General features: G+C 29.4%; 54 protein-coding genes and 2 other annotated features (2 of these 56 cut by a window edge). Of the genes, 49 read left to right on the forward strand and 5 right to left on the reverse strand.

Annotated features, from left to right (window positions below; all coding sequences use genetic code 11):
- The 24 genes from CLOBL_RS00605 to CLOBL_RS00720 all read left to right on the forward strand — a co-directional run.
- Positions 1-1,500, forward strand: the 3' portion of a protein-coding gene (locus tag CLOBL_RS00605; protein ID WP_077857216.1) for an LTA synthase family protein. The gene continues 324 nt to the left of window position 1, outside the view; the window shows 1,500 of its 1,824 coding nt (coding positions 325-1,824); the start codon falls outside the window, past its left edge; the stop codon is at positions 1,498-1,500.
- Positions 1,501-1,700: 200 nt separating this feature from the next.
- The gene (locus tag CLOBL_RS00610; protein WP_077857217.1) at positions 1,701-2,162 is read left to right on the forward strand and encodes a methylated-DNA--[protein]-cysteine S-methyltransferase; all 462 of its coding nucleotides are present in this window, start codon (positions 1,701-1,703) and stop codon (positions 2,160-2,162) included.
- Between the two features lie 105 nt (positions 2,163-2,267).
- Positions 2,268-3,008, forward strand: coding sequence for a tetratricopeptide repeat protein (locus CLOBL_RS00615; RefSeq protein ID WP_077857218.1), 741 nt, complete (start codon positions 2,268-2,270; stop codon positions 3,006-3,008).
- Between the two features lie 488 nt (positions 3,009-3,496).
- On the forward strand, positions 3,497-4,663 hold the full coding sequence (locus tag CLOBL_RS00620) for an ABC transporter substrate-binding protein (RefSeq protein WP_077857219.1): 1,167 nt from the start codon (positions 3,497-3,499) through the stop codon (positions 4,661-4,663).
- A gap of 10 nt (positions 4,664-4,673) precedes the next feature.
- Positions 4,674-5,567 (forward strand): branched-chain amino acid ABC transporter permease, encoded by an 894-nt coding sequence (locus tag CLOBL_RS00625; protein ID WP_077857220.1) that lies wholly within the window; start codon positions 4,674-4,676, stop codon positions 5,565-5,567.
- A 2-nt stretch (positions 5,568-5,569) separates the two neighbouring features.
- A complete protein-coding gene (locus CLOBL_RS00630; protein WP_077857221.1) occupies positions 5,570-6,628 on the forward strand; it encodes a branched-chain amino acid ABC transporter permease in 1,059 nt (352 codons plus the stop codon).
- Positions 6,628-7,398: an ABC transporter ATP-binding protein gene (locus CLOBL_RS00635; RefSeq protein ID WP_077857222.1), complete on the forward strand. Its 771-nt coding sequence runs from the start codon at positions 6,628-6,630 to the stop codon at positions 7,396-7,398. The genes CLOBL_RS00630 and CLOBL_RS00635 overlap by 1 nt, the downstream gene beginning before the upstream one ends.
- On the forward strand, positions 7,391-8,101 hold the full coding sequence (locus CLOBL_RS00640) for an ABC transporter ATP-binding protein (protein ID WP_009170915.1): 711 nt from the start codon (positions 7,391-7,393) through the stop codon (positions 8,099-8,101). Before CLOBL_RS00635 ends, CLOBL_RS00640 begins: the two co-directional genes overlap by 8 nt.
- A 112-nt stretch (positions 8,102-8,213) precedes the next feature.
- Positions 8,214-9,383 (forward strand): ABC transporter substrate-binding protein, encoded by a 1,170-nt coding sequence (locus tag CLOBL_RS00645; RefSeq protein WP_077857223.1) that lies wholly within the window; start codon positions 8,214-8,216, stop codon positions 9,381-9,383.
- 220 nt (positions 9,384-9,603) lie between these two features.
- The gene (locus CLOBL_RS00650) at positions 9,604-10,149 is read left to right on the forward strand and encodes a hypothetical protein (RefSeq protein ID WP_077857224.1); all 546 of its coding nucleotides are present in this window, start codon (positions 9,604-9,606) and stop codon (positions 10,147-10,149) included.
- A gap of 277 nt (positions 10,150-10,426) precedes the next feature.
- Positions 10,427-10,816 carry a zinc-ribbon domain-containing protein gene (locus CLOBL_RS00655; RefSeq protein ID WP_077857225.1) on the forward strand — a complete coding sequence of 130 codons (390 nt, stop codon included), beginning with the start codon at positions 10,427-10,429 and terminating at the stop codon, positions 10,814-10,816.
- 198 nt (positions 10,817-11,014) lie between these two features.
- Positions 11,015-11,626 (forward strand): hypothetical protein, encoded by a 612-nt coding sequence (locus CLOBL_RS00660; RefSeq protein WP_077857226.1) that lies wholly within the window; start codon positions 11,015-11,017, stop codon positions 11,624-11,626.
- A gap of 4 nt (positions 11,627-11,630) precedes the next feature.
- Positions 11,631-12,881 carry an MFS transporter gene (locus CLOBL_RS00665; RefSeq protein ID WP_077857227.1) on the forward strand — a complete coding sequence of 417 codons (1,251 nt, stop codon included), beginning with the start codon at positions 11,631-11,633 and terminating at the stop codon, positions 12,879-12,881.
- 73 nt (positions 12,882-12,954) lie between these two features.
- Positions 12,955-13,659, forward strand: a complete 705-nt coding sequence (locus CLOBL_RS00670) for a hypothetical protein (protein WP_077857228.1) — start codon at positions 12,955-12,957, stop codon at positions 13,657-13,659.
- Positions 13,644-14,276 carry a YhbD family protein gene (locus tag CLOBL_RS00675; RefSeq protein ID WP_077857229.1) on the forward strand — a complete coding sequence of 211 codons (633 nt, stop codon included), beginning with the start codon at positions 13,644-13,646 and terminating at the stop codon, positions 14,274-14,276. Before CLOBL_RS00670 ends, CLOBL_RS00675 begins: the two co-directional genes overlap by 16 nt.
- Positions 14,277-14,332: 56 nt before the next feature.
- On the forward strand, positions 14,333-15,475 hold the full coding sequence (gene fliB / locus CLOBL_RS00680; protein ID WP_077857230.1) for a flagellin lysine-N-methylase: 1,143 nt from the start codon (positions 14,333-14,335) through the stop codon (positions 15,473-15,475).
- Positions 15,476-15,875: 400 nt separating this feature from the next.
- The gene (locus CLOBL_RS00685; RefSeq protein ID WP_242953761.1) at positions 15,876-16,667 is read left to right on the forward strand and encodes a Cof-type HAD-IIB family hydrolase; all 792 of its coding nucleotides are present in this window, start codon (positions 15,876-15,878) and stop codon (positions 16,665-16,667) included.
- Positions 16,668-16,899: 232 nt separating this feature from the next.
- Positions 16,900-17,376 carry a DUF1676 domain-containing protein gene (locus CLOBL_RS00690; RefSeq protein ID WP_077857232.1) on the forward strand — a complete coding sequence of 159 codons (477 nt, stop codon included), beginning with the start codon at positions 16,900-16,902 and terminating at the stop codon, positions 17,374-17,376.
- Positions 17,377-17,534: 158 nt separating this feature from the next.
- Positions 17,535-17,717: a DUF1858 domain-containing protein gene (locus tag CLOBL_RS00695; protein WP_077857233.1), complete on the forward strand. Its 183-nt coding sequence runs from the start codon at positions 17,535-17,537 to the stop codon at positions 17,715-17,717.
- A gap of 256 nt (positions 17,718-17,973) precedes the next feature.
- Complete coding sequence (locus tag CLOBL_RS00700) at positions 17,974-18,633, forward strand: nitrite reductase (RefSeq protein ID WP_077857234.1); 660 nt, start codon at positions 17,974-17,976, stop codon at positions 18,631-18,633.
- 90 nt (positions 18,634-18,723) lie between these two features.
- On the forward strand, positions 18,724-19,398 hold the full coding sequence (locus tag CLOBL_RS00705) for an HAD family phosphatase (RefSeq protein WP_077857235.1): 675 nt from the start codon (positions 18,724-18,726) through the stop codon (positions 19,396-19,398).
- 236 nt (positions 19,399-19,634) lie between these two features.
- Complete coding sequence (locus CLOBL_RS00710) at positions 19,635-21,575, forward strand: [FeFe] hydrogenase, group A (RefSeq protein ID WP_077857236.1); 1,941 nt, start codon at positions 19,635-19,637, stop codon at positions 21,573-21,575.
- 438 nt (positions 21,576-22,013) lie between these two features.
- On the forward strand, positions 22,014-22,637 hold the full coding sequence (locus CLOBL_RS00715) for a DUF47 family protein (RefSeq protein WP_009170900.1): 624 nt from the start codon (positions 22,014-22,016) through the stop codon (positions 22,635-22,637).
- A complete protein-coding gene (locus tag CLOBL_RS00720; RefSeq protein WP_077857237.1) occupies positions 22,630-23,628 on the forward strand; it encodes an inorganic phosphate transporter in 999 nt (332 codons plus the stop codon). The genes CLOBL_RS00715 and CLOBL_RS00720 overlap by 8 nt, the downstream gene beginning before the upstream one ends.
- Before the next feature lie 111 nt (positions 23,629-23,739).
- Here the strand turns inward: CLOBL_RS00720 and CLOBL_RS00725 are convergent, their stop codons facing one another.
- A complete protein-coding gene (locus CLOBL_RS00725; RefSeq protein WP_077857238.1) occupies positions 23,740-24,636 on the reverse strand; it encodes a cation diffusion facilitator family transporter in 897 nt (298 codons plus the stop codon).
- A 244-nt stretch (positions 24,637-24,880) separates the two neighbouring features.
- On the opposite strand from CLOBL_RS00725, the gene CLOBL_RS00730 reads away from it, so the two are divergent.
- The 3 genes from CLOBL_RS00730 to CLOBL_RS00740 all read left to right on the forward strand — a co-directional run bounded on the left by CLOBL_RS00730 (position 24,881) and on the right by CLOBL_RS00740 (position 27,917).
- A complete protein-coding gene (locus tag CLOBL_RS00730) occupies positions 24,881-26,077 on the forward strand; it encodes an Mbeg1-like protein (RefSeq protein WP_077857239.1) in 1,197 nt (398 codons plus the stop codon).
- Between the two features lie 412 nt (positions 26,078-26,489).
- On the forward strand, positions 26,490-27,347 hold the full coding sequence (locus CLOBL_RS00735; RefSeq protein WP_077857240.1) for a metallophosphoesterase: 858 nt from the start codon (positions 26,490-26,492) through the stop codon (positions 27,345-27,347).
- Positions 27,348-27,539: 192 nt separating this feature from the next.
- Positions 27,540-27,917, forward strand: coding sequence for a phage holin family protein (locus CLOBL_RS00740; RefSeq protein WP_009170895.1), 378 nt, complete (start codon positions 27,540-27,542; stop codon positions 27,915-27,917).
- A 176-nt stretch (positions 27,918-28,093) separates the two neighbouring features.
- Here CLOBL_RS00740 and CLOBL_RS00745 read toward each other — a convergent pair whose 3' ends face one another.
- Complete coding sequence (locus CLOBL_RS00745; protein WP_077857241.1) at positions 28,094-28,474, reverse strand: VOC family protein; 381 nt, start codon at positions 28,472-28,474, stop codon at positions 28,094-28,096.
- A 202-nt stretch (positions 28,475-28,676) separates the two neighbouring features.
- Positions 28,677-29,040: a binding site (T-box leader), on the forward strand.
- Between the two features lie 57 nt (positions 29,041-29,097).
- Here CLOBL_RS00745 and aspS point away from each other — a divergent pair.
- From aspS to CLOBL_RS00765, 4 genes are all read left to right on the forward strand, one after another.
- Positions 29,098-30,387, forward strand: coding sequence for an aspartate--tRNA(Asn) ligase (gene aspS, locus CLOBL_RS00750; RefSeq protein ID WP_077857242.1), 1,290 nt, complete (start codon positions 29,098-29,100; stop codon positions 30,385-30,387).
- 17 nt (positions 30,388-30,404) lie between these two features.
- Positions 30,405-31,595, forward strand: a complete 1,191-nt coding sequence (locus tag CLOBL_RS00755; protein ID WP_077857243.1) for a MalY/PatB family protein — start codon at positions 30,405-30,407, stop codon at positions 31,593-31,595.
- Positions 31,596-31,726: 131 nt separating this feature from the next.
- Positions 31,727-32,236 (forward strand): DUF1648 domain-containing protein, encoded by a 510-nt coding sequence (locus tag CLOBL_RS00760; RefSeq protein ID WP_077857244.1) that lies wholly within the window; start codon positions 31,727-31,729, stop codon positions 32,234-32,236.
- A gap of 112 nt (positions 32,237-32,348) precedes the next feature.
- A complete protein-coding gene (locus CLOBL_RS00765; RefSeq protein ID WP_077857245.1) occupies positions 32,349-33,158 on the forward strand; it encodes a Tim44-like domain-containing protein in 810 nt (269 codons plus the stop codon).
- A gap of 155 nt (positions 33,159-33,313) precedes the next feature.
- Here the strand turns inward: CLOBL_RS00765 and CLOBL_RS00770 are convergent, their stop codons facing one another.
- Positions 33,314-33,895, reverse strand: a complete 582-nt coding sequence (locus CLOBL_RS00770; RefSeq protein ID WP_077857246.1) for a TetR/AcrR family transcriptional regulator — start codon at positions 33,893-33,895, stop codon at positions 33,314-33,316.
- Between the two features lie 160 nt (positions 33,896-34,055).
- Here CLOBL_RS00770 and CLOBL_RS00775 point away from each other — a divergent pair, with 160 nt between their 5' ends.
- The 13 genes from CLOBL_RS00775 to CLOBL_RS00835 all read left to right on the forward strand — a co-directional run bounded on the left by CLOBL_RS00775 (position 34,056) and on the right by CLOBL_RS00835 (position 50,088).
- Entirely contained in the window at positions 34,056-35,015 is a 960-nt protein-coding gene (locus CLOBL_RS00775; protein ID WP_077857247.1) for a 2-dehydropantoate 2-reductase N-terminal domain-containing protein, read from the forward strand.
- Between the two features lie 658 nt (positions 35,016-35,673).
- A complete protein-coding gene (locus CLOBL_RS00780) occupies positions 35,674-36,441 on the forward strand; it encodes an ABC transporter ATP-binding protein (RefSeq protein ID WP_077857248.1) in 768 nt (255 codons plus the stop codon).
- Positions 36,431-38,422 (forward strand): ABC transporter permease, encoded by a 1,992-nt coding sequence (locus CLOBL_RS00785; protein WP_077857249.1) that lies wholly within the window; start codon positions 36,431-36,433, stop codon positions 38,420-38,422. Before CLOBL_RS00780 ends, CLOBL_RS00785 begins: the two co-directional genes overlap by 11 nt.
- Before the next feature lie 26 nt (positions 38,423-38,448).
- Positions 38,449-40,695, forward strand: coding sequence for a M1 family aminopeptidase (locus CLOBL_RS00790; RefSeq protein WP_077857250.1), 2,247 nt, complete (start codon positions 38,449-38,451; stop codon positions 40,693-40,695).
- 230 nt (positions 40,696-40,925) lie between these two features.
- Positions 40,926-42,914: an ABC transporter permease gene (locus CLOBL_RS00795; RefSeq protein ID WP_077857266.1), complete on the forward strand. Its 1,989-nt coding sequence runs from the start codon at positions 40,926-40,928 to the stop codon at positions 42,912-42,914.
- 29 nt (positions 42,915-42,943) lie between these two features.
- Positions 42,944-43,807, forward strand: a complete 864-nt coding sequence (locus CLOBL_RS00800) for an ABC transporter ATP-binding protein (RefSeq protein ID WP_077857251.1) — start codon at positions 42,944-42,946, stop codon at positions 43,805-43,807.
- A 2-nt stretch (positions 43,808-43,809) separates the two neighbouring features.
- Entirely contained in the window at positions 43,810-46,008 is a 2,199-nt protein-coding gene (locus CLOBL_RS00805) for a hypothetical protein (RefSeq protein WP_077857252.1), read from the forward strand.
- Complete coding sequence (locus CLOBL_RS00810; RefSeq protein ID WP_077857267.1) at positions 46,001-46,711, forward strand: hypothetical protein; 711 nt, start codon at positions 46,001-46,003, stop codon at positions 46,709-46,711. The genes CLOBL_RS00805 and CLOBL_RS00810 overlap by 8 nt, the downstream gene beginning before the upstream one ends.
- 126 nt (positions 46,712-46,837) lie before the next feature.
- Positions 46,838-47,509: a response regulator transcription factor gene (locus CLOBL_RS00815; protein ID WP_077857253.1), complete on the forward strand. Its 672-nt coding sequence runs from the start codon at positions 46,838-46,840 to the stop codon at positions 47,507-47,509.
- Positions 47,506-48,525, forward strand: coding sequence for a sensor histidine kinase (locus CLOBL_RS00820; protein WP_077857254.1), 1,020 nt, complete (start codon positions 47,506-47,508; stop codon positions 48,523-48,525). Before CLOBL_RS00815 ends, CLOBL_RS00820 begins: the two co-directional genes overlap by 4 nt.
- Before the next feature lie 127 nt (positions 48,526-48,652).
- Positions 48,653-49,063, forward strand: coding sequence for a peptide deformylase (locus CLOBL_RS00825; protein WP_077857255.1), 411 nt, complete (start codon positions 48,653-48,655; stop codon positions 49,061-49,063).
- Positions 49,064-49,163: 100 nt separating this feature from the next.
- Complete coding sequence (locus CLOBL_RS00830; protein WP_077857256.1) at positions 49,164-49,697, forward strand: alpha/beta hydrolase; 534 nt, start codon at positions 49,164-49,166, stop codon at positions 49,695-49,697.
- 82 nt (positions 49,698-49,779) lie between these two features.
- Positions 49,780-50,088 carry a methylated-DNA--[protein]-cysteine S-methyltransferase gene (locus CLOBL_RS00835; RefSeq protein ID WP_077857257.1) on the forward strand — a complete coding sequence of 103 codons (309 nt, stop codon included), beginning with the start codon at positions 49,780-49,782 and terminating at the stop codon, positions 50,086-50,088.
- 212 nt (positions 50,089-50,300) lie between these two features.
- On the opposite strand, the gene CLOBL_RS00840 is transcribed toward CLOBL_RS00835, so the two are convergent.
- The gene (locus tag CLOBL_RS00840) at positions 50,301-50,855 is read right to left on the reverse strand and encodes a TetR/AcrR family transcriptional regulator (protein WP_077857258.1); all 555 of its coding nucleotides are present in this window, start codon (positions 50,853-50,855) and stop codon (positions 50,301-50,303) included.
- Between the two features lie 116 nt (positions 50,856-50,971).
- On the opposite strand from CLOBL_RS00840, the gene CLOBL_RS00845 reads away from it, so the two are divergent.
- Positions 50,972-51,730, forward strand: a complete 759-nt coding sequence (locus tag CLOBL_RS00845) for an EFR1 family ferrodoxin (RefSeq protein WP_077857259.1) — start codon at positions 50,972-50,974, stop codon at positions 51,728-51,730.
- Between the two features lie 134 nt (positions 51,731-51,864).
- Here the strand turns inward: CLOBL_RS00845 and CLOBL_RS00850 are convergent, their stop codons facing one another.
- Positions 51,865-52,371, reverse strand: a complete 507-nt coding sequence (locus tag CLOBL_RS00850) for a flavin reductase (protein ID WP_077857260.1) — start codon at positions 52,369-52,371, stop codon at positions 51,865-51,867.
- A 351-nt stretch (positions 52,372-52,722) separates the two neighbouring features.
- On the opposite strand from CLOBL_RS00850, the gene CLOBL_RS00855 reads away from it, so the two are divergent.
- The 4 genes from CLOBL_RS00855 to CLOBL_RS00875 form a co-directional block, all read left to right on the forward strand.
- On the forward strand, positions 52,723-52,995 hold the full coding sequence (locus CLOBL_RS00855; protein WP_077857261.1) for a CD3324 family protein: 273 nt from the start codon (positions 52,723-52,725) through the stop codon (positions 52,993-52,995).
- Between the two features lie 233 nt (positions 52,996-53,228).
- Positions 53,229-53,846, forward strand: a complete 618-nt coding sequence (locus CLOBL_RS00860; protein WP_077857262.1) for a DUF1062 domain-containing protein — start codon at positions 53,229-53,231, stop codon at positions 53,844-53,846.
- A 370-nt stretch (positions 53,847-54,216) separates the two neighbouring features.
- Entirely contained in the window at positions 54,217-55,428 is a 1,212-nt protein-coding gene (locus CLOBL_RS00865; RefSeq protein ID WP_077857263.1) for a DUF4885 family protein, read from the forward strand.
- A gap of 721 nt (positions 55,429-56,149) precedes the next feature.
- Positions 56,150-56,499 (forward strand) — a binding site (T-box leader).
- Positions 56,500-56,740: 241 nt separating this feature from the next.
- Positions 56,741-57,671 carry the 5' end (the start) of a valine--tRNA ligase gene (locus tag CLOBL_RS00875; RefSeq protein ID WP_077857264.1) on the forward strand. The gene runs 1,715 nt beyond the window's last position, so only the first 931 of its 2,646 coding nucleotides appear in the window; it begins with the start codon at positions 56,741-56,743; its stop codon lies off the right edge, out of view.

The raw sequence follows: 57,671 nt of genomic DNA on the forward strand, positions 1-57,671 counted from the left end.
TTTACACATCCTGAAATATTTAATCCAACAGGAAAGAGTTTATTTAATATTAGATTAGTAGATATATCGTTTATTATTGATTTTATTATACTTTTTGTTATTAATAAATCTATTAAAAGTGTAAAAGAAGACAGAAGCAGATTATCTTTAAGATCTTTGAAGGCTGTAACTGTATTTTTATTAAGTGCCTTTATTATTGGAATAGCACATTATTGTGCAGATATTAAAGATACACTTCAAGGAAGAAGATTCTTAAGCCAATCTTGGGCTCCGTTTCAAACCTTTAGTGATATGAGTCCCTTAGGATATCATGGCTTCGATATAAACTTTTTTAAAGATAAAAATAAAGCACTAACTGATGATGATAAAAAAGATATACAAAATTGGTTCAATGATAATAAGGAAGACATTCCTGATAATGAATATAAAGGAATGCTAAAAGGTAAAAATGTAATAGCGTTACAAGTAGAATCATTAGAAAATTTTGTTATTAACCAAAAAGTATATGGACAGGAAATTACACCTAATTTAAATAAATTATTATCAAACAGCTTATATTTCAATAATATATATGAACAAAATAATAACGGGACAAGTTCCGATTGTGACTTGCTGGTTAATGCGTCTGTATTACCGATAAGAGAAGGTGCAACAGTATTTTCATATCCTTGGACTAAGTATGATTCTCTTCAAAATATATTAGAAGGCAAAGGATATACTACAATGTCTACTCATGCAGAGTTACCTGGAAATTGGAACTGGACAGAAATGCATAAATCTTATGGGGCTGAGCAAATACTAGATGTAAGTCAATTCAATCAAGATGAAATAATAGGGCTTGGATTATCAGATGAATCTTATTTAAAGCAGGTATCGCAAAAGCTTACAAGTGAGAAACAGCCTTTCTATGCATTTATGACAACATTGACTAGTCATGGGCCATTTGATATGCCAGAAGATAAGAAATATTTAAAATTACCAAAGGAACTTGATGATAATATGTTAGGTGCATATTTCCAATCAGTAAGGTATACTGATGAGGCTATTGGTAAGTTTATGGAAGCATTGGATCAGCAGCATTTATTGGATAATACTGTTGTTATGATTTATGGAGATCACTGTGGAGTTCATAAATTTTATGAGGACGATATACAAAATTCTCCTTTAGAAGGAGATTGGTGGAAAGATAATCATAGGCAGATTCCATTTTTAATATATTCTAAAGATTTAAAACCAGAGGTTATATCTAAGGCAGGTGGACAATCAGATTTTAAACCTACAATACTATACTTGTTAGGATCAGATAGAAGTGAGTTTGACAATAATTCGGTTGGAAGAGTACTAGTAAATACAAATAGAGATGCTACCATTTTAAATGAGGGCCAGATTATGGGGACACCAAAAGATGATAAAGAAGTTCAACACTTAAAGGATACATTCAAAATTTCTGAAGATATAATTTCTAAAAATTATTTTGGGACTATAGCTAAGCAAAAGTAAAGTTATTTATGTGCTGAATCAGAATAGCGGGAAGTCTAATGCTCAGAAGATATAGAAGAATATTATATGAATTTTTATCAGTAGAAATTACGTGATTTTCAATGCAGACAACTTTCAGTTTTTATTTTGTGAGGAAATATAGAAGTGGTATAGTAAAATAATAATATATAAATAATATTCATAGAGGAGAAGATACAATTATGAAGAATGTGTATTTATATAAAACCTCAATTGGAAATGTAGTTATTGGCGAAAATGGCTTTGGAGTTACTCAGATTTGTTTTGGTGATAGTATCCCTAAAGATGCAGAGTTTATAGAAACACCGCTGCTAAAAAAGGCCAATGAAGAACTTCAAGAATATTTTTCGGGTAAAAGAAAAGTATTTGATTTACCGCTTGTGATGGAAGGAACAGAATTTCAAAAGATGGTTTGGAAAGCATTAAGTGAAATTCCATATGGAACAACTTGTAGTTACAAAGATATAGCATTAAAAATAGGAAATGAAAAGGCATCTCGCGCTGTAGGTATGGCTAATAACAAAAATCCAATACCTATTATTGTTCCTTGTCATAGAGTTGTTGGAGCTAATGGCAAATTGGTTGGATATGCAGGCGGTCTAGATGTAAAACAAAAACTTTTAGAGATAGAAAAAGGAAAATAATATTAGAGTTATATTAAATTCAGTTTTAAATGTGATATAATAAATTGCATTATGTGAAAATTATTACACAAAGTAATATAAAAAGAAGTAAAGTGAGGATACGATATGGAATCTAATCAAAATATACAAGGAAAGATTAATAAATTTTTAGAAGAAAATAATATAAAAACAACAGGCGGAGAAATAAAAAGTGAAAAGCAATTATCATCAGTCTTGAATAAATTAGCAATGGGAGACTTAAATAAAGGAAAAGTTGAGAAAGCTTTATATTTTGCAGAAAAAGCAATAGAATTTAATCAAGAAAATTATTATGCATATTACATAAAAGGTTTAATATACAGACAATTGAATAAGACAAAGGAAGCTATTGAGGCTTTTGAAGTATACTGCAATAATACTAATGATCCATTAACACACATATATATGGGAATTTCTTATGCAGAATTAAATGATGTTGATAATGCATTAGATCATCTTAGAAAAGGTGAAAAGAATCTTTCGGAGAAAGAAAAAGAAGAACATATGAATTTGATTTGTGCAACATATGAATGCATAGGAAATATTTATTTACAAAGAGAAAATATAGTAGAGTTCACTGAAAGAGATAAGTATAGCATAAATTATAAAACTGCAGTAAGATACTACAAAATGTCACTCAAAATTAATAGAAGGAATTGCGATTTGATTAACAAATTAGCAGCCTGTTATTATCACTTAGAAGATTTAAATAAAGCATTATATTGCTATGAGCAGGCAGCTAAAATTGCTCCAGATAATAGTATGTATTTAGAAGCAATACAAGAAATGAAAGAAGCAGGCGCTAAGTCAGAATCAGCAGGATTCTAAAAAAATAAAATAAAATATTAGAAGTCTAAAGAGAGGAAACTCTGTTATAGATTCTTTGTAAAATATGAAAGCAGACTTATATAACAATAGGTAGTGCTCAGGTCATATTTTTATGGAAATTATATAACAACAAGTTACCTCTCTTTTTCTATTTCATAAATTAGCCATAATTCCTAGAATAGTGTGTAAAAATCAGTTTGTTATGTGTAAGTAAAATGAAAATTTAAGTGTATATAAAGAGCTTTTGACACTGATAGAAATACAAATGTCTTTCGTGGGTTGACAGATCCTATTATATAAGATAGTATATAGATTGTTGATAATTGTCACTTTGTTGATTAGTTATTGATTTTATAGATAAGAAATCAGCTGAAATTAAAGAATTTCTATTAAAATTATAAAAAACCATAGATATTATAAATATTGAAATTCATATATCAAATTTTAATGGTTTATTATATCTCAAATTAATATAGGGGGGCATATGTATGAAGAGAAAAATTTCATTGCTTTTGGCAGTGGCTATGATTACTACATTTACATTAGCCGGCTGCTCTAAATCAGGTACAAAAGCAAATGTAGACAGCGATGTCATTAAGATTGGCGTATTTGAGCCTATGACTGGCGCTAATGCAGCAGGAGGGCAGCTGGAAGTAGAAGGTGTTAAGCTTGCAAACAAACTTTATCCAACAGTAAATGGAAAGAAAGTTGAGTTGGTTTTCGCAGATAATAAATCTGATAAGGTTGAAGCAGCAAGTGCAGCTGCAAATCTTGTTGAGCAGGAACATGTAAATGCTATTATAGGAAGCTGGGGGAGCGGTAACTCTATGGCAGCTGGAGATATTGTACAAGATGCAAAGGTTCCAGCAGTTGCAGCATCAGCTACAAATCCACTCGTTACTGCAGGAAATGATTATTACTTTAGAGTTTGCTTTATAGATCCTTTCCAAGGTACAGTTATGGCAAAATATGCAGCTAATAAATTGCAGGCTAAAAAGGTAGCACTTCTTCAAGAAGTTTCTAGTGATTACTCAGTTGGAATTTGTAAGTTTTTCAGCGATGAGTTTATAAAACTTACAGGAGATAAAAATGCTATTGTGGCCAAGGCAAGCTATAATACAGGAGATCAAGATTTCACTGCTCAGCTTACAAACCTAAAGAGCAGCAATCCAGATGTTATATTTGCACCTGGTAACTTTACAGAAGGAGCTATGTTAATAAAACAAGCTAGGCAGCTAGGTATTACAACTCCTATCATTGGAGGAGATACTTGGGAAACACCAGAATTTATAGATATAGGACAAGATGCCGTGGAAGGAACAGTATTTTCAACCTTCTTTGCAAGTGAAACTCCTTTAACTGAAGAATCTAAGATCTTTCTTGATGCATATAGGAAAGAATACAATAAGGAGCCAGCAGCGGTTTCTGCTTTATCTTATGATGCTTATATATTAATTTTAGATGCTATAAAGAGAGCTGATTCAGCAGATCCAGTAAAAATAAGGGATGAAATTGCTAAGACTAAAGATTTTCCGGGTGCGGCTGGAATAATAACTATAGATGAAAATAATAATGCAGTAAAAGACGCAGTATTAAAAGAAGTTAAAGATGGTAAATTTACTTATCTTGATACTATAAAAGCAGAAGGGAATTAGGGGTGAAATTATGACATTAAGTATATTCATGCAATATTTAGCAAATGGAATTTCATTAGGAAGTTTATATGCCCTTATAGCTATAGGTTATACTATGGTTTATGGAATATTAAAGCTTATAAACTTTGCTCATGGAGATATATTTATGATGGCAGCTTACTTCGCATTTTTTGGAGTAGCTACATTTGGACTTCCTTGGTATTTTGCATTTATAATAGCCATAGCTATAACAGGAGTTCTTGGAGTGACTATTGAATTTGCAGCATACAGACCACTTAGAAATGCACCGAAAATATCAATTTTGATCTCAGCTATCGGAGTATCTTTCTTACTTGAAAATTTAGCAGTTGTTTTATTTGGAGGAATGCCAAAAGCATTTCCAACACCTGAAATATTTACACATGTATTTGTTATAGGTGGAGTATCCGTTCAAAATCTTACTTTTATAATTCCTATAGTAACATTAATTTTACTATTTGGATTAGTGCATTTAGTTAATAATACAAATGTTGGTATGGCAATGAGAGCAGTTTCTAAAGATGTTGAAACTGCAAAGCTCATGGGAATAAAAGTTAATAGAATAATCTCTATTACCTTTGCTATAGGATCAGCTTTAGCCGGTGTTGGAGCTATGATGTGGTCTACCAAGTATCCTCAAATCATCGGTACTATGGGAATAATTCCAGGACTTAAATGCTTTATAGCTGCTGTTATAGGTGGTATTGGAGATATTAAGGGAGCAGTTATTGGAGGATTTCTTCTTGGTATAAGTGAAATCATGTTAGTAGGTTTCCTTCCAGGTTTGACTGGATATAGAGATGCATTTGCATTTATACTTTTAATTGTAATATTACTATTTAAGCCTACAGGAATAATGGGCAAAAATTTGACAGAGAAGGTGTAAAAATGAACAATAAAAAAATATATTTAAATATAGCTCTCATTGCAATTGTATTTTTACTCTTATCTGTTGCAAATAGTGGCTTAGACTCATATAAAATCAGAATTTTAAATTTATGTGCAATATATACAGTTCTAGGACTAAGTATGAACTTAATAAATGGATTTACTGGTTTGTTTTCTTTGGGACATGCTGGATTTATAGCAGTAGGTGCATATACAACAGCATTACTTACAATGACTGAAAAAGTTAAAAACCAAAATTTCTTTATGGAACCATTAGTGTCGCCGCTTAATCATATATCAGTTCCATTTGTTGTGGCATTACTGATAGCTGGTCTTTTATCAGCACTTATAGCAGTTTTAATTGGTGCACCGGCTTTGAGACTTAAGGGAGATTATTTGGCTATTGTTACTTTAGGTTTTGCAGAAATAATAAGAATAGTTATTACTAATCTTCAAAGTTTAACTAATGGGGCTTTAGGTCTTCGTGGTATTCCGCATGCAACAAACTTGTATTGGAGTTTTGGAATAGCAATTGTAACAATTATTGCCTTAATTTCACTTATAAATAGTTCTTATGGAAGGGCCTTAAAAGCTATTAGAGAAGATGAAATTGCGGCTGAAAGTATGGGAATAAGTTTATTTAAACATAAAGCAATAGGTTTTGCTATTGGTGCTTTCTTTGCTGGAGTAGGCGGAGGCTTACTTGGTAATCTAATGGGGACAATAGATCCTAACATGTTTAAATTTAGTCTTACATTTAATATACTGCTTATAATAGTTATTGGTGGTATGGGAAGTATTACAGGAACAGTTATTTCAGCTTTTGCTGTAACAATACTTGGAGAAGTTTTAAGATTCTTAGATATGGAGAAACAATTTGATCTTGGAATTTTAAAATTCACTGGAATACCAGGCTTAAGAATGGTTGTATTTTCAATTCTGCTTATGATTATTGTGCTGTTCTTTAGACAAGGAATTATGGGGACAAAGGAATTTTCATGGAAAGCAATATTTAAATATACTAGTAAAAAACCTCTAGAAAAAGGAGGGGAGAAGTAATGGCATTACTAAACGTGGAAAATGCAACAATGCAATTTGGAGGGCTTACAGCAGTAAAAGACTTTAAGCTTCAAATTAATGAAGGAGAAATAATTTCTTTAATTGGTCCTAATGGAGCAGGAAAGACTACAGCATTTAATATGATAACAAATGTTTATACACCAACTAAAGGTAAAGTTATTTTTAATGATGTAGATGTTACAGGGATGAGACAAGATAAAATAACTCAATCTGGTATAGCAAGAACTTTTCAAAATATAAGATTATTTAAAGATTTAAGTGTACTTGATAATGTTCTCATTGCAAATCATGTTCATATTAAATCTAACTTTATTGAAGCTATGTTAAAGCTTCCTAGATATAGAAATGAAGAAAAGGAAATGGTTAAAAAATCCCTTGAACTTTTAAAAGAAGTAGGTCTTGAAGATTTAAAAGATGAAAAAGCAAGCTCACTTCCATATGGTAAGCAAAGAAAGCTTGAAATAGCAAGAGCACTTGCAACTAATCCTAAACTTCTTCTTCTTGATGAGCCTGCAGCTGGAATGAATCCAACTGAAACAGAAGAGCTTACGGCTTTTGTTAAGGAAATTAAAGAAAAGTTTAACCTATCTATTTTTATGATAGAGCATCATATGAATATGGTTATGAGTTTATCTGATAGAATACAGGTTTTTGAATATGGAATAACTATAGCTGAAGGTACGCCTTCTGAGATACAAAATGACAAGAGAGTTATAGATGCATATTTGGGGGTATCTGAAGATGATTAAAATTAATGATTTAGTAGTAGCTTATGGTGGAATAGAAGCTTTAAAAGGTATAAGCTTAGAAGTACCAAGTGGTAAGATAGTAACTTTAGTTGGAGCTAATGGAGCTGGGAAAAGTACTACCTTGAAATCCATAGTAGGTCTTGTTAAACCTAAAGGTGGAAGCATAGATTATGAGGGTACAGATTTGACGAAGCTTAATACTGAACTTATGGTTAAAAAAGGTATAGCTTTAGTTCCAGAGGGAAGAAGAGTATTTGCAGATCTTACCGTATTAGAAAATTTGAAAATAGGTGCTTATTCAAGGAAAGATCGAGCAGGAATAGCTGAAGATATGGAGAAAGTATACTCGCTTTTCCCGAGGTTAAAAGAAAGAACTTGGCAATTGGCAGGTACTCTTTCTGGTGGAGAACAACAGATGTTAGCTATAGGAAGAGCTCTTATGTCTAGACCAAAATTAATAATGATGGATGAACCTTCATTAGGGCTTGCTCCGATAATAGTAAAAGAATTATTTGGAATAATTAAAAGAATTAATGAAGAAGGTATGACAGTCCTTTTAATAGAGCAAAACGCTAATGCAGCTTTAAAAATAGCTGATATAGGTTATATTATGGAAACAGGAAAAATAACCTTAAGCGGATCAGGAAAAGAATTGCTATCTAATGATGAAATTAAAAAGGCATATCTTGGAGAAGCTCTGTAATACAAAAAATTATATATAATGGAAAATTACAAGTCAGATAGGACAGTAAGTTGACTTGTAATTTTTTATGTGGTGCAGATAAGAAGAATTAAATATTAGGGGGAAGATTTCTATGAAAAGAAAAATTTCATTGCTTTTATTATTAGTAATGACGACTTCTTTTACATTAGCTGGTTGTAATTCTAATTCAAACAAAAAAGTATATGTAGACAGCGATGTAATTAAAATTGGAGTATTTGAACCAATGACTGGGGCCAATGCTGCAGGTGGACAACTAGAAACAGAAGGGGCAAAACTTGCAAACAAACTTTATCCGACTGTTCTTGGAAAAAAGGTTGAGTTAGTTTTTGCAGACAATAAATCTGATAAAGTGGAAGCAGCTAGTGCAGCTGCAAATCTAATAGAGCAGGAGCATGTTAATGCTATTATAGGAAGTTATGGCAGTGGATTTTCAATGGCAGCAGGTGATGTTGTACAAGAAGCTAAGGTTCCAGCAGTAGGGGTTACTTGTACAAACCCTTTAGTAACAGCAGGAAATGATTATTACTTTAGAGTTTGTTTTATAGATCCTTTCCAAGGAACTGTCATGGCAAAATATGCTGCTAACAAATTAAATGCTAAAAAGGTGGCAATTCTTCAAGAAGTTTCGAGTGATTATTCAGTAGGTATTTGTAAATTTTTTAGTGATGAATTTAAAAAGCTTACAGGTGATAATAATGCAGTTGTAGCAAAAGCCAATTATAATACAGGAGATCAAGATTTTACAGCACAGCTTACAAATATAAAAAGCAGTAATCCAGATGTAATATTTGCTCCAGGTAATTTTACAGAAGGTGCTATGTTAATAAAGCAGGCAAGGCAGCTTGGGATTACAACTCCTATAATTGGAGCTGACACATGGGAAACACCTGAATTTTTGGATATAGGTAAGGAAGATGTTGAAGGAACAGTGTTCTCAACTTTCTTTGCAACTGAAACACCTATAACTGAGGAGTCAAAGATTTTTCTCGACGCATATAGAAAGGAATATAATAAGGAACCAGCAGCAGCTACAGCCTTAGGGTATGATGCGTATATTTTGATTTTGGATGCGATTAAAAGAGCTGACTCTGCGGATCCGGTAAAAATTAGAGATGAAATTGCAAAGACAAAAAATTTCCCGGGTGCAGCTGGAGTAATAACAATAGATGAAAATAATAATGCAGTGAAAGATGCAGTTTTAAAGGTAGTTAAAGATGGTAAATTTACATATCTTGATACTATAAAAGCTGATGAAAACTAATTTGATTTTCAAAGATAATTTTCATCATTGATAAATACTGGTGTCTTTTGAGGCAGAGAAATAAGTTTTTTAAATACATTAATTTAGAAGACTATATTCCCTAGTACATAAGAAAAAATTATATAATATACCGTTTTATGGTTATATTGATGCATTTTCCTAATATAATAATATCATGTGAAATTTTATTAATTAATATACTAGATGAGGGGGAATATATGTGTCTTTAGTTATACTTATAATAATATGTGTATGTGTAGGGATGTATATAAGAGCTAAAAAAAATAATAACAAGAATATTAATAACGTTGTGGAAGATTATTATCACAATACTTACGAAAATATTCCTAAGGATAATATCAATGTAAATAATCAGGATATAAACAATCATAACATGGCTAATCAGGTTGTTAATAATCAAAACTTATTTAATAAGGAAAATGACTCTTATTATAAGGAAGATTCACAATTTAATAATATAGAAGATAATTTTATCGATAATCCAATAGCACATGACAATAATAATGACTCTGAGCCACTTGAAAATAGCGAGGTTCAAGAAGAGTATAGTGATGATAATAACAACGCTAATGATGATTCTTATGAGAGCAATGAAGATGAAAGCAGTGACGATAATTACGTAGAGAACGGTGAAGATGGTAATTATGATGAAGAAAATGATAGTGTTGATGCCGAGAATGAAGAAGAAAAGCATGAAGAGAATAATTATGAATATAGCAGTAATGATGATTCTAACAATAATTAATATAAGAATAAATTTTCTACGTGGAAAATTTATTTCATAAGTTATTATAAAACAGAAGCTGTTAAATTAGGAAGTTAAAGATTACTAATATAGCAGCTTCTTTTCTTTTGTTTAACTATATTTAAGAGTGTCTCTAATATTTTATAACGCTTTCAAAATTCTATGTTATAATTTAGTTGTATATTTTGAATTTGATGAGTTTCAGGAAATGTAGTATGAAAGTAAGCAAACCAATTATTTAAGTAAATAAATTATTATGTAAAAGGGAAAGATAGTTATGTTTTTTATAGGTGTATTTGGTATAGAAAATAAAGATAAAGAAATAAAAGTTTTAGAAAATATAAGCTGCAAGAAATGTAATTCTACAGTTACAGGTAAATTAGTAAAGAATTTTGACTTTTTCCATTTCTTTTTTATTCCTATTTTTAAATGGAATGAAAGATATTATATTATTTGCGATAGATGCAAGGTTTTATATAGTATTGAAAAAGAAAAAGGAAAAGCTATTGAACGTGGCGAGGATATAAATATAACATATTGGGATTTGCAAGAAATAAATCAAGAATATTATTCTGATAATTATTTCCAAGGAAATATATGTAAAAATTGTGGTAGCAAAATTGACTCTAATTTTAAATATTGCCCTCATTGTGGAGCTAAAGTATAAGAGATTTAGAATTATCTTAATAAATGATTCTAATTTTAGAATTCATTGGTAGAATATTTTGTTTTATAAATTATTTCAGATAATTTATAAAATGTTATTTACAATGAAACAATGTTACGCTATTATAATATTAGGATCCTAAATTTAAAGAATAAATATGTAATTCGGCGTAACAATGTTACGTTGTGAGGAGAAAATATGAATAAATTATATGATATTAATTTAGAGGGAATAGGGAAAGTAAATGGAGGCAGTTACAAGGATATTAAAATCTCAGGAATAGGAACGATATTAGATGAGGTTGTCTGCCAAGAAATTATTTGCGAAGGCGTATGTAAGGCAAAAGGAAGCATAAGCTGTAACAATATTTCAGTAGAAGGAACTTTTGATTCATACAGAAGTATTGAAGCTAATGATAAAATTTCAATTAGTGGGATGATGAAAGCGAATGGAAATATTCAAGGAAGAGAAATAACCATTGATGGGAAAGTTAAAATTTCAGGCTTGTTATCCGGAGATAAAATTAAAATTGTGTCTATGGGAAGAAACATTGTAAAGGAAATAGGTGGAGAAGAAATAATTATATTAGAGCATAAAAAAAATTTCATTAATAGTATCTTAATGCCTAATAAATTGACAAGCAATTCTATAGAAGGAGATATTATTGAGCTGGAAAATACAGAATGTGAAATAGTTAGAGGAAAAAATATAACAATAAAGAGTGGCTGTAAAATAAAAAGAGTAGAATATACAGGTGAAATTAGTGTTGATGAAAATTCTAATGTTGAAATGCTTATAAAGGTGCAATGACATTATGTTAAAAAGTGCAGATAAGCTTTGGAGTTCGGATTTTCTTATTTTATGGCAGGGACAGCTTGTTTCAACATTGGGAGATGCAGCATATAGTGTAGCTTTAGGCTTTTGGGTACTCACAGTTACAGGTTCAACCTCGCTAATGGGATTGCTCATGGCTGCATCTACATTACCAGGAGTATTAGTATCTCCTTTTGCTGGAGTGCTGATTGATCGCTACAATAGAAAGTATTTACTAATTTTAATGGATATGATTAGAGGCATATGTATAATTCTTGTTTCAATTGCAGCTTTTAAAGGAATAATAGCAATTTGGGAAGTTTTTGCAGCTGGTATTATATTAAGTGTTGGGGGAGCTATATTTCGCCCAGGAATAAATTCTTCAGTACCTGATATTGTTTCAAGTTCAAAATTGCAAAATGCAAATTCTCTATTAGCCATTGCTTCTACTGGATCACAAATGATTGGTAATATAGCCGGAGGTTTTATTTTTCAGATACTTGGAGCACCATTACTATTTTTGTTTAATGGACTATCGTATCTCTTTTCTGGAAGTTCGCTACTTTTTGTAAATATTCCAAAGGTAGAAAATAATAAGGCAGAAAATTTTTGGAAAGATATGAAGGATGGATTTTCTTTTATGTGGAAATTAAAAGGGTTAAGATATATATTGCTTATGGCAGCAGTATTAAATTTCTTTTCATTTATTGCAATAGTTCTTTTTTTGCCCTTATTTCAGACAATACCTTATTTAGGAGCAGGTAGATATGGGATAGCAATGGCCTGCTTTACTGGTGGAGCAATGGCAGGTTTTTTATATTCATCTGTTGTTACAATTAAACCTGCCAGAAGATTGCAAGTATTTATTTTATCAGCTGTAGTGTATAATGCTGGAATTATTGTTGCAGTGAATCAATCTATTTTTATGATAATGACAGTATTTTTAATCATTGGAGGTTTCTTTAATTCAGTTGTAAATGTTATGCTGTTATCTACGGCACAGGCAGCTACGCCTCAGGAAATGAGAGGAAAAGTTATGGCTTTTATGAGTATGACGACTCAAGGGCTTACACCTTTCGCTATGGCACTTGGTGGGATATTAGGAGGATTAATTTCGATTAAAATCGTTATTTCTATTTCGTTTTTAATTGTTATAATTTTAGTCATTCCATTTTATTTTATAGAATCTTTTAAGGCATTTATAACTTGTGATTATGGAAAAAACAATCTGGTAGAAAACATTGAAAGTTAAATATATTTATTAATAATTAAGAAAAATATTCAGTACGGTAACTTTATATGAGATAATTTAAGGATGTGTAAAGATGAGTAATTTAAATTCAATTAAGATTATAGGAAAAGGTACTATAACCAATGGAGAATATGAAAAAGTATCTATTTTAGGTGAGGCAGTGGCTTTAGAGGAATTTCACTGCGAGTATCTAAATGTCATAGGGACTTGTAATTTAAAAGGAAAAGTAATTTCAAACAAAGTGAAAATCTTAGGAGAAGCAATATGCGAGCAAGTAGTAACAACAGATAATAAACTTGAAATTTTAGGACAATTAAAGGCTTTGGAAGACTATAAAGCCAATAAAGTTGAAGTTTTAGGTCAGGGAATATTTAATAAAAATTTATTTTTTGGAGAAATGGATATCAAAGGAGAAATAAAAGTATCTAAAGATTGTGAAGGAAACTCATTTAATAGCAGAGGAAAATTAGAGATAGATGGATTATTGAGTGCTGAGGACATATATATAAATCCTAATGGCATTAGTACAATAAATGAGATTGGTGGAAGTAAAATTATAATTAAAAAGAAAAGTTTGTTTTCATTAAGAGAGTCTATTGTCATATCCAATGTAATTGAAGGTGATTATATTGAATTAGATAATACACAATGTAAGATTGTGCGTGGACATGATGTTAAAATTTTAGCCAATTGCAGAATTGATAAAGTTGAATATACAGGAACTTTAACCGTAGATAAAAACAGTATAGTAGGTGAGGAAACGTGTTTGAAGAATTAATATCAAAGAAGGAACTTTTAGAAAAGCTACAAATATCCTATGGACAATTATATAGATGGAAAAGAAAAAAGTTAATTCCTGAAGAATGGTTTATAAAGAAGAGTGTTTCTACAGGACAAGAAACTTTTTTTCCTAAGGATGAAATTATTGCAAGGATAAATAAGATACTAGAGCTCAAGGATGACATTTCCCTGGATGACCTTGCAAATCAATTTTCATATAAGGTTGGAAATGTTACATTAAAAAGATCATATCTTTTAAAAAATAATATAGTATCAGCTAGTATTTTAGAGAGATTTGAATCAGTTATTAAAAATAAAAATGAATTATATGAAGAAAGTAAGTTATTTGCATTATTTGTATATGAAAGACTTATAAATCTTGGATTCTTCAATTTAGAAGAAATTAATGAAATAACAATATCTTTATTAAAAAATTACTCAAAATTAAGTAATGAGAATATGATTATAATTATAAGAAGGAAACTTGGAATATGCTATTATTATGTAATAAGCAGTGAACCAGAAATATTAATAGATGAAAGTTCTATTGAAATAGCAAGATTTAAGATTAGGGATATTTTAGAGAAAATACGTGAATTGCAATTAGTAATATAAATAAATATAATATAAAAGATAAAACATGTGTTACTAAAGAAAGATTGGAGCAAATAATGAGAGTTAAAATTTTTATGCCTAAGTATATGGCTGATTTTAAATGCATAAATGCAAAGTGTACTGATACATGCTGTGCAGGCTGGGACATTAATATAGATGAGAATACCTATGAAAAATATTCAAAGAGTATTGGTGATTTTAAAAAGCTTTTAGATGGAAAGTTTACTGAAAACAAAGAAGAACATGACGTTTTTAATCATGGATTTATGATACTTAAAGATGAAAGTAAATGTCCATTTTTAAATACTAATATGTTATGTGATATACATGGTGGATTTGGAGAAGAAAATCTATGTATTACATGTAAAAGTTATCCACGAGTTTTTAATATTGTAGATGAAGTCTACGAAAAAAGTGGTCTGCCGTCTTGTGAAGAAATTTGTTTTGAAGCATTATTAAATAAAGACAAAATGGAGTTTATTGAGACTTACGAAAATATTGATGAAGATGGGATTGAAATAAGAAGAATTATTGATAGTGAGGCTTTTGAAGGAAGTGAGAGTCTTCTTCAATATTTCTGGGATATTAGAGTTATTTCAATAAATATTATGCAGTCAAGAGAATTTTCTATAGAGGAAAGATTGAATATTCTTAAAGATCTTTATAGAAAGATTGAAGAGTTGAAGAATTCGCAGGAACTGGATGCTTTAGAAGAATTATTGTCAGACTATAATGATGAATTGATAAATTTGGAAGCAGCAAAAGGTTTTCCTTTCAAAGAAGAGAAAGAATTTTATGATACTCTTGCAGATAAGAAACTTTTTGATAATGTAAGAAGTATAAAACTTAAAGAATGCTTAAAAGAATATAAAATCGGAATTTCAAGTAATAATGATATAGTTGAATATTTAAACTGCAAGCCTGAATATTTTGAAGGCTTAAAAAAATATGATTATATATTTGAAAATTATTTAGTTAATCAGATTTTTAAGGATCTAATTCCTTTTAATAAGGGTGAGAAGCTGGCAGATAGCCTAAAAATATTGATCAACAGCTATAGAATAATAAAGGCCTATGTTATAGGAATTGCGATAAATTCTAAGGATGAGATTAATGAAAAGAATGTTATAAGAGTGATTCAGGCTTTAAGCAAAGATATAGAGCATAATAAAGTATTTAAAGAATTGTTAGAGAAATAAGATTGTACTATATAAATTTTATTATCATATTGATAATTTAGGTTATAAGTATTCAGTTATGGATTTAAAGTAATAGCAATTTATATAGGTGTCAATATATTTTTCTAGAGATTGAAAAAAGAGAATATAAAATTGTAAAAAAGAAATGTAAAGCCGTAACTAAGATCGAATTTAGCTACGGCTTTACTTAATTTGAAAGAACTTTAAATTACAACGTATACATTTGATTAGCGATAGTAAATGTGGAATTAAATAAAATTAAAGAAGCATTAGATGGAAAATACAGAATATTATGGATAAAAAATACGTAAAAATGCTAGACAGAATATTATATTAAGTTATAATAATAAATGATAAGTATTTATTATTATAACTTAATATTTATACATGAGAGGGAAGTATGATGGGGAAGGCAGCGTTTTTTGATATAGATGGTACTTTATATGGATTCGACGGAAAAGAGCATAGGATACCAGATAGTACCAAGATGGCCTTAAAGGAATTTAGGGACAATGGAAATTTAGCATTTATATGTAGCGGAAGGCCAATGAGGTTTATTAATCAAATTTTTGGTCAAGATATGTTTGATGGATATATATGTACGAATGGAACATATATAATCTATAATGGAAATTGTATTTATAATAAGATTATAGATGCGGAGACTATAAAAAAGCTGAAAGATGTTTTTGACGAACTTGGAATAAGGTGCAGCTTTGTTGGACAAAATAATGGTTATCCATATAAAATGGAAGAAAAGGAAATGGAAAAGTATAATTCTCAATTTGAAGGCGAATCATACTTAGTGAGGACATGGGAAGCAGATAGTATACAAGTAAATGCACTAGATATTTTTTATAGTAGTGAATATCATCTTAACAGATGCAAAGATTATTTTAAAGATGATTTGATATTTAATACTCATGGAGTTCATATGTCTGCTGATGTATCTTTTAGAAATTTTGATAAATCAGATGGCATTAAATTTGTTATTAATGCTTTGGGGATAAGTAAAGAAGATACTTTTGCTTTTGGAGATGGATATAATGACATAACGATGTTTAAAGTAGTAAATGTGGGTATAGCCATGGGAAATTCGGTGAAAGAATTAAAAGAGATAGCGTCATACGTAACAGGTGAGATTTTTGATGATGGGTTATATAACGCCATGAGAAGTTATAATTTAATCTAATGATTTTATGTTTTATTAAAGTAAAACATAAAAGGTTTACATGATCTTTTGCTAATGTAAGCTAAATTTTATATAGAATAAATTTGCTATATTATGCTATTGTAAGTTATATATACGTTTAATAAAATATACATTTTAGATATTTTAACTTTATATAAATTAAAGCAAAAGAAAAAATCGACTAAAATTGCATGTAAAGCATGATTAAATTTTTAGCATTAGGAGGATTAACTTGAATTATACACTTTCTGATTTAATACAAAAACTAATTGACATTGAAAAAGATTTCTTTAATATATATGTAATGCTGGAAGAAATATTTAAGAATAATTCATTAGCAATATATGCAGTGATTAAAGTGATTAAAAGGCGGGAAAAGAGGAATATTGAGTATTATGAAAAATTAAAAAGTACTTTAACAGATGAGTCGGATGAAACTATTGAATTTTATTTATATGATAGAATTTCAAAATTATTATCTGAATTTAAGCATAATATTAAATTACCAGAAATTAAAAATACTCAAGGTTTAATTAAATATACAGTTGAATTTAAAAGGGACAATATAGGTCTTCTGGTAGATGTACAAGGCCGCTTATTAGAAAAAATAGATGATGTAAATAACAATATATATAAGATTTTATCTCAAGTTATAAAAGATGAAGAAAAGCAGGAGAAAATGTTTGAGAAATTACTTATATCTAAATGACTAAGTTCATATAAAACATATTTTTTGAATTCAACCAAGTATGTAACATTTGTTACTGTATGTATTCATGCTTTTTAATATAATAGCAATAGGATAAAGTTTATTGAAATGATTAGTTCACTAAACATAGATAAAATTAGAAAGCAGGAGGAAAATTTATGATTACTAAAGAAATGACATTAGCTCAAATTATACAGATAAAAGAGGATTCACCACAAATATTAATGAGTTTTGGAATGGGATGTGTTGGGTGTCCATCATCTCAAGCGGAAAGTCTTGAAGATGCAGCAATGGTACATGGTTTAAAGCTTGATGAACTATTAGAGGCTTTAAATAAATAACAGCATATAGATTAATTATATTTAGAGGCCGCTGAAAATAAGTTTTTTCAGTGGCCTTAATTCTAATATCAAATCATTATTAATCCTATTAGAAGAAATATAGAGAGCAGAACATTTTATACAAAACAGTGTTATAATAGATTAATGTTAAACCTAGTGATGAAATAAAGATAAGCTCAAAAAAATTATTATATAATAACATGCTATAAAACAAGTACTTAAAATGAATGTAAAAAGCAGTATAGGAGGATGGATTATGAGTTCTGGAAATCTTCAAAAAATTAGAGACGGGAAGAGAACTTTTGGAATAACACCGCATATTCCTGGTGGATTTATCACTGTAGATATTATGCAAAAAATCGTGGATGTCACAAAAAAATATAATGGAGTATTAAAAATAACATCAGGTCAACGTATTTTGATAACTAACTTAAAACAGGAAGACTTGACTAACATATGGGATGAGCTTGGGATGGAGCCGGCGGTAAGGACACAAAATTCAATAAAGAATGTTGAGATGTGCCCAGCAGGATACTGTAAAAGATCAAAATTTAATACTATAGGTACTGGTATGAAGCTTTCGAAAAAATATCAGTGGATGGAAATGCCATGTAGAACTAAAATAGGTGTAGCTGGGTGCAGAAATGCATGTGGAAGTGTATATAGTAAGGACATAGGAGTGATTGCTGATAAAACTGGATTTATAGTAACCGCTGGAGGATCGGGTGGATACAACCCTAGAATGGCAGATATAATTGCGCAGGATGTAACTGAAAAACAAGCATTAAAGCTGATTGACAGTATTATTGACTATTACAAAGAATTTGCAGAGGATGGAGAAAAATTAGGATTTTTTATTGACAGGATCGATATTGAGAAGTTTAAACAGGAAGTAATTAAAGCAGCAGAAGTATAAAAATAAAACTTAATAATATTTAATTATAAACTAGTTAGAAGAAATTAATTATAAAATATATAGAATTGGCGTTTATAATCGGAGGAAAAAATGAGGAAAATTGAAGCAGTCATATTTGACATGGATGGAGTAATATTTGATACAGAAAGGCTTTATTTAGAGAACTGGAGAAAAATATTTAAAAAGTATGGATATGAGATGACAAAAGAAATTTACATATCAGTAATGGGTAAAGGAAGAAAAAACGCTATTAAAACATTTCTTGAGATATACGGGAAGGATCTGCCTATATCACAAATGTATAAAGAAAAAGATGAGAAGTTTATGCAGGAAATTGAAGAAGGTAAAGTCCTTGTTAAGCCAGGTGCTGAAGAAATATTGAATTTTTTAAAAGAAAATGAATATAAAATAGCTATTGCAACTTCAGCTAAAAGAGATAGAACCTTAAGGCAGTTAAATATGGCAGGAATGATTAAAAAATTTGATGTAATAGTTTGTGGAGATGACATAAAAAATTCTAAGCCGGATCCAGAAATATTTTTAAAAGCAGCGCAAAAGCTTTCGGTAAATTACTCAAATTGTATTGTCATTGAAGATTCAGCTGCAGGTATTAAAGCAGCTTTCAATGCGAAAATGATTGGAATGCATGTTGAGGATTTAAAAAAAGCAGATGATGAGATATTAAAGTATTGCAATAGAAGTTTTAAAGATCTATTTAAAATTAAAGAATATTTTGAAAATGAAGTGGATAGAATGTTTAGATAAAAGGTTATTTGAGGAATTAAAAAGAATAAAAACATACTTAATGTCATTTTTTATTCGATATTGTCATTTTGTTAAGGAAATTTTATTTAAACTGTTATATAATATATAAGGATTCTTTATGTTATTATGCTAAGGTAACATACTTGGAATATTTGAATGTATACCAAACAAGTGTTGATTTATGCGTAATATATAATGAATGGAAAAACAACTCATAAGAGATAAGGAGTAGTATTATGGAAGATAAAAAAACAGCATTTATACAAAGTTCATTAGGATCAGTTTTTACTGTTTTTAGTGATGATGAATTAAAAGAACTAAGCGGTGGCAGAAAAATAGCTATATGCGGAAAAGTTAATAATCCTGGAATTATAGAGGTTTCAGAAGGGGCTACACTTAATGATATAATAGAATTCTGCGGGGGACTTATAAATAAAAGCAGTTTTAAGGCAGCTCAAATAGGACTTCCTTTTGGTGGTTTTTTAACAGAAGATAGTTTAGATGAAGAGTTCGACTTCGGATTATTTTCTGAAAATATTGCAAGAACTATAATTATTTTATCCCAAGAAGATTGTATAATTCAATTTGAAAAATTTTATATTCAATATCTTCTTGCAAAAATAAAAGATGGCTCTTATAAAAATTATGAAATAGTTAAAGAAGATATAACTGAAATGTTTAATATTTTAGATAGAATTAGTAAAGGCGTATCTGATATGCGTGAGATCTATATTTTAAGAAATCTTGCAGTAACAGTAAAAAGCAAAATGAATCAAAAACATAATATAATGGAAGAAATAATTGATAAATTTTATGATGAAATTGAAGAACACATAGAAGAAAAGAAATGTTATACATCACAATGCAGTCATTTGGTTAAGTTAAATATTACAAGTAAATGTATTGGTTGCGGAGCATGTAAAAGAGCATGTCCAGTTGACTGCATAGATGGAGAATTAAAGAAGAGACATGTAATAGATTATAATAGATGTACTCACTGTGGTGCATGTGTATCTGCATGTCCTGTTGATGCTATAAGTGTTGGTGATAATACACTTTTATTTCTTAGAGATTTAGCTACACCTAATAAAGTAGTAATAACTCAAATGGCACCAGCTGTTAGAGTTGCTATAGGTGAGGCTTTTGGATTTGAACCAGGAGACAATGTAGAAAAGAAAATAGCAGCAGGTCTTAGAAAATTAGGCGTAAATTATGTATTTGATACTGCTTGGGGTGCTGATTTAACTATAATGGAAGAAGCGGCAGAGCTTCAAGACAGATTAGAAAGACATTTAGCTGGGGATGAGAGTGTTAAACTTCCAATCTTAACTTCATGTTGCCCATCGTGGATTAAATTTATAGAACAAAATTATGCAGATATGCTTGAGGTTCCTTCTTCAGCAAAATCTCCTATGGAGATGTTTGCCATAGTTGCTAAAGAAATATGGGCAAAAGAAAAGGGACTTTCAAGAGATGAGGTAACATCCGTTGCAATTATGCCTTGTATAGCAAAAAAATATGAAGCATCAAGACCAGAATTCTCTGTTGATATGAATTATGATGTTGATTATGTTATTACAACAAGAGAACTTATAAAAATATTTGAGAATTCAGGAATAGATTTGAAAAATCTTGAAGATGAAGAGATAGATACAGTAATGGGTGAGTATACTGGAGCTGGAATTATCTTTGGTAGAACAGGTGGAGTTATAGAAGCTGCTACAAGAACCGCTCTTGAAAATATAACTAAAAAGAGAATAGATAATATAGAATTTGAACAGCTTCGAGGCTGGGATGGTTTTAGAATATGTGAACTTGAAGTTGATGATATAAAGCTTAGAATTGGTGTGGCTCATGGTCTTAAAGAAGCTGCTAAGATGTTAGATAAAATAAGATCAGGTGAGGAATTCTTCCATGCTATAGAAATAATGGCTTGCATCGGTGGCTGCATCGGTGGTGGTGGACAGCCTAAAATAAGAAAAAACAAGCAGGAAGTTTTAGAAAAAAGAGCAGAGGGATTAAATAATATAGATAGATCTAAAACTCTTAGAAGATCTAATGAAAATCCTGAAGTTATTGCAATTTATGAGAAATATTTAGATCATCCATTAAGTAATAAGGCACATGAATTACTTCATACTAGATATTTCCCTAGAATCAAAAAGAGTAATGATTAGGTTTAAGGTTTAGAATTTAAAGGAAAAGGGTTATCTCAGGAAAGCATTTTAATTTGAGATAACCCTTATATTTTTGAGAATAAATATAATATTTTTAGGATTTTATTATAATAAAGTATGAAAAACTACCTATTTATTCTAAATGATATTTTTTAGTTATAAAATAATAAAGATTGTATGTTAAGATATTGTTATTTTAAAAACTAATTAACTTTATTGGAATTAAATAACGTAAAATATTATTTCCTAAAACAATAAAATAACTTATGTGGAAAAATAGGTAAGAAATATATTATAATGAAAAGGATGCAATATTAAATTTAGGTTAAGTTTTATTAAAAATAGTTTAAATTTTTATTAAAATAGAATATACTAGTACAGGATTGTGTTAACTAATAATTTGTCGAAGGTTATATTTTATAGGGAGATGTGATAATAATGTTTAATTTAAATCCAAAAGAAGATAAATTCTACAAGATGTTTATTGATGCAGCTAAGAATGTCGATGCAGCTGCAGAAACTTTAAGGAGCAGTCTAGATTCATTATCTAATATTGAAAATGATGCTGTTAGAATTGAAGAATTGGAGCATATAGGAGATAAATTAGTTGGTACTGTAGTTAAACAATTAAATGAGTCTTTTATAACTCCATTTGATAGAGAAGATATATACAAGCTAATTAAAAGATTAGACGATATATTGGATTTAATAAATTCAACTGTACATAGATTTGTAATGTTTAACATTACAGAAGGTACAGAAGGTTCTAAGCTTTTAGCAGATTTGCTAATAAAATGCACAAAAGATATTGTGGGATTAATGGGTGAACTTCACTTAATCGGAAGCAAAAATAATATTCTTGAGAAGGTTATAACTATAAACAAGCTTGAGAGTGAAGCAGACCGAATTTTTAGAAAAACAGTTGGAGAATTATTTAGAAATGAAAAAGATCCAATAGAAATAATTAAATGGAAAGAAGTATATCAATTATTAGAGAATACTATAGATAAATGTGAAAAGATTGCAAATATTGTAGAGGGAGTTGTCATAAAGAATGCTTAGTACTATGACTATAACAATATTAATAGTAATAATGACATTGATATTTGACTTTATTAATGGATTTCATGATACGGCAACTGCAGTAGCTACTTCAATAACTACTAGAGCTCTTAAACCAAAAACTGCAATAATTATATGCGCTATATTTAATTTTATTGGAGCATTTTCAGGAACTGCAGTTGCAAAAACTGTAGGTGAAAGTATTGTGAGCCACAATGATATGCCTCAATGGGTTATATTAGGAGTATTAATATCGGCAATAATATGGAACATAATTACATGGTATTTTGGTATTCCAAGTAGTTCTTCACATGCATTAATTGGTGCACTAGTTGGTGGAGGAATAGCATATAATTGCAGCTTTAATGTGGTTAAGTGGAATAATCTATTTAATGAGGTAATAATATGGATATTTATAGCGCCTATAATAGGATTTACAGTAGGATATTTCTTGATGATAGCGTTAAATTGGATTTTAAGACCATTTAAGCCTGGTATAATAAATAAAGTATTTTTAAAACTTCAAATTCTTGCAGGAGCGTTTATGGCATTAAATCATGGTGGTAATGATGCACAAAAATCTATGGGACTTATAACTATGGCATTACTTAGTGGTGGAGTTATAAGTACATTTGATGTTCCCATATGGGTTATAGCATGTTGTGCTATAGCTATGGCTCTTGGAACAGCAAGTGGAGGAAAGAAAATAATTAAAACTATGGGAAGCGGAATGGCTAAGTTAACACCAGTAAATGGTTTTGCAGCTCAAACTGGTGGTGCTGCGGTTATATTCTTAGCAACATTTTTCCATGCGCCAGTTAGTACAACCCATATAATTTCAACAACAGTTATGGGAGTTGGAGCATCAAAAAGATTTAAATCAGTAAAATGGGGAGTTGCTCAAAATATAGTTTGGGCTTGGATTTTGACTATTCCAATTACAGCAACCCTTTCAGCATTAATTATATATATAATGAAATTATTTGCATAATATTTTCGAATAAATGATTTCGTGAAAAAATTTTTTCAATATAATAATAGCCTGCAGATTCTTATGAGATGAGAATTTGCAGGCTATTTTACATAATTTTTATTTGTTTTTTTATTTACACTTCTTATTGCATTGATTACAATTGGAATTACTTTCCGATGACTCTAAGTGAATCATAATTTCAGTATGAGCTAATGATTTTTCTATGTCATTTTCAATTTTATCACATATATCATGAGCATCTTTAATTGTCATATTTTCCGGAAATACAAGATGCAAATCTACATATCTAATTCGCCCAGATTTTCTTGTTTTAAAATCATGATAATTACAAAACACTGCAGAAAATTTGTTTATGCTATTCTTTATAATTTCAATTTCATCGTTAGATAGCTTTACATCTAAGAGCGGATTGAATGCAGAGATTAATAATTCAACAGCTTCTTTTAATATAAAGATTGCAACTGAAATTGCAACAATAGGGTCTAGATAATTTAATTTGGTTATCCATATAAGGAGTAATCCAATTCCAACGCCAAGTGACGTATAAACATCTGTTTTTAAATGTAGCGCGTCAGCTTCCAATGCTATAGAATCTTCTTGTTTAGCAACTTTGTATAATTCTCTTGATACAATATAATTTATACCAGAAGAAATGAACATGACAATAAATCCAAAGCCTACAGACTCCATTTCACCAGGATTAATTATTTTTCTTATTGCTTCAATTATTATCCAAATTGAAGCGGCCAGTATGAGAAGTGCCTCAATTACCCCTGAAATATTCTCAACTTTCCCATGACCGTAGGGATGTATATCATCAGCTGGCCTATCAGATATCTTTACAGAAAAGAAAGCTATTATAGCAGCTAGTAAATCCATAGTTGAATGTATAGCTTCTGATATTATGCTTACTGAACCAGTCGTGAGTCCGACAATCAATTTGAGAATTATTAAAGTGCTATTTGAAAGCAATGACAATCTAGCAACTTTAACTTTTGAATTCATATAAAATACCTCCAAACTCAATTAAAGCTTTATCAGTTGATAAAACAAATTAACATTATAATATACCTAAAAATAGTGAAAGTCAATGAAAAATAGAGTTAGTACATACTATCAATTGATAATGAAATGCAATCATTTTACAATTGGTAAGTTAAATTAAATATATTAGCTTTTTTTGTGAAATTGAATATCTTGGTAGTGTAAATACTATTAATATATATAATATATATAATATGGAGGAAGAGTGGGGAAGTTAAGTTATGATGAATTAATACTTTTAGATAGTTTTATATATTTAGATTGGAGTTCTGGGGAGGATGAATTTCTTATAAATATAATATATGATTTAATGAATGCTGAGAATTTTCCTGAAAATATTAAAATAATGGGAGATTGTTCAATACAGCTGGAGAAAAGTGAACGTATAGAAATATTTAAGCAAATTATAAAGAAGCCTAATCTTGGAAAATTAAAAATAAAAGATATTAGCCGAGATGAAAATGGAGTTAAATATGCATGCTTTATAGATGATGAAAGTAATAGTACAGTTGTATTCAAGGGAACGGTATCGAAAAGTGAGTGGAAGGATAATGGAATGGGAGCATATGAAAATGAAACACAGGAGCAAATTGATGCCTTAAATTATATAAATGGACTTAAATGTAACAATATAACTATCACTGGGCATTCAAAGGGAGGTAATAAGGCTCAATATGCAGCTATATTGTCTCCTAAGGTAAGTGAATGTGTATCTGTTAACGGACAAGGATTTTCTAATGAATTTATAAAGATGTATGAGGCGGATATAAATAGGAATAAGTTTAAAATAACAGCTATAAATGCAAAATATGATTATGTAAGCTGTTTGTTTAATTCAATTGCAGGGGAAAAACATTATATTGAAACAGAAATTCAACTTAATCCATTTGATTATCATAAGATTAATATACTTTTAGATGGTAATGGAAAATTAAGAAAAGAAACTAATGAAGCAAAATTTTCAAAAATAATTAATAAATTTTCAGAAGCTGTAATAACTGACCTACCAGGAGATGTAAAAAGTTTTGTTACTAATAAAATCATAAGTGTAGTTGAATTGATTTTATGTAAAAAAGAAAACAAAGACGATCCACTGAAGGTAGCAGGAGAAGTTTTAACATTGTTTTATTATGATAACGATATGAAAATATTAGACATTTTCAGTATAGCATATCCTATATTGGAAATTCTGATCTTACCATTATTATTTTGGAATGATCTTATTGATATAGAGGAAGAAGGATCTAAAGAAATTTTTTCAGCCAGTATGAACAATATTGAAAGTTTTGGACATGAAATAATAAAAAAGATGAAATTTTTTAATGGGAATGAAATTGAACTAATAAATAATATAGCAAGGAGTTTTGATAATCTAATTGATGATCTTAGACATGAGATTTGAAAATTAAGGTTTTACTTTTAAAGAATAAGAGTTATTTTATAGATATAAAAATTATAAAGGCAGATTAAGTTATAGTCTGCCTCCGCTTCTATTACTTCATATAAAGCTATAAAAATATGTTTGAATATTTCTATGTAAATTTGTTTATATTAATATATTTAGCTATGAATATATGTACAAAGAAAAATATCTTCATATGAAAGAATTTTCCTATAAAAATAGATAAATATTTATAGGAAACATGCAGGTTTAAAGGGTATAAGTGTAAATTTGATAAAGAGGAGGCAAAGATAAAAGCTGGCGGGAATAAAAAAATATATAAATGTAAATGTGATTTTAAGAGTTTACATAAAGTAAGCTCTTATTTTGTGGTAAAATATATTTATTATTTTAAGAAAGGTAAGAAAAATAAATGATTGAAAGACTAACAGTATTAGCGGCATTATTTTTATTAGCAGTAGGAGTGTATTTAGATAACAAACTAATAAGAGTATCTAAATATGAAATTAAAAGTGATAAAATACCAAAAGAATTTAATAATTTTAAAATAGTTCATTTATCAGACTTTCATAGTCATTCATTTATTGGAAACACAAATAAAATTGTTAAAAAAGTTGAAGATCAAAAGCCTGATATTATTGTTATGACAGGAGACATGGTTAATAAGTATGACAAAAAATTTGATAGATTTTTGGAATTAGCACAAGTATTGAGCAAAAAATATAAGATATATTATATTGTAGGAAATCATGAACAGCGTTTAGCAAAAAGTGACTTAAAGCTAATTCTAGATAGATTAAATAAATTAGGTATTAAAATATTAAAAAATGAAAAAATAGTTCTAAGACGGAAGAAAGATAATTTAAATATTTATGGAATTGATGTTCCTCTTAAGTTTTATAAAATAAGAAATAAGCCATTAGTAGATTTGGATGAGGTAATTGCTCCAGTGCTAGAGAGATGTAAGGAAGAGGAATATAATATATTACTTGCGCATAATCCATTATATTTCGAAAAGTATATAAAATATAATGTAAATTTAATTTTGTCTGGGCATGTTCACGGAGGAATGATTAGATTACCTTTTTTAGGAGCATTGCTTTCTCCTGAAAGAAAATTTTTCCCTAAATATAGCAGTGGCATATACGAAGACAATAATAAAAAGATGATTGTCAGCAGAGGAATTGGACATAGTAAACCGTTAATAAGAATATTTAATATGCCGGAGATACTAAGTATTACTTTATTAAATTCGAGAAAGCCAGACTAAATATAAAGAAAGTTAAAGCTTAAAAGTATATAAATTATTACATATGTATTTTTTGCAAGTGAAATTAAAGTTATGTACCATTTCAATATGTCAAATTAAATTAAATTAAAAATATCATATATTTTTATTATCGGGGCACAATATATGTGTACCCAAGAAAAAGTTATTTCTAATTTAAGGAGGTATTTAATTATGGTACATGATAAGGACCATTCTACAAAACAAAATTTTAATAGTAAAAGTATCTGGAGCTGGATAGGAAGATTAGTTCTAACAGCAGTAATTTTAGCAATAGTATCATTCTTTACACCAGGATTTAGTATTTCTGGTATGTGGTCATATTTAATAGCAGCACTTGTAATTAGTATATTAGATTATTTAGTAGAGGCTTTCATGGGAGTTGATGCATCTCCATTTGGAAGAGGTATAAAGGGATTTGTTATAGCTGCTATTATACTGTATGTAGCACAATTTTTTGTTCCAACTATGAGCGTATCTATAATTGGAGCAATCTTGGCAGCCTTAGCTATTGGTATAATAGATGCAATAATGCCAGGCAAAGCAATGTAATAAAATACTTATAATCATAATAGGGATGATTTTACTATCATCCCTATTATATTTAGTATAGTTTTATATTCATATGAATTTTTAGTTAATGTATAAACATAGAACCAAAAATTGATTTAGTTCCTATCATTATTTTTCTTATTTCTTTAACTTATTATAAATATAATGATAATATGCTATTCATGCAATTCCAATGGTAATCCATCAGGATCGCTAAAAAAAGTGAATTTTTGACCAGTATATTCATCTATTCTAATTGGCTCTGTTTCAATCCCATTGGCATTTAACTCTTCAATTATATGGTCAATGTTTTCTACATGGAAAGCAAGGTGTCTTAATCCGCAAGCCTCTGGATATGAAGGTCTTTTAGGGGCTTTAGGCATTGAAAAAAGTTCGATTTCACTGTCGCCTATTTTTAAATCTAACTTATATGAATCTCTATCTTTTCTATAATTTTCACGAATAATTTGAAAGCCTAATATATTCACATAGAAATTCTTTGATAATTCATAATTTGAAGCAATAATTGCAATATGATGTATAGAATTAAGTATCATAATAAATCTCCTTAGTTTCTTTTATATATTTTAGCATAAAAATTGTCTTAAATATAATAGTATCGTAGATACTTATAAAAAAATATTAAGCTAAACCACGTATCTGCATTTGATTTGTGTATTTAAATGAACATATAATGATAATTTATATAATGTATTGACAATTAATTTTATAAAGAGTAGTATATAAAAAAAGAAATTTTTAACTTCTATGAAAGGAAGAGTAAATATAATATTAGTATCTTAAGCGAGTAGAGGCTGGTGGGAGCTCTATGAGAAAATTTATATTGAAGACATCCTGAAGAAGCTTATCTGAAATTTATTAAAATATGAAAAAGAAATTTTAGTAGGATAAGCCGGACTCCTCCGTTAAAAGGTTAAAGATGACTTAGTATTATACCTTTGTCAAAGTAGAATGGCACCGTGAAGATATAGCTTTCACTTCTATAAAATGAAGTGGGAGCTTTTTTTAATAAATGGGCCCATTTAATTTTATTCTTCACAAATTCTAGGTTTAATAATAAGTCAAAAAGGGTGGTACCGCGAAAATAATTTTTGCCCCTTGAGTTTAGCTGACTCAAGGGGCTTTTTGAATTAGTAGTATTATAAAGGAGAAATTATGTATGAAAAGAATAATGATAAATGAATTAAAGAATTATATAAATAAAAAAGTAGAAATTAAAGGCTGGGTGTATCGAATAAAAAGATTAAAATCAATAACATTCATTATAATGAGAGATAGAAGCGGATTAGTGCAATGTGTAATTGATAATGATAAATTTAAAATAAATGAAATCAGGCTGGAAAGTGTAATAAGAATTATTGGAATCATCAATGAAAATGAAAACAAATTTAATATGTTTGAGGTGTATACTGAAGAATTAGAGGTTATTAACAGCGCTTTAAGTGAATTACCAATTGAAATAAATAATAAAAACCTTGATGTTAACTTAGATACGATGCTAAATAATAGAATGCTCAGTTTAAGGCATGCTAAAGTTAATTCAATATTTAAAGTACAGAATATAATAACCCAAGGGTTTAGAGAATTTTTAAATAATGAAGATTTTACAGAAATATCTACTCCAAAGCTTGTAAAGGAAGGAGCAGAGGGAGGAACAGAATTATTTAAGGTTGAGTATTTTGAAAGACGAGCATACTTGGCACAAAGTCCTCAAGTTTATAAGCAGATGATGGTTGGAGCAGGTTTTGAGAGAGTTTATGAAATAGGGCATGTTTATAGGGCAGAAGAGCATAATACCAATAGGCATTTAAATGAATATATAAGTATGGATTTAGAAATGGGATTTATTGAAAATGAAGAAGATTTGATGAATTTGGAAGAGAACTTATTAAAATTCATATTGCAAAGAGTATTAGACGAGGGGAAAAAATATTTAGATATTTTAAATGCTGAAGTTCCTCAAATTGAAACAAAAATACCAAGGATGAAATTTAGTGATGCCATTGAAGTATTAGAAAAACAATATGGTAAAACAGGCTTAGATGGAGATATTGACCCAGAAGGAGAAAAATTAATTTGTAAGTATGCAAAAGAAAATTATAACAGTGATTTTATATTTTTAACTAATTATCCAAGAAAGAAAAGACCAATGTATACAATGCCTTGTGGTGAGGATGAAACTCATAGTTTTGATTTACTATTTAGAGGAATTGAAATTACAACGGGTGGTCAAAGGATACATGAATATGATATGCTAATAGAAAATATAAAATATAAGGGATTGAATCCTGAGAATTATATAAGCTATACTTCAAACTTTAAGTATGGAATGCCGCCACATGGAGGGCTAGCTATAGGACTTGAGAGAATAACAGCTAAACTTTTAGGATTAGAAAATGTTAGAGAAGCCAGTTTAATACCAAGAGATAGAACAAGATTGGCTCCATAATACGAGGAGGTTAATAAATGAGATATGATTTTGAAACTTTAGTAAGCAGAAAAGATGCAGGAGCTATTAAGTGGAATTTGATGAGCAGGATTAATGAGAAGGTTGCTGATGATATAGTGCCCTTTTCAGTTGCAGATATGGAATTTAAAAATCCACCAGAAATTATAGATGGATTAAAGAAATATTTGGATTTAAGTATTTTGGGATATACTCAGGCTACAGATAAGTATTATAAAGCAGTATGCAACTGGATGGAAAAGAGGCATGATTGGAAAATAAAAAAGGAATGGATTGTAGAATTTTCTGGAGTAGTTCCAGCACTATATACAATAGTTAGGGCACTTACAAAAGAGGAAGATGGTGTGCTTATTATGACACCGGTATATTATCCATTTTATAAGGCAATTGAGGATAATAAAAGAAAGGTGGTAAAAAGTCAGTTAATGCTTTGCGAGGATCATTATGAGATAGATTTCGAAGATCTAGAAAAAAAAGCAAAATTAGAAAGCACCAAATTGATGATTTTATGTAATCCACACAATCCAGTTGGACGTGTCTGGAGTGAAGAGGAATTAATAAAGATAGGGAAGATATGCATAGATAATAATGTGCTCATAGTATCTGATGAAATTCACTTTGATTTAATAATGCCTGGCTTTAAGCACACAGTTTTTGCAAGTATTTCAGAGGAATTTGCAAACAATTCAGTTATATGCACTGCACCAAGTAAAACTTTCAATTTAGCAGGACTTCAAACTTCTAATATCCTTGTTCCAAATAAAATAATAAAAGATAAAATAGCAAGTGAAAAGAGAACTGCTTCTGGAAATTCAGGGCTTAATATATTTGGTTATAAGGCATGTGAAATTGCTTATAATGAATGTGAAGAATGGCTTGATGAATTAATTCAGGTTTTAGATAGAAATAAAAAGATTGTAGAAAATTTTGTGAAGACACACTTACCTGAAATTAAGGTTGTTAATTTAGAAGGCACATATCTTCAATGGCTGGATTTTAGAAATTTAGAGAAAGATCATAGGGCTCTAGAAAAATTTATGACAACAGAAGCTATGATTTTTCTTGATGAAGGATATGTTTTTGGAGATGAAGGAAGAGGCTTTGAAAGAATTAATTTAGCATGTCCGTCTAATGTGCTTGAAGTTGCCTTGCAAAGATTGTTAGAAGCAGTAAATAGATGTTATAAATAAGTAACTTTAAAATGAACAAAAGAGATTGAATAGTCTGTTTAAAGAATTAGGATTACCTGGAGCAATTTAGGTGATAAAGTTAAAAAATTATATAAATAGCACTAAATCATATGAGTAATGAGGCGAATTATTTGAATAGTAAAAAGAGACCTAAACTTAAAATTCCATTAACATGGAAAGATAGAACTTTAATTTTAATATCAACAGTGCCTATTGTATTTGTAATAATATATTTAAAAATAAGCTGGAGTAGTATACCTGAAATTATTCCGACTCATTTTAATTTCTCAGGAGTTCCAGATAGTTTCGGAAAGAAAACTAGCTTATTTGGAATAATTGGATTAAGTGTAGGTATGCATTTGCTTCTATCTGTATTATCCAAAGTTCCTAGGTGTTATAATTATCCTGTTTCAGTTACGGAAAAAAATGTTGAAGCTTTATATAAGGTTGGAAGACAGCTAATGCTTTTAATTGATTTTGAGATATCATATATGCTTAGTATACTTACATGGGAAAGTATACAAACTGCCATGGGAAAAATGACCGGAGTAGGCGGTGGAATGATGGTAGCAATTATAGGGATTATGTTTGCTACCATAATATATGGAATTATAAGGATGATTAAAGCTCAAGGACAGTAATGTAGCTATTATTTTTATGAAATTAATTTAGAATGCTATTTAACATTAGTCTTATATTTAGTAAAATAATACATATAAGGTAAAATTATTTTTGTATATCTATAGGAGAATTATGAAAAAGATTAAGTGTGGTAATTTTATTAAAAATATATTGGGGGTATTACTAATAGTTTTTATATTTAGTGGACAAACAATTGCATTTGCAAGAGCAGGAGGGGGAGGATCAGGTTCATCCAACAGTAGTACATCCAATGCCAGTACATTGCATAGTAGTAGCTTATCTCATAGACATTGGTCAACTATGAGATCAACAGAAAGGCCTGATTTTATAGATATTATAATAATTATAGGAATATTAATTTTGGTTATTATTTTTGTACCGATAATTGTTCGAAAAGTAAGGCTAACTAAAAATAAGTATAAAAGTATTTCAGTAATAGAGAATTTATCTAAATGTGATGATCATTGGAACTATGACAATTTAATGAAAGACATAAAGGATGCCTTTTATATGATACAAATTGCATGGAGAGAAAGAAATCAAGAGTTAGCAAAGGAATATATGAGCGAATATTTGTATGGTAAACATAAATTTCAAACTGAAGAAATGAAGTTGTCAAAAGAAAAAAACATTCTTGAAAATACGGTTCTGATAGATGCAATACCTATAGGTCTACAGGATTTAGGCGGAATTGATAAAGATTATATATGGGTTCATATAAAGGCAAAATGTAGGGATTATACAATAAATGAGGAAACTAACAAGATAATAGATGAAAAATCCTCAACAAATGATTACTTTGAAGAATATTGGAAATTTATAAGAACAGAGAAGAGATGGGTACTAGATGATATAAGACAAATAGACCAGATAAAAGATTTGGATTTCTTTAGAATAGATGCACCTAATAAGTATTATTAAAATTGTTGCGTCTCCACCATAAACCACGATCATTTGTATGAAGCTTAAATAGCTGTTTACAAGTAATCGTGGTTTTTTGTATTATGTGAATAGCGTTCAAATAAAACACAAAATATTCACAGGGTCAATTTGCAATATATAGTATGTAAGTTAGCTTATATCAAAGTGTGTAAGCTAACAGCTTTTATACCGTTCATAATAAAGGCCTGTGTTTTTTCAATATTATATTCTTTATCATTTTTACTAAAGTAGCAATATTGAGCACAACTATATACTGATGAGGAAATTAGTTTGACTAATATATTTGTGTCTTTAGAATCTAACTCATCTCTAACTACCATACCAGTTAATATTTTTTCAATAAGATTTTCTATTTTATATTTTAATAAATTATCTACAGTAGAAGCTATAGATGTGGAATCAATTTTGCGCTTTTCATAAAATGAGATATTGTATTCGTAAAGGAATAAAATAAGTTCCTTTATAATTTCTTCATCTAAATCTGTAGCACTTAAAATTTCTGCTGGTAACATTTCTTCAAAACAATCTATAACAAGTTCTTCTAGCAAAATATACTTATCTAAATAATGAGCATAAAAAGTTGCTCTATTTATAGTTGCCTTGGTTGTAATATCCTTAATTGTTATATATTTAAAGTCTTTTTCCTCAAGTAATTTGACAAAAGACTCTTTAATCAAATTTTTTGTTCTTACTGCTCGTGGGTCTTTTTCATTCATAATTTATCTTTAATCTCCTTTATGAACACAACAGATTTTATAAAATGTTGCTTACACAACACAGTTAAAAATCTATTGGTTGTAGCTTTATGAGTAATCAAATATTATATTAACATACACTTGAATTTTAAACAACACATGTACAATAGGAGGGAATATAATGAAAATTTTAATGATAGGCAGAGGAGTAATTTCAACACAATATGGATGGGCTTTAGAACAAGCAGGCAATGATGTTACATTTTATGTGCGTTCAGGAAGGATCAATCAGTATGGCGATATAGTGAATTTAAAGATATTAGATGGTAGAAAGAATAGAAAAGGTGATTTAGTAAATAAATCTTGGAAAATTAAAATGATAGAAGAACTGTCATCTAATCATGATTTTGATTTGATTATGATTAGTGTAAATCATAATCAATTAAGTAATATAATAAATTGGTTAGAACCACTTGTTAATAATTCAACTGTGTTAATATTTAATAATATTATTGATGAGCCATTGAATTCAATTGGATCAATACCAAAAGAGCAAGTCGTTTGGGGATTCCCGGGAGCCGGTGGATCTTTTATAAATAAAAACACATTAGAGGGTGGGTTTATGAAAAACATATTTATGGGCTTCATTGATAATACTACTAATAAATCTAGATATGACATGGTAGCTCGTTTATTTAAAAATGCAGGTTTTGGTATATCTGAAAAGAAAGATATGCGTAATTGGCTATGGTTTCACTTCATTACTAATGCAAGCATGATGTCTGCAGCATCAAAAGTAGGTTCACTTAATAATCTATTTAATTCTGCGAATGCCTTTAAAGATTTTGTTTTAATATTGAGAGAAATCATTTCATTGATGGATGCTAAAGGTTCTAAGGTAAGTTTATTAACAAATATTGCAGTGAATTTACCAACAGGTCTTGTGGCTTTTGTAATGAAATTAGCATTGGCTGAAGGTAAGCTGCCAAGAGAAATAATGAGAAGTGCTAGCGGGAGTGAAAATCTAAAAGCTGAAAGTAATGTGATATTTGTACGAGATACACTTGCTGAAGCACGTAGATTAAGGATATCACTTCCACGGCTTGAATCTTTGGACTCGCCTATTTATAGAGAATTGTAGTGATATATTAAAATATACAAAGAGGGAAAATTCAGATATAATTGAAAGATTTGAACCATATGCTTATGGAGCGTAGCTCGGAAATGCTTATTCAGAATTAAGTAATCCAGTAGACAGCATATATTATTACATGACCATGATAAAAAATTAGGAGGATGACTAAAAACAGCAAGTCAAATGGATGAAGAATTTGCAATAGCAATTGATAGAGCAATTCCATTAACTGGGCCTTCATGATTTATATTGATAGAATTATAGCTAATTAAAAGGAATACATAGAGCCATAAGAGCTTCGAGTATTCCTTTTTTATTTTTATGAATGTACTAGATAATTTGGAATAAAAGTTTTTGTAATGCTTTGTAAAATCCAAAGCAATAGTCAAAACAAACTTAAAAGCATTTATTAAGAATTTTTATACTAATGTAACAAAAATGTAATTTTAATGAAATGTAGTTAAATTGATGAAAGAAATAGAATCATATACAATAAGTTATGTGAAGCGAAGTTAAAAATATGAGTAACTATAAAATAAATAAAGAATAATAAAACAGTAAGATTAAATGACAACAATTCTGATACAAAGAATACATAACAAAATATACATCAAATTTTTAAGTTGTTATTCTTAAAGGATTAAAGAAAAGGGAGAATTTATAGATGAAAAACATATTAGATATAGAAAAAATTGAAAAGTATTATGGCAATAAAGGGAATTTAACAAAGGCAATAGATAATATCAGCTTTAAAGTAGATGAGGGAGAGTTTGTTGGAATAATGGGGCCTTCTGGAAGTGGCAAAACTACCCTTCTTAATTGTATATCAACTATTGATAGTGTTACTGCAGGAAAGATATTGATAAATGGTAATGACATTACAAGGTTAAAATCAAAAGAATTAGATAGGTTTAGGCAAAATGAGCTAGGTTTTATATTTCAGGACTTTAATTTATTGGATACACTTACAGCTTATGAGAATATTGCTTTAGCCTTAACAATAAAGGGAGAGGACACCTATAAAATAGATAAAGAAATACAAGCAGTAGCAGAGCATTTAGAAATAGGACAAGTACTTAATAAATATCCTTATGAGATGTCAGGTGGGCAAAAACAAAGAGTTGCTTCAGCAAGGGCAATTGTAACTAATCCATCTTTAGTTCTTGCTGATGAACCAACAGGGGCACTAGACTCAAAATCAGCGAGGCTGCTTCTTGAAAGGTTTGAAATTTTAAATAATAATTTGAAAACTACAATACTTATGGTTACCCACGATTCTTTTACAGCAAGCTATGCTCATAGAATACTTTTTATTAAGGATGGAAGAATCTTCAATGAGCTCATAAGAGGTAAGGATACAAGAAAAGAATTCTTCAATAAAATCATAGAAGTTATATCACTTCTTGGAGGTGATGATAACAATGTATTTTAAGCTGGCCTTTGGCAATATAAAAAAGAGTTATAAGGATTATACTATATACTTCTTAACATTAATATTAGCGGTTTGTATATTTTACAGCTTTAATTCAATAGATTCACAAAAGGCACTTTTTGATATAAAATCGTCAAATGCTAATTACATAGAAAAACTAACAGTTACTATGTCTTATTTTTCAATGTTTGTATCAGTAATACTAGGAAGCTTAATATTGTATGCTAATAATTTTCTAATAAAAAAACGTAAAAAAGAGTTAGGTATATATATGACTTTAGGAATGGGAAAGAAAAAAATATCTAAGATTTTAGTAACAGAAACTTTCATAGTAGGCTCTATATCTTTAGTTGCAGGCCTTATATTGGGAATGCCAGCATCACAGGTCTTATCTACTCTTATCTTAAAGCTGTTCGATGTTTCTATGAATGAATATAGATTTACAGTTTCTATAAATGCTATTGGAAAGACTATATTATATTTTGGAATAATGTTTTTACTTGTAATGATTTTTAATGTATTTGTTGTTTCTAAGTACAAAATAATCGACTTACTTTCGGCATATAGAAAAAATGAAAAAATGAAATTTAAAAATCCATATATATATTTGGTAACATTTTTATTAAGTGTAATGTCATTAGCATTTTCATATAAAACTTTGTTAAAGATAGGTATAGATTCAAGAGATCTTATGTTTACTCCAGTATTAGCACTCTCTATAATAGGTACAGTTTTATTCTTTTTTAGTTTATCTGGAGTTATATCATATTTTTTAAATAAAAATAAGAAGGTATATTTCAAGGGATTGAATATATTCGTTATAAAGCAGGTAAATAGCAAATTTTATACACATTTTTTATCAATGTCAGTAATATGTTTAATGCTATTTACTACAATACTTGTATTATCTACAGGAATAGGTCTTAAGAAAAATTATGAAGCAGGCCTTGAAAAAATAACACCTTTTGATGCTAGTGTGATCATATACCCTCAGGGTAAAGATATTTCTTTAGATGAAGTGTTTAGTAAAATTGATTTTAAAGTAAGTGAAAATGAAAAATATACAACTTATGATGAATATGCTTCAGCAGTAGAAATTAAGGATTTATTTAAAACTGAAGATGATGCTTTTAAAAGTTATAAAGCAAGCTTTGTAAAAATATCTGATTATAATAAAATATTAAAACTAAAAGGTGAAAAGGAAATTAATTTAAATAGTAATGAGGTTTTACTCTTATCAAATTATAACAAATTAGTTCATCTAATTAATGAAAAATTAAAGCATAGCAATAAAGTTAATATTGAAGGAGAGGAGTATATATCTAAAAATCATGAGGCCTTACAAGAAAATCTTGAAACCTCTATAATGGCAGAACAATATTGCACTATAGTAATAAATGATGAGTTTTTGCTAGATAGTAAAATCTATAAATCAGTGCTTAATGTAATGTATACTAATGAAAATAGAGAAGAAAACAATGAAAAATATGAAGAGATTCATAATAATTCTTTGATTGGTGGGAAGTACGAAAGTATGGATGTCCCGCATATGGATGCCTATTCAAAGGATGGCATTTATTCTAGGGAAAAGGGTTCTTCAACTTCTGAATTATTTCTTGGTTTATATTTAGGTATGATATTTTTGATATCAAGTATGGCTGTATTATCACTTCAGCAATTATCAGAAGCTAGTGACAGTATAGAAAGATATAAAGCTTTAAAGAGAATTGGTGCTAATAAAAAAATGATAAATAAAACCATCTTTCTTCAAACCTTAATATATTTCAGCCTTCCAGTAATTCTTGCATTAGTTCATTCAATTGTTGGCATTATTGTAGTTAACAAAGAGATAAGCAATTTTAATCAAATAGATATTAGATTTTCAGCGTTAATAACGGCTTTAATGTTTATTCTAGTATATGCAGGATATTTCTATACAACATATATAGGGTATAAAAATATTGTAAAAAATAACATATAAGAACTAGGTAAGGAGGTGAATTAATCATGAAATTTCTTTCATATTTAAGGGTGGAATTAAAACGTATTTTCCATTCAAAAATTGTTTATTTAATAATGATATTAACTATGTTTTCCCCAATGGCTGGTTATAAATTGTACAATGATGGCATGCTGGATGAAACAATAACAGGTCACTTTATTGGAAACCCAACTGTTGCCGGCGCTCTAATTGGAGGAATTTTATTTGCTATGCTGACTTTTCTTGAGTTTGGTCAAGGACGTAAGTATAAAACGGAGATATTATTGAGCAGCATTATATCGCCATTAGTTCTAAATGCAGTAAAATTAATTGCTATAGAGATATCAGCAATTATTACTGTTTCTATTGAAGCTATAGTTTATTATCCATATACAATTACAAAAATGGGAAGCGTTTTTGATGGATATACGTATTGGAATAGTTTCTTTCTTTTAATTCTCCCATCTGTGATGTTGTCAATTTTGGCAGCTTCAGCTTTGTATCAGATTTTTCAAAGAGTAGATCTTAGCGCTGCTGTATTTATTGTACTTGTCTTACCTAATTTATTTCAACGTGTTCCTATTGGTAATATTATGCGTTGGATAAAGCCTGCAGTTCCAGAACTTTCAGATTATTTCAGTAATACAGAAGTATTTCGCTTAATGGAGCATAATAGATTATTTTGGTTTTTAATGTTTGGAGGAGTATGGTTAATTTCGATATTAGGTATACGTATTTATGGTAAAGGATTATTTGCCTCTATATTTTATAATTCTAAAAGAATAATTTATATTCCTCTAATTGCTGTGGTAATGATAAGTGAAGCAGCCTATGCCTTTGTAAATCAACCAGATGTCTATATATTATCTAAGAATCAAATTGTTGATTTGCTTGAAATATTTAAAGATAAATCAGAGGATAATCGTTATAAGGTGAATAAAGAGCTTCAATTATTAAACAGTGATTTTAAGATTTCATTTGATGGAAGTAAGGGAAGTCTTTCTGCAAAGGCGGTATATTCTTTTAATAATCTAAGTGATAGTGAGCAGAAGTGTAAATTGAAGCTTAATCCAGGATATGCTATTAGAGTAGTAAAAATAAATGATAAAGTTGTTCCTTTAAAAAAATTGGACACATTAGAAGCTAATGCTGAATTTATTATGCCTGTTGGGAAAAATATTAATGTAACTATGGAATACGAAGGAAAGCCTAAGATTTTTTATATGGTAAGTGATGATATTCTAGATACAACTATTAGTGATAGATATATAGATTTAATGAGTAAAGAAATTACTCCTGAAATTCAGGTTACAGATAGCAAAGATAATTCAAATATTACAGCTGAGCTTACAATGCCTTCAGCTCTTATGCCAATAATAAATCCATGTCAGATGGATGAGAATGGCAAAGAAATTGCTAATATTACAGGTGATATTACTAAGTTAATTTCAGAAGAGGGTGATAAAAAAACTTGGCTTGTTAAACTTAAAGGAACTCGTTTTGATTTAATGGCAGGGGACTATGTTATGAAGCAGCTAGGAAGTAAAGAAATGCCAGTGCAATTTTACTATAGTAGTAAACATGGGGATAATATGAAAAAAATGAATGCTGAAAAAGTAATGAAATATACTATAGATTATTGTACTAAGCATTATGGTAAGCTGAAAAAAGTTTCTGAAAATAATCCATTAAAAATAGTAGAGAAAACAGCATTATTTCCAGGAGGATTAGGAATGCCCAATTATAGCACTATGACAGAAAACTGTTTCAGTGATGAAAATTTAAGTAATGCATTAAAAGGACCTTCAGGTGCTGAAGTATTAGCTCACGAAGTTGCTCATCAATGGTTTGGAGTGGAGACTGTTGGATGGCATGGTAATAATGAAAATTGGTCTGCTGAAGGACTTGCAGTATATACTACCTATCGAATTGCTAAGGAAAACTATGGAGAAGAATATGCTCAAAAAAACTATGTAGACAATTGGAAGGCGAATGTAAATGATAGTGAAAAGAATTTTTATTATAGGCATCCAGAATATTTAAATTCATTGTCAGAAAAATATATTGAAAAGGTTAAGGGAGAGGATAGAAGCGTATGTTTATATTCAAAGCTGCCACTTCAAATTTTAAAGGCATCTGAGCTTGTCGGCGGTGAAGATAAAATGGATGAAATTTTAGCTAAATTATATGAAAATAGCTCAAAAGAAAAAATCTCATGGCAGGATTTCTTAGATTCATGCAATCTTAAAGAGGAGGATTTAAATATTGATTAAATTATTTAAATATGAATTTAAAAGACTTATTATAAGTAAATTTTTTATGGAATTAGTACTGTTTGTACTAAGATAACAAAAATGTAATGTTAATGAAATATAGTTAAATTGATGAAATAAATAGCTTCATATAAAATAAGTTACATGAGATGAAATTAAAAAATACTGATTAGTTAAGGATAAAAATAAAATCATAGAAGTGATATGCCCTTTTGGAGGTGGTGATAATGATGTATTTTAAGCTAGCTTATGACAATATAAAAAAGAGTTATAAAGATTATACTATATATTTCTTAACATTAATATTAGCTGTCTGCATATTTTATAGTTTTAATTCAATAGATTCACAAAAGGCACTTTTTGATATGGAATCATCGACTGCAAATTATATGGATAAGTTAATTGAGACAATATCTGCTATATCAATGTTTGTATCAGTTATATTGGGCAGTTTAATATTATATGCAAATAATTTTTTAATAAAGAAACGAAAAAAAGAATTAGGTATATATATGACTTTAGGCATGGGAAAAAGAAAAATATCTAGAATTTTAGTGACAGAAACCTTTATGGTAGGAGGAATATCTTTAATTGCTGGTCTTATATTAGGAATAGTAACATCACAAGTTTTATCTACTTTTATATTAAAGTTGTTTGATGATTCAATGGATGGATATAGATTTATAGTTTCAATAAATGCTATAGGTAAGACTATATTATGTTTTGGAATAATGTTTTTACTTGTAATTATATTTAATATATTTATCATTTCTAAATACAAAATAATTGATTTATTGGTAGCAGATAAAAGAAATGAAAATATGAAATTTAAAAATCCATTTATATATTTAACATCATTTATATTAAGTGTGGCATCACTAACATTTACATATAAAACTTTCTTAGATATGAATTTATATTTGTGGGATTCTATTATCATACCAGCATTAGTCTTTCTAATAGCAGGCACAGTACTATTTTTCTTTAGTTTATCTGGAATCATATTATATATAATAAGTAATAATAAAAAGGCATACTTTAAGGGAGTTAATATATTTATTGTAAAACAAATATATAGCAAAATTAATACAAATTTTATATCAATGTCAGTAATATGTTTGATGTTATTTATTACAATACTTGCATTAACTACAGGAATCGGTCTTAAAAAAGGTTATGAAGCAGGATTCGTAAAACTAGCACCTTTTGATGCTAGTGTGATTTTGTATACCAACGATGAAATTAATAATGTAGAAGATGCGCTTAATAAGATTAATTTTAAAAAAGATGGAAATGAAAAATATGCAATTTACAATGAATATGTTCCGATTATAGATTTGAAAGATTTATTTGGAACCGAAGATAAAGCCTTTGATGTGTTTGGTGGAAGTTTTGTAAAAATATCTGAGTATAATGAAATATTAAAATTAAAAGGAGAGAAAGAAGTAAATTTAAATAAGGATGAGGTATTGATTTTATCAAACTTAAATAAATTAGTTGGACCAATTAATGAAAAGTTAAAAAGTAGTAACAAAGTTAAGATTAAAGGTGAAGAGTTTACTGTTAAAAATCATGAAGTTATACGAGGAAATCTTGAAGATTTTAATGTTACAAATAATGAGTGCACAATAGTAATAAATGATGAGTTTCTATCAGGCTATAAAGTTTCTAAATCAGTACTTAATGTAATGTATACAGATGAAAACAGAAAAGAAAACAATAAAAAGTACGATAAGATCCAGAAAGATTATAGATCTGGAGAGTACGAAAGTTTAAATCTTCCAATCATAGATGCTTATTCTAAGGATGATATTTATTCTATGACAAAGAGATCATCAACAGGAGCATTGTTTATTCGCTTATATTTAGGTGCGGTATTGTTAATAACCAGCATGGCTATATTGTCTATTAAGCAGCTATCAGAAGTCAGTGATAGTATGGAAAGGTATAGAGCATTAAAAAGGATTGGTGTAAATAAGAACATGATAAATAAAACAATATTTATTCAAACCTTGATATATTTCAGCCTTCCTATGATCTTAGCATTAATCCATTCCATTGTTGGGATTACGGTAGTTAATAAAGAAATTAACTCTTATGGTCAAATGAATATTAGATTTTCAACATTAATTACAGCTTTGATATTTGTTGTAGTTTATATAGCTTATTTTTATATAACATATACCAGCTATAGAGATATAGTAAAAAATAATATTTAAAAAAGAAGGAAAGAAAGGATAAGAAGAATATGAAAATCTCAATTAAAAATTTAAATATGGATTATAAAGGTGGTAAAAGAGCCTTAAAGGAGGTTTCACTTGAAATGGGAAGTCCAAGCTTTATTGGACTTCTAGGACCAAATGGAGCAGGAAAATCAACTCTTATGAAATTGCTTGTAGGAGGCCTAATACAAACTACTGGTGAGATTCTTATGGATGATATGCCAATACTTAAGGATGAAAAAAAGTTAAAAGGAAGCTTAGGATATCTACCACAAGCTTTTGGACTGTATGATGAACTTACAGTCTGGCAGTTTCTAGATTACATGGCAGCCCTTAAAGGGATTAAAAATAGTAAGAAGATTATTGAAGAAGTTATTGAGAAAACAAATCTTAAAGAAAAACGTAAAGCACGTATTTCTACTTTATCAGGAGGTCAAAGGCAGCGTGTAGGAATTGCACAAGCTCTTCTAGGAAATCCGAAATTATTAATTTTTGATGAGCCAACTGTTGGACTAGATCCTGAGGAACGTATTAACTTTCGAAATTTATTTTCAAAGATGGCACAGGATAAGATAGTCTTATTATCTACACATATAATTGAAGATGTACAATCGGTATGTGATAAACTGATTGTTATTAATCATGGGCAAGTTTTGTTTACTGGAACTCCAGAAGAATTAATTGCCTTGGCTCACAATCATGTTGGAGTTTTTGAAGAAAAGATGGGGGAAAGCTCAAAGGAAGAATATAAGGTGACAGCAAGAGTTAACACAGTGCGTGGTATTGCCTGCAGGATTGTAGGGGAAACACTTCCAGCATTTGCAGAGATTGTAGAGCCTACCCTTGAGGATGCATATATGTATCTTATCATGGGAAAAGAGGCGATGTAATCATGAAATTCATTTCCTATTTAAGAGTGGAATTAAGTCGTATTTTTCACTCAAAGATTGTTTGCCTAACTATGGTATTAACTATAATATGTCCACTAGCAGGATATAAATTGTATAAACCAGCAGATGCTTCAACTTTATCTGGTGATTTGATTGCAAATCCAGTGATGGCAGGAGCAATAGGTGGCGGAATATTATTTGCAATGTTAACTTTACTAGAATTTGACAGAGTAAAAAAATATAAGACTGAAGAATTAACCAATAGCATTGTCTCACCATTAACCTCAAATATAGTCAGATTACTTGCCTTAGGAATAACAGCTATTGTTACTGTTTTTATTACAGCAGTATTTTATTTTACGTATACATTCAACAAACTTGGGAATATTTTTGATGCTTATACGTATTGTAATAGTTTCTTTCTTTTGATGTTACCTTCAATTTTATTATCAATTGTATTAGTTTCCGCACTTTATCAGATTTTCTGCCGCATGGATATCAGTATGATTTTATTTTTTATAGTTTCGGTATTAGGTATTTGGAGATTGTTTGAATCGAAAAATATTCTTGAATTATTGGGAGATAATAATATTCTTCATTGGATGGAGCCAAGCGTTATAGCACTTTCAGATTATTTTGGCAATGAAGTGGTATTTCGTTTGATGAAGCAAAATCGTTTGTTTTGGTTTTTAGTATTTGGAGGTTTTTGGATCATAGGAGTCTTATGTGTTCGTCGTTATGGTAAAGGTTTATTTGGATCAATAATTTATAATTCAAGGAAAGTTTATATTCCTATATTGGCTATTATGTTAATCAGCGGCAGCTGCTATGCTTATTTAATTCAACCATTTGTTTATAAAGAATATAGAGAGGATGCATCAGCTGAAATAAATGAAAAACTTCAGTTATCAAATACTGATTTTGAAGTATCCTTTGATGAAAGTAAAGGAAGTCTTTCAGGAAAGGCTGCTTATTCTCTTGAAAATTTGAGTGGAAGTGAACAGGAGTGTAGGCTCACCATGATGAATGGGTATACTTTTCAGCATGTTATGGCAAATGGAAAAGAGATTAAATTTGAGTCTTTAAATGATTATAGAGGCAGTATTAAATTTAAAGTACCTAATGAAAAAGAAATAAACCTTGAGATAGAATATCAAGGTGTCCCCAAAATTAATCAAGAGCTTAGTGATTTTGCTTATGAAACTGGTATTAGTGAGAAATATATTGATTTGCAGAGTAGCTATGTTTTTCCGATAATAAGAGTAAAGAGGAATGAAGATAATTGCAAAATTACAGGTCATGTTACTATGTCTTCTGCACTTATGCCAGTTGTAGATTGTAAGAAAAAAGATAAAGATGGTAATTTGATAGCAAATCCGATTGGCTCCACTGTAGAATTGCTTTCTGAAAAAGAAAATAATAAAACTTGGCTTATAAAAGCGGATGGGGATGGTGTAGACTTAAAAGCTGCTAATTATGTTATGAAGGATTTAGGAAATCAAGATATGCCTGTACAATTGTACTATAGCAGCACAATTGAAGATAAGATGCAGAAGATGGATGCTGAAAAAGTTATGAAGGATACGATTAAATATTGTTCCAATCATTATGGTAAGTTGTATAATGTGTCTGAAAATAATCCACTAAAAATACTACAAGGAACTGTATTTTATGGCGGTGGAGTAGCATACCCCAATATAAGTATTATGGATGAAACTTGTTTTAGTGATAAAAATTTAGCTGATAAATTAAAGGGAACAGAAAGTGCAGAAATACTTGCCCATGAAATTAGTCATCAGTGGTTTGGCGTAAAATGTGGAGGTTCAGGTGAAGGACTTGCAGTATATACAACCTATCGAATTGCAAAGGACAAGTATGGTGAAGAATATGCACAAAAAAACTATGTAGATCAGTGGAAGAAACATATTAAGGAGAAGAGTGATAATTTTTATATTAGACACCCAGAATATTTAGATGTATTGCCAAAAAAATATGCTGAGGCAGTTGTTGATAATAGAGCTGTAAATCAATATTCAAAAATGCCTCTTCAAATTCTGAAAGCCAGTGAATTAGTTGGTGGTGAAAATAAAATAGATGAAATTTTATCTAAGCTATATGCTAAGACAGAAACACAAAGGATTTCATGGCAGGACTTTTTAGATGCATGTAATCTTAAAGAGGAGGATTTAAATGTTGATTAAATTATTAAAATATGAACTAAAAAGACTTATTATAAATAAATTTTTCCTAGGGCTTAGTATAATTTCAGCTATATACAGCTACGAAGTTATGACAAGTGATATTATCCTTGGAGTAGCAAATACTGCGCCATTTTCAGGCTGGAGTTATGGAGAATACCTTGCTAAAGTGTTGCCAATTTTACTTGTTACATTATTATTTTTTATCTCATTTCTTTATTCAAAACAAGAAAAAAATGTACAAGATTTGACGAGGGCAACTCCTATTGATCAATTTAAGTTTCAGATGCTACGCTTTGGTACTATTATTATAGGATTTGTTTTGATTTCTATGATACCAATTTTATATAGTGTGTGGTTTTATAGTGTAAATTTTCACTTCTTAAGCTTTGGAGGTCTTGTTCTGCCAGCATTTATAACGCTTGTTCCATCAATGCTGTTTGTGTTTGGTATAGGAAGTCTTGGAGGACGATATCATCAAGGAGTGATTTTTGGATTAATGGCAGCAGTATTACTTGTAAATTATGTTCAACTGCCATATGAAGTTGATTTATTTGGAGGAAATTTCTTTGAAAAATATCCCATGTCTCTTAGCGTAGTAGAACCAACATTCTCGATACCTATAGATGTAGCAATTGGGAAACTAATATTTGGATTAACTGGACTCTTGATGATAATTTTATCTGCAACTACAAAGAAAAAATGAAAGTATTATAATAATACTGAGTAAAATTGTGGTAAAATGTAGTATTTAGCTTTATAATAATTATTAAGGTTATTAAGTTTTGGATTTCAAAATTTGATAACCTTATATTTCTAGTAGGGGGATATGATGAAGAAAATTATTATTATTGAAGATGATGAAGTTATAAGGGAAGAATTGCAGAGCTTCTTAGAGAAATATGGATATGACGTAAAGGCTCCTCTAAACATGAATAACATAATAAATTATATTGAAAGTGAAAACGCTGAACTTATATTGCTAGATATTAATCTGCCTATGTATGATGGTTACTATATATGCAGGGAAGTACGCAAGACTTCAGAGGTTCCAATTATAATAGTTACAAGTAGAGATAGTGAAGTAGATGAACTGATGAGCATGAATTTAGGGGCAGATGACTTTATTACAAAACCCTATAATACAGAAATACTGCTTGCAAGAATAACTAATATTTTAAAAAGGACTTATGGAAATATAAAGACTAGTAGTATATTAAACTACAGAGATTTTAATTTAAATCTTTCAAATGCAACGATTATTTATAAAGATAACTCTTTAGAGTTAACTAAAAATGAAGTTAAAATACTATCATTTTTAATAAATAATAAAGGAAATATAGTAAAAAGAGATTCTCTTATGGAGTACCTTTGGAAAGCAGATTTTTTTGTAGACGATAGCACTTTAAATGTTAATATAAATAGATTAAGAAAGAAGCTTGAAGAAATAGGAATAGAAAATCCAATAGAAACAAGAAGAGGAATGGGGTATATTATGCCATGACTATAGGTGAATTTCTTAAAGATAAAGCTATTGTAATACTATGTAATAGTCTCATGTTTATTATATTGTCAATAATAATGTTTGTTATAAATGTTAACTTAATTATAGTTATATTTGTTTTTGGTATATGGTTTTTCCCGTTAGCATCTTACATGGCTTTAGAATATATAAAGCATAAAAAGTATTTTGGGGAGATTGACAGTTTATTAGAAAAATTGGACAAGAAATATTTAATTCCAGAGATGCTAAAGGAAGCAGAATCTGCACAAGGAGAAAAATTTAACTCTATACTTAAGGAATTAAGCAGAGATATGTATGAGCATGTAAAATATTATAAAGATCTGCAGGAAGATTATAGAGAATACTTAGAAGCCTGGGTTCATGAAATTAAAACACCAATAGCTTCTTCAAAGCTTGTTATTGAGAATAATCAAAATGAAGTAACTAATAAAATAGACTTTCAGATAGATAAAATTGAAAGGTTTGTTGAACAGGTACTTTATTATTCTAGAAGTAATAATGCTTATAAGGATTATATTATAAAGCAAATTAATCTAGGTGATATAGTAAAAAATGTAGTAAAAAGAAACTATAGAGATTTCATTCATAAGAAAATAAAAATCAATATAAATGACATTGAGGAAAATGTATATAGCGATGGGAAATGGGCTGAATTTATCATTAATCAGATAATAGTAAATTCAATGAAATATTCAGGTAATAAAGATCCTCAAATTAATATATCATCAATGAAAAAAGCCAATTCAGTAATGTTATTTATAGAAGATAATGGAGTAGGGATAATAGAGAAAGATATAGATAGAGTCTTTGAAAAAGGCTTCACTGGTGAGAATGGAAGAAGATTTAGCAAAAGTACGGGCATGGGTTTATATTTATGTGAAAAGCTCTGCTCAAAATTGGGAATGAAAATTACTATTGACTCTGAAGTTAATGAAGGAACCAAAGTAACATTAATATTTCCTTTGTCGGGTATGGCAACTTTTAATGATGATTAAAAATGTATTAATTGTTAGGAAAAGATATAATCAAGAAGATTTATATTAATAATGTTAGGCTATAAGATATATTTTAAAATCATATCTTATTTTTATAAAAAATATAACTGAAAAAGAGGTATAAATTATGATAAAACCAATTGTAAAAGATGTATTGTTTTTAGGACAAAAATCAGAAGAGGCAACTAAAAATGATATAGTAGTAATTGATGATTTAATAGATACATTAAGAGCAAACTTAGAGCATTGTGTTGGGCTGGCTGGTAATATGATTGGAGTAAAGAAACGTATATTGGTGTTTACTGTAGGAGGCCTTATTGTGCCTATGATAAATCCGGTTATATTAAAGAGGGAAAAGCTTTATGAAACAGAAGAGAGTTGTTTATCTTTAATTGGCTTTAGAAAAACAAAGAGATATGAAATGATAGAGATTAAGTATCTTGATAGAAACTTTAAGAAGCAAAAGCAATTGTTTACTGGATTTACAGCACAAATAATTCAACATGAAATGGATCATTTTGAAGGTATAATAATCTAAGTATATAATAACTGCTTTTACACCAGTATATATGTATGTTAGAATTAAGTACAAAAATGAAATCTTTTCAAAAAAGTTAGATAGATTTGAGGTGTTGATAATGAATATAAAGATAGTTCCTGGCCTTAATAACTCTGGACCAGAGCATTGGCAGACTATTTGGGAGAAAAAATATGGGTTTGAAAGAATAGCTCAAGAGGAATGGGAGTATCCTGTATATAAAGAATGGGAAAAAAATTTAATAGAAAGCCTTTCAAGAGAAAACAGCTGTGATGTAGTATTGATTGCACACAGCCTCGGCTGCCTGCTTACTGTAAAAGCCATGCCTAAGATACGAAAATATCTGAAAGCAGTCTTCTTAGTGGCTCCACCAGATCCAAACAAGGAACAATTTCCAAATTTCTTAGATTCCTTTGAGCATTTGCCAGAATCTAACTTGGAGTTGCCTGGAATACTGATTTATAGTGAGAATGATAAATATTCCTCATCTCTGTTTTGTATAGAGAAAGGTAAACAGTGGGGTATTGAAACAATGTCTGTTGGCAGAAAAGGTCATATAAATAGTGAATCCAATATAGGTGATTGGAGTGAAGGATTCAATTTATTTCAGAAACTATTAGAAAGAATTCAATGAAATAATAAATTAAATAATATTTACTTTTTCAATTCTTAAAGCACAATATCTTAAAGCAAGGATTCGTATCACAGGTGAATATATGAAAAAGATTATGAATGAACAACTAATTTATGAAATACTTTCAGTTGTAGAAGAAATACCTGAAGGGAAAGTAGCTACATATGGACAAATTGCTAGGCTTATTGGCAGAGACAAAAATGCACGACTTGTTGGGAAGGTTCTTAGCAAGGCAGAATTTTATGGGAGATATCCATGTCATCGTGTGGTAAATCATGCTGGAAGGTTGGCACCGGGGTGGCAGGAACAACAATTTCTGCTGTTAGAAGAAGGTGTATCATTTAAAAATGAAAATCATGTTGATATGAAGGAAAATCAGTGGGACTGTTAAGATGGAAATGCAAGATGAATGAGCAGAATTTTTAAAATTTCATAAATTTCAAAAGGGAAAGCAATTTTTAATATTTGTTTATGTACTATTAAAACTTAAACCAATGATATTATAAGTGTCATTGGTTTAAGTTCTAATTTTTTTGAGTTAAATGCGTGTATTGAGTATAGATAAAAAACAATTTGTTTTTTAGAATAGGCAGCTCTTTATATCTAGGAGATTCTAGCAATATGATTAGAAAGCCGCTCGTAAACCATTTCTGCCATCTTCTCGTCACTCTCTGTCATACCACTTTTGCACCAAATCATCAATACATTAAAAAATCCACCTGCAATGAATCCAATATTATATTTTTCAAATTCAGGAGAGCAGTCCATGGTGCATGTTATAGTTTTGGAGTATATATTAAGAAATTCAATAGACCGTTCAAGTATTAAGTGGGTTAATTTAGACCTTAGTAGGTTTTTAATAAATTTTTGATGTTGTCTAAAATAATAAAAAAATAAACGTGTCATTTCATAATTGCTAATTTCTTTATGATTTAAAAGAATTGAATACTCTTTAAACATGTCATCCAAATGATCAATAAGGATATCCTCCATTATGCTGTAATTTCGATAAAAAGCCATTCGTGATACACCAGCTTTTTGCGATACTTCGGTAATAGAAATATTCTTAAAGTCCTTTTTCTCCATTAAAGACATAAGAGCACCAAAAATACTTTCTTTTGTAATCTTATTCTGTTCAGCATTGTATTTATTAGTCATAAACAATTTTCCTCCTTTTGTAACAGCTAGCCAATATGCTCTTGAATTATTTACTTTATCAAATTATACTGTACTCCATAAGAAGTTACAAGTGAAACACCTGAGAGGAGAGCGTTATGAAAATATTTTATTTTACAGCAACTGGCAACAATTTATATGTGGCAAAGAGAATTGGAGGGGAAAGCTATTCTATTCCTAAGTTAATGAAACAAGGACAATTTGAGTTTGAAGATGAAAAGATTGGTATTGTATTTCCAAGTTATTATGGAGGGGTTCCTAGAATTGTTGAGGAGTTTCTAAATAAAGTCAAACTAAAAAGTAAGTATATTTTTGCGGTGGTGTCTTTTGGATCTTTTTCAGGAGCAGTCATACCTGAGCTTTTAGAAATTGGAAAAAGAAATCAAATCCAATTTTCATACATTAACGAAATACTTATGGTTGACAATTACCTTCCAGTGTTTGATATATCTAAAGAGATGAAAAAAGAGCCAAAGAAAAATATAGAAGAAAATCTTGTAAAAATAATTAATGATATCCAGGTTGAAAAAGTATATATCAAGAGACACGCTGCAGTTATAAGATCTATTGAACCAATATTAAAAAAATTTTATTCTAGTACTAGGGCTAACCTTGAATATGATAAGAATTTCTATGTAGAAGATACCTGTAATAGCTGCAAAGTTTGTGAGAAAGTTTGCCCAGTAAATAATATTAATGTAGATACTAAACCTGTTTATAAAGGAAATTGTGAGAAGTGTTTAGCATGTATTAATCATTGTCCACAGAATGCTATACGTCTTAAGCAGGAAAAAAGTAAAGCTAGATTTATTAATCAAAATGTTAAATTGAAGGAAATAATAGAGGCGAATAATTAATCCATTTTAGGAAGTTATTGAATGTTATCTATTTTTGAAGGTAGGGTAAAGTGTAACTATAATAGATATAATCTGTATTTTGGTAAGAGAACCAACTCTAGAGGGAGGAGGTTCTCCTAAATATTATGCTTTAGTTATTTGTGGCACAATACTTTTTCAATTTGACCTAAATAAATTCTATGAAATGTTGATGAATCCTTGTAGTATTCGTTAAATAATTGCTGTGAATCAAAATTATCTTTATCTACATCTGTATGATAGACTTTTTTGCATACGAAGATTATTTTGGCCTCTTCAAAAATAACTGTGTTTTCAAATGGAATTGGGTGAAGCCCAGACTCGGCTACTTTATTACACTCATTGCCATGCAGTGTTCCACAGACTTGTAAAGCAGGATGACGGGGAACATCAAAAAATGACACGGTAAAGTAATCATTATTCTTTAAAAACTGGTAGGAATACCTGTCTGGATGAACATATACCTGCATCATTGGCTTTAGAAAAAATTTTCCGCACATTACACCAGTAACAGTCATCATGTTAAATTTGTTTTCCGTTCCAGCAGTTAGAAGAGCCCAATCTTCTACTTTTGTAAAAGGGTTAAAGTCAAATGTCGTTAAATCTATTTCCTCAAAATTCATATAATAGCTCCTTTTTTATGTATTGTTTTTAGTTTATAAAACAATGATATAATAGATAGCAATGAATATACAAGTATGGAGATTTTTTCTGTGTTAGTATAAAAAATATACTAAATACAAAAGTCTGAATTCAATATGGTAAGTCTTGTATAACTTGTATATAATATAAATGTGATAAAACACATATTTAAATGAAAATCTATATGATTGACATGGGAAAAGGAGGCCTGGCTTTTATGAATACACCTGTTATTTATGCATAGCAGAGGCTATTGCATAAAGTAAATAATTAAATTATGAAATAGTCTTTGCTTAAACCTAAAATAGTATTAGATTTAGGAGGAGTAGGTAATGGGCTATTCAAGTGCTAGGGATGTTTTCCCTGAAAATATATTGAGAATGATACAAGAATATGTAGAGGGTGAATGCGTTTATATACCAAAGAAAGAAGAAAATAAAATGGCATGGGGGGAGATAACCAAGAGTAAAGAGGAACTTTTGGTTAGAAACAATAAGATATATGAAGATTATTTATTAGGAATATCTATTCAAAACCTTTCAGAAACATATTATTTATCACCCAAAACTATACAAAGAATTATTTCACAAAAAAGGACTATATAATAATAGAAAGTACGCTATCTAATTTGTATTAGGTGGCGCATTTTTATTTATGAAACAAAAATGAGGTTTTATGCAATATGCAGTGTTGATAAAATATACATAGAAAAAGATTGGAGGAATTATTTATGACAATAGATATTTTTTATGCATAGCAGAGGCTATTGCATTATGATAAAAATATGATGAAATAGCCTTTGTAAATCCTAAACAACTTAAGACTTAGGAGGAGCAAAATGAGCTATTTAAAAAAATATCAATGGGAACTAATCCCTAAAAGTTTACCCAAGGTAAGAAGGAATTGCCCTAAATGTAATGAAAAAGTGTACTATATAAATAGTGAAAAATTTAGAGTAAATGCAAATAAAAACAGCATTGACATTTGGATGATTTATCAATGCGAAAAATGTAAGTCAACATGGAATATGGCAATATATGAAAGAGTAAAACCACATGATATTAATAAAGCTGAGTATGAAAAATTTCTTTCTAATAATAATGAATTAGTTAGAGAATATGCTTTTAATTTAAGTATGTATAATAAAAATAAAACTGAAGTTATTCTAGAAGATCCTAATTATGAATTAATAGAGAAGAAATCAGAAGCATCTTATATTAATGAAAACGAACTTATTATTGAAATTGCTTGCAAGTATTTAATAGAGCTTAGGATAGACAAGCTTTTGAGTGATAAACTTGGAATTTCAAGAAGTAAAATAAAAAATATGAACAAAGAAGGGCTAATCTTCATTAAGGACAATAACAGTTCATTAAATATAAGGGTAAAAGATAGAATTGAGATACATGTTTTAAATATAGCAGAAAATATAGAAATTTTAGAAGCTATAGAATAAGTTATTTTAACGGTCAACATTTATCTTAAATAAATATTTAGAATGATCTATAAAACTCTAATAGATCATTCTTATTTGTTTAAGGAATCATATGTCTACATAAGTTGTGCTCAAGAATTTACATTGCATATTTTGTGTTAGCATCTCTGTAAACAATAGTGCTGTAATTTCATTATCGCAACCTATATAGATATAGTCTGAAGAGCTATATACTTGTATTGTTTTGATAATTGATATAGAAAAGTAAAGATATTGAAATTTATGACGATAGTAATAATATGGATATATAACATAATATTTCAATCACAGATGGAATTTTAGTTGGTCAAGTTTAGCAGCATGGTTTACAGTGCGAAAGGAGGGAGAGCTCATGAGAATTACGGCAGGTATGCAAGCAAGATTATATATGGAGATGCTTAGAATTTCAAATGCTCAGAAAGTAAAAAGATCAGCAGCCTACAACCCATCAGATACTATTACCATAAGCGGTGCAGCTAAGAAAATGTCTCAAGTTAGTAAAAATAATGGACCATCATCAAATAGGAGAATAGATGAGTCAATTGACCTCCAAAGTTATATTAATAAAGCAAAAGAAAAAAATGCAGAAACTATTAAAAGTGCTGGAGATAAAATAACATCGAGAAATTCTTATGTAAGTGAAACTGATGTATGTTATGAGGCATTACATGATAAATATAACAAACTTCTTGAAGTAGCAAAGTCTCATTCAAATCCTGAGGCTTATATTCAAGATAAGTATTGCAATGAAAATTCACCATATTACGCATCTGATTTAACAGATGAAGAACGAGAAGCTGCATATGATAATGAAATAAATATGTTAAAGTATGGGAAGATAAATGGCTGTAACATGAGAGATTCATTGTTTAGGGGAATAACTTTTCCGAATGCAAATGAGGAAGACGAAAATCAGAAAGCATTCAACAGGCAAGTGGTTAATTCAGAGATGGATAATTTATTTAAAGAAAATGGAATTGAGGATCCAGAAGATACTGAGTTATCTTTTTCTATAGATCCATATAGTTATAATTTGACTGTTAGTGGCACTGAAGATAAAGGATTGAAAGAAAAAATAGAAGAGCTTCTTAATTCAGGAGATAATTCAAAGGAGTTGTACAATCATATTCTTTCATCATCACGATATGGGATTGCAAAGAGTACACAATTTACTCAGAATGGATTTAGGAAATATGATTTGTATCATGAAGCTTTAGATGTAACTGGAATTGATATTAGAAGTTTAACAGAGAAAGATGGAAGTTATTATACTGATGATGGGCAAAACATTACTGATATTTTTAATTCTAAACTTGAAGAGATGGCTAAAAGCGAAAAGCCATATGTGCCTAAACAATATACACGGATATGCGAAGAAACTTTTGCAAGTATGATTCAAAAAATGTCATATGATGGGTGGGGTAATATTCCAGACATGACGTTATCAATTAATTACAGTGATAATAAATTACAAGATGTTTGCCAAAATACGAATTACAGTGAAAGCTATAATAAAGATACATTTATAAAGGTAGGAGACAGTTTATGCAAATTAAGTATATGACTTTACTTATGAATTGGATTAATTTTGGATTAATAATTTTAATAATAATAGGAGTATATAAAGCAATGTTAGCTTTTATCAGCAAATTAAGTCTATTTATAGGAAACTTATTTATGAGTTTAATTATCTTTTTTTATATGTCTTTTTTACATGATTTAAGCCAATTATCAGCGTATCAGCGGGCGTTTCATTGTGGAATAATACAATTCTAGAGGTTCATATACTATCATCTATTAGTGTAATTGGAACTATATTAGGTTTTATCATAAAACGTAATCATATGAAAAGGATTTGTTCCTATACAATTATTGGGATATTTATTATCAATCATATCTATTAATGCTTATTACCATAAAAGAATCTTCTTCAACTTCCCAATGCAGATGCTGGTAGGATTTATTTGTATACTGCCATTTATTATTTCTTTTCCTTATATTTTGACCAAAAAGATGATTTGGAATAATCAAATTCCATTTAATTTTGTTAAATTAAGAGCACAACTCAAAGTGGCAAAGTTAATGAGACTATCCACATTATTTACGCATATAAAAATATAAGAAAGAAGAGTTTATTGTATATTGTTTTAATGCTATTTCTAATATTAAATTTATTTTGTATGATTAAGCTTTGCAGAGTAGCAGAAGTAGAATTATATAGTAATAATAAAAACTATTATTGACAAAATTTATACTATAAGCTATTATTTTAAGTAAATTAATAGATAAAAGCAATGAAAAAGAGGAGTAAAGATTTCTTCGTATTAAAGGAAACTAACTCAGGAGAGTTTAGGAGTACGGTTCTTTTAACAAGGAAACTCACTCAGACGAGCTGAGGAGTACAGTTCTTTAGCTAAATCATAGATTTAGAAAGAACTAGCAAGAACTAGCAAGAGAGAGGGAGCAGCTGGAAACCCTTATGCAGGAAATTTTGAAGGTAGCTTTTGAGCTTCTTTAGTGAAATAGTAGTAGCTAAAGACGGTTTATCTGAGCCGTTATTTGAATTAAGAGTCCATTAGAGCATATACTTGCTTGCGTGGAAATAAAGGTGGTACCGCGAGTCTTCGTCCTTTTGTGACGAGGGCTCTTTTTGGCATTGAGAATCCAAATTTTATATTTGGTTATTCGAAAGCCCCCAGCGAACGTATGTGAGTCGGGTTTCCTGGCATTGAGAATCCAAATTTTATATTTGGGTATTCGAAAGCCCTCAGCGAACGAATGTGAGTCGAGTTTCCTTTATTATATACCTTAGTTCAAAAGATAGTTATTCATTGTGAATTATATATTTAGTAAATTAACAGTCTGGAGGAATAGAAATGTCAGAAGAAATAAAAAATATATCAACTACGTATGATCCAAAAGAATTTGAAGATAGGATTTATAAGAATTGGGAGGAGAAAGGTTATTTTACGCCAAGTATTGATAAAAATAAAAAGCCATATACTATAATAATGCCGCCACCAAATATAACAGGGCAGCTTCACTTAGGGCATGCTTTTGATGATACTCTTCAAGATATGCTTATTAGATTTAAAAGAATGCAAGGTTACGCTGCTTTATGGCTTCCTGGTGAAGATCATGCTTCTATTGCAACAGAAGTTAAAGTTGCAAACAAGCTAGCTGAGGAAGGTTTTGATAAGAAGGAAATGGGAAGAGAAGCTTTTCTTGAAAAAGTATGGGAATGGAGTGACAAATACAGAGCTACAATAAGAAACCAAGTTAAAAAGCTTGGAGTATCAGCAGATTTTACAAGAGAAGCTTTTACTATGGATGAAAATCTTAGTGCTGCTGTAAAGCATGTATTTGTTAAGCTTTATAATGAAGGTTTAATTTATCAAGGAAATAGAATAACTAACTGGTGTACACATTGTCAAACAGCATTATCTGATGCTGAAATTGAATATGAAGAGCAGGCAGGTCATTTCTGGCATATAAATTATCCGTTAGCTGATGGATCAGGTTTCCTTGAAATTGCAACAACAAGACCTGAAACCTTACTTGGAGACAGTGGTGTGGCTGTAAATCCAAATGACGAAAGATATAAACACCTTATTGGAAAAACTGTAATACTTCCACTTGTTAACAGAGAAATTCCTATAGTTTCTGATGATTATGTAGATTTAGAATTTGGAACTGGTGCAGTTAAGATGACTCCAGCTCATGACCCTAATGATTTTGAAGTAGGAAAGAGACACAACTTAGAGATCATAAGAGTTATGGATGATAAGGGAGTTATCAATGAAAAGG

This window comes from Clostridium sp. BL-8 (assembly GCF_002006495.1).
GTDB lineage: Bacteria > Bacillota > Clostridia > Clostridiales > Clostridiaceae > Clostridium.

Bases quoted from the DNA above. Each gene is read 5' to 3' on its own strand.
- CLOBL_RS00670 (WP_077857228.1), top strand. From the start codon at position 12,955: ATGAGTAATTTAAATTCAATTAAGATTATAGGAAAAGGTACTATAACC.
- CLOBL_RS00835 (WP_077857257.1), top strand. From the start codon at position 49,780: ATGAAAAAGATTATGAATGAACAACTAATTTATGAAATACTTTCAGTT.
- CLOBL_RS00820 (WP_077857254.1), top strand. From the start codon at position 47,506: ATGACTATAGGTGAATTTCTTAAAGATAAAGCTATTGTAATACTATGT.
- CLOBL_RS00800 (WP_077857251.1), top strand. From the start codon at position 42,944: ATGAAAATCTCAATTAAAAATTTAAATATGGATTATAAAGGTGGTAAA.
- CLOBL_RS00625 (WP_077857220.1), top strand. From the start codon at position 4,674: ATGACATTAAGTATATTCATGCAATATTTAGCAAATGGAATTTCATTA.
- CLOBL_RS00620 (WP_077857219.1), top strand. From the start codon at position 3,497: ATGAAGAGAAAAATTTCATTGCTTTTGGCAGTGGCTATGATTACTACA.
- CLOBL_RS00765 (WP_077857245.1), top strand. From the start codon at position 32,349: ATGAAAAAGATTAAGTGTGGTAATTTTATTAAAAATATATTGGGGGTA.
- CLOBL_RS00740 (WP_009170895.1), top strand. From the start codon at position 27,540: ATGGTACATGATAAGGACCATTCTACAAAACAAAATTTTAATAGTAAA.
- CLOBL_RS00805 (WP_077857252.1), top strand. From the start codon at position 43,810: ATGAAATTCATTTCCTATTTAAGAGTGGAATTAAGTCGTATTTTTCAC.
- CLOBL_RS00660 (WP_077857226.1), top strand. From the start codon at position 11,015: ATGAATAAATTATATGATATTAATTTAGAGGGAATAGGGAAAGTAAAT.
- CLOBL_RS00770 (WP_077857246.1), bottom strand. From the start codon at position 33,895: ATGAATGAAAAAGACCCACGAGCAGTAAGAACAAAAAATTTGATTAAA.
- CLOBL_RS00715 (WP_009170900.1), top strand. From the start codon at position 22,014: ATGTTTAATTTAAATCCAAAAGAAGATAAATTCTACAAGATGTTTATT.
- CLOBL_RS00685 (WP_242953761.1), top strand. From the start codon at position 15,876: ATGATGGGGAAGGCAGCGTTTTTTGATATAGATGGTACTTTATATGGA.
- CLOBL_RS00815 (WP_077857253.1), top strand. From the start codon at position 46,838: ATGAAGAAAATTATTATTATTGAAGATGATGAAGTTATAAGGGAAGAA.
- CLOBL_RS00615 (WP_077857218.1), top strand. From the start codon at position 2,268: ATGGAATCTAATCAAAATATACAAGGAAAGATTAATAAATTTTTAGAA.
- CLOBL_RS00865 (WP_077857263.1), top strand. From the start codon at position 54,217: ATGAGAATTACGGCAGGTATGCAAGCAAGATTATATATGGAGATGCTT.
- CLOBL_RS00855 (WP_077857261.1), top strand. From the start codon at position 52,723: ATGGGCTATTCAAGTGCTAGGGATGTTTTCCCTGAAAATATATTGAGA.
- CLOBL_RS00840 (WP_077857258.1), bottom strand. From the start codon at position 50,855: ATGACTAATAAATACAATGCTGAACAGAATAAGATTACAAAAGAAAGT.
- CLOBL_RS00795 (WP_077857266.1), top strand. From the start codon at position 40,926: ATGTATTTTAAGCTAGCTTATGACAATATAAAAAAGAGTTATAAAGAT.
- CLOBL_RS00695 (WP_077857233.1), top strand. From the start codon at position 17,535: ATGATTACTAAAGAAATGACATTAGCTCAAATTATACAGATAAAAGAG.
- CLOBL_RS00830 (WP_077857256.1), top strand. From the start codon at position 49,164: ATGAATATAAAGATAGTTCCTGGCCTTAATAACTCTGGACCAGAGCAT.
- CLOBL_RS00735 (WP_077857240.1), top strand. From the start codon at position 26,490: ATGATTGAAAGACTAACAGTATTAGCGGCATTATTTTTATTAGCAGTA.
- CLOBL_RS00635 (WP_077857222.1), top strand. From the start codon at position 6,628: ATGGCATTACTAAACGTGGAAAATGCAACAATGCAATTTGGAGGGCTT.
- CLOBL_RS00785 (WP_077857249.1), top strand. From the start codon at position 36,431: ATGTATTTTAAGCTGGCCTTTGGCAATATAAAAAAGAGTTATAAGGAT.
- CLOBL_RS00630 (WP_077857221.1), top strand. From the start codon at position 5,570: ATGAACAATAAAAAAATATATTTAAATATAGCTCTCATTGCAATTGTA.
- CLOBL_RS00710 (WP_077857236.1), top strand. From the start codon at position 19,635: ATGGAAGATAAAAAAACAGCATTTATACAAAGTTCATTAGGATCAGTT.
- CLOBL_RS00705 (WP_077857235.1), top strand. From the start codon at position 18,724: ATGAGGAAAATTGAAGCAGTCATATTTGACATGGATGGAGTAATATTT.
- CLOBL_RS00825 (WP_077857255.1), top strand. From the start codon at position 48,653: ATGATAAAACCAATTGTAAAAGATGTATTGTTTTTAGGACAAAAATCA.
- CLOBL_RS00780 (WP_077857248.1), top strand. From the start codon at position 35,674: ATGAAAAACATATTAGATATAGAAAAAATTGAAAAGTATTATGGCAAT.
- CLOBL_RS00745 (WP_077857241.1), bottom strand. From the start codon at position 28,474: ATGATACTTAATTCTATACATCATATTGCAATTATTGCTTCAAATTAT.
- CLOBL_RS00610 (WP_077857217.1), top strand. From the start codon at position 1,701: ATGAAGAATGTGTATTTATATAAAACCTCAATTGGAAATGTAGTTATT.
- CLOBL_RS00790 (WP_077857250.1), top strand. From the start codon at position 38,449: ATGAAATTTCTTTCATATTTAAGGGTGGAATTAAAACGTATTTTCCAT.
- CLOBL_RS00775 (WP_077857247.1), top strand. From the start codon at position 34,056: ATGAAAATTTTAATGATAGGCAGAGGAGTAATTTCAACACAATATGGA.
- CLOBL_RS00845 (WP_077857259.1), top strand. From the start codon at position 50,972: ATGAAAATATTTTATTTTACAGCAACTGGCAACAATTTATATGTGGCA.
- CLOBL_RS00700 (WP_077857234.1), top strand. From the start codon at position 17,974: ATGAGTTCTGGAAATCTTCAAAAAATTAGAGACGGGAAGAGAACTTTT.
- CLOBL_RS00645 (WP_077857223.1), top strand. From the start codon at position 8,214: ATGAAAAGAAAAATTTCATTGCTTTTATTATTAGTAATGACGACTTCT.
- CLOBL_RS00755 (WP_077857243.1), top strand. From the start codon at position 30,405: ATGAGATATGATTTTGAAACTTTAGTAAGCAGAAAAGATGCAGGAGCT.
- aspS (WP_077857242.1), top strand. From the start codon at position 29,098: ATGAAAAGAATAATGATAAATGAATTAAAGAATTATATAAATAAAAAA.
- CLOBL_RS00665 (WP_077857227.1), top strand. From the start codon at position 11,631: ATGTTAAAAAGTGCAGATAAGCTTTGGAGTTCGGATTTTCTTATTTTA.
- CLOBL_RS00850 (WP_077857260.1), bottom strand. From the start codon at position 52,371: ATGAATTTTGAGGAAATAGATTTAACGACATTTGACTTTAACCCTTTT.
- fliB (WP_077857230.1), top strand. From the start codon at position 14,333: ATGAGAGTTAAAATTTTTATGCCTAAGTATATGGCTGATTTTAAATGC.
- CLOBL_RS00725 (WP_077857238.1), bottom strand. From the start codon at position 24,636: ATGAATTCAAAAGTTAAAGTTGCTAGATTGTCATTGCTTTCAAATAGC.
- CLOBL_RS00860 (WP_077857262.1), top strand. From the start codon at position 53,229: ATGAGCTATTTAAAAAAATATCAATGGGAACTAATCCCTAAAAGTTTA.
- CLOBL_RS00655 (WP_077857225.1), top strand. From the start codon at position 10,427: ATGTTTTTTATAGGTGTATTTGGTATAGAAAATAAAGATAAAGAAATA.
- CLOBL_RS00720 (WP_077857237.1), top strand. From the start codon at position 22,630: ATGCTTAGTACTATGACTATAACAATATTAATAGTAATAATGACATTG.
- CLOBL_RS00640 (WP_009170915.1), top strand. From the start codon at position 7,391: ATGATTAAAATTAATGATTTAGTAGTAGCTTATGGTGGAATAGAAGCT.